Raw genomic sequence first — 55,988 nt, 5'->3', positions numbered from 1 at the left:
CGCCGTGATCTCCTCCGCTCCGCCGCCGCAGCCGGGGCGCTCGGCACGGCCTGGCCGCTGAGCGAAGCTCTTTCCCCTGCTCAGGCCATGGCCGCCGCCGCAGACCTCGGCGCGTCCTTCGACGCCGCGCCGTTCACGCTCGGCGTGGCGTCAGGCGACCCGCTGCCGGACGGGGTCGTGCTGTGGACCCGCCTCGCCCCGGAACCGCTCTCGCTGACGCAGCCGCTCGCGGACTCCGTCGACGTGACCTGGGTGGTGGCGGAAGATCCTTTGTTCCTCCGAAAGATCGCGCGCGGCACGATCGCCGCGACGGCCGCGCACGGCCACAGCGTGCACGTTCCCGTGCGGGGCCTGCGACCGGGAAGGCGCTACTACTACCGCTTCTCCGCGCTGGGCAAGACCAGCCGCACCGGTCGCACGAAGACCGCTCCGATCGGGCCCGTCGCCAAAGTCCGCTTCGCGTCCGCGAACTGCCAGGCCTTCCACGACGGTTTCTACGCCGCGCACAGGGGAATCGCCGGAGAAGATCTCGATTTCGTTGTACATCTAGGGGATTACATCTATGAGCACGGCCAGGTCGGCGGTCAGCACGTCCGCGACCACGAAGGCCCCGAGGTGTTCACGCTGGCCGACTACCGGCGGCGGCACGCGCTCTACAAGGGAGACCCGTCGCTGCGCGCGATGCACGCGGCGCATCCCGTCTACCTGACCTGGGACGACCACGAGGTGGCCAACGACTACAGCGGTACCACCGCCAACGAGCCCTTCCGCAAGCGCCGCGCTGCCGCCTACCAGGCGTACTACGAGCACATGCCGCTGCGCGACGGCTCCGGCCCGCAGATCTACCAGACCAGGCGCTGGGGCGACCTGCTGGAGCTGGACGTGCTCGACCTGCGGCAATACCGGTCCGCGCAGAACCTGCCCGACGGCACGATCCTCGGCGCCGCGCAGAAGAGCTGGCTGAAGAACCGCGTCGACACCGCGGGCGACTCCTGGCACTGCTGGGTGAACTCGATCATGCTCAGCCAGCTGGCCAAGCCCGGCGGCGGCTACTACTTCACCGACCAGTGGGACGGCTTCCGCGCCGAGCGCAACGAGGTGCTGGGGCACGTGCACCGCAGCGGCATGCAGGACCTCGTGGTGATCACCGGCGACTGGCACTCCGCGTTCGTCGACGACGTGGTCCCGGACTTCGACGAGCCCGACGCGCCCGTGATCGGCACGGAGTTCACCGCGCACTCGATCACCTCCGGCGCGTACTCGCCGGAGTGGAACGCCGCGAACGGCCCGGTGATGGGCGGGGCGAACCCGCACCTGAAGTACTTCGAGGGCAACCGGTACGGCTACGACGTCTACGAGGTCACGCCGAGGCGCTGGAGCACGCACATGCGGGTGATCGAGGACCGACGCGACCCCTACTCGCCGGTACGCACGCTCACCACCTTCCACGTGGACCGCGGCCGCCCCGGCAGCCACGAGGACCGACGTGGTGCTTCGTCGCCCGCGCAGTACCGGCGTGGTGCGCCAAGTGGATGATTGCGCCCGGTCAGGCGGGTTTCACCCCTACGATTGATGCCACTGCCGCCTGCCCCGAGATTGTGAGTGGATCATGTCGTCTCCGCTGTCCCCCGACGCCGGTGGCCCCGGCCGGGCGCTCGCCCGGTTCATCGGCGGGCCGCTGGACGGGCGCGAGGACGCGATCCCGGTGGCCAGGGCGGTCGCGGGCAGCACGGTGACGCACACCTACCTGCACGGCGGGCCGAAGATCGAGACCCACTACCAGCTGCACCGCACCCCCGAGGGCGGCTGGGAGTACCGGCTCAAGCCCTGCAGCTAGTTCGCCTGGGTAACTATCCATCGCGTTTTCGATACAGACGCCCCGCACCGGCCCTCCAGGACCCTCTGGATCGGTGCGGGGTCACGTATTTCGGGCATAGGTGCGCCCGTCCGGTCTCCGACCGGTCACGAGACTGACCCGATCGGGTTGCTACCGGGCCCGCGCGGGCCGCCCCGGACCCCCTCCGGACGGGGGACGCCGGTCGTGTTTGAGCGCCGAAACAAGCTGCCCACCTGCGATAACGCGGATGTGTACAAATGTGTGATTTCGGTTTCCTGATGGGCCCTACATATCAGGGTTGTCTCTGCCGATTCCCTTTTCAGCTCGACGTACAACAGAATTCCGGCAGGCTTCTCCGGACAGTGGAGGCGGAAGCCGACAAGCACCGGAAAGGACCACAGGCACGCAGCGGCGTCAACGTGAATCCAAGACTCGCAAGTTCAGGTTTAGGTTCAGCTTCAGCTGTTCGACGGGGAGAGTTCGTGAAGCACTCCAAGGACCTCGGAACCCATCGCGCGCTGCCGCACGGCACCAGGGGGCTGCCGAGCGGGCGCGCCGACATCACGGTCGGCCGCTGGTACCTGGCGGCGGCGGAGGCCCATGAGGGCACCGACCGTGGGCGCTCGCTGCTACGCGCCGAACAGGCCGTGCAGAGTCTGGAAAACGCCCTGAACTCGTTGACCGACAACGACGAGTACGAGCTGGCGATCGTGATGCACGGCCTCGGCCGCGCGCACCGCGTGCTCGGCCAGCCCGAGATCGCCCGGCACTGCATGGAATTCGCCGACCGGTCACTGCACCGCTTCGGCATGTCCGTGGACCAGGTCGTGGCCGCCGCCGTGGACCCGCGCTCCGACGCGGTCCGCCGCCACCACGCCACCGCCTGACCCCACGCCGTCGCTTTCACCCTGAACGGGTCGTTCGGTGCCCCCAACGCACCAAACGACCCGTTCAGCTCCTTGAGCGCACCAAACGACCCGTTCAGCGCGCTCACCGCACCAAACCGGCCGTTGGTCACCCCACCGCGCCCTCCGCCCAACGCGCTGAATGACTCATTGAGGTACTCCACGGTCCCGAATGACTCATTGAGGTACTTGAGCTCCCTGAATGAGTCATTCAGGGAGCTCAGCGCACCGAACGCGGCATTCGCGGCGGGCGGACGTGGGGGCGAGCCGGGCGATCGGGCCTGGCGGAGGGCGACTTCGGGGCTAACGTGAGTCACGTTCACCTTGCGAGCTGGAGGTCGGGATGCGTCGCTGGAGCCTGTCGCTCACCCCTGGGTTGCTCACCGCAGTGCTGCTGAGCGTGCCGTTACCGGCTGCCGCATCAGCGGAGTCTCCGCCGGTGCGCGTGCTCACGCACAACGTCAAGTTCCTGCCGAAGATCGCCGCCCCGACGGACGCCCAGGACACCCGGGCCGGGCTCATCGCGGCGGCGAGCTACGTCAAGGGCTACGACGTGGTCGTGCTCAACGAGGTCTTCGACAACCCGGCGTCGGAGAAGCTCCTGCAAGGGCTGCGCGCGGAGTACCCGTACCAGACGCCGGTGGTCGGCCGGGGCGACGCGGGGTGGGACGGAACCTACGGCGATCCGCAGTTCGACCTGGAGGACGGCGGCGTCGCGATCGTCAGCAAGTACCCGATCACCACGCGCAACCAGTACGTCTTCACCAACGGCTGCGGCGCGGACGGCTTCTCCAGCAAGGGTTTCGCCCACGCGAAGATCACTGTGCGCGGGCTGGCGGTGAACGTGGTCGGCACGCACGTCCAAGCCGACGACAGCACGTGCCCGGCCGGGCGGGCGAAGCAGCTGCGCGCGGAGCAGTTCCGCGAGATCGACTCCTACCTGGACCAGCACGCCACCGGGACCACGATCATCGCGGGCGACCTCAACGTGCACCGCGACGGGCCGGAGTACGCGGACATGCTCCGCGACCTCGACGCGCTCGCACCGACGTCCTACGACGGCCCTCCGTCGTGGTCGCCGTCGCGGAACTCCATGGCGGGCGGCTCGGCCGAGGAGCACTTGGACTACGTGTTGCTCAGGCGCGGATCGGGGACGGCGTGGCGCAACGAGACGCTGCTGGTGAAGTCGCCGGAATGGAAGGTGCGGGTGCTCGGCGTGGTCGTGCGCACCGACGACGAGTACTCCGACCATTTCCCCGTCGCAGGCTCGGTCGGCTGAGACGGCTTTGAGATGACAGAACTACGCCTGCCGATCACGGTCGACCGCGACCGCGGCGTCCCGATCCACCGGCAGATCGCCGAGCAGCCGCCGTGTGCAGGCCTGCCGATCGTAGCCGTGGAGGATCCGGCGCCGTGGCCGCTGCGCGCGTTCGCCGGAGCGCTCGGTCCGATGGCCCGGCCGGTGCCAGTGTGGCCGGACGGCCTGTGGCTGGACCTGCCGTCCAGGGCTCGCCTCGTGGTCACCTCGCCCGACGGGCACGACCCGCTCGGCACGCGTCATGCGCACCGCGATCTCCTTGCCGGCCAAGGCGATCGCCGACGTGCCGCCCATGCTCAGCCGCGCGGGCTAGTTCCGGAGTTCCCAGGCCGCGCTCAACGCGTCGTCACCCCAGTCGCACCTGGCTCTGCTGAAGTCCGAGCCCGGATTCATCCAGTTGCCGAAGCGGTCGTAGTTGAACCAGAGCGGGCCGTCGCAGTTGACCCTGACCCTGAACCCACCGCGGCCCGAGCGGCAGTAGGCACCTCCGTCGCCCCATGTCCCTGGGGGGTTCAAGATGTAGGTGGTGCAGTCCCTCGGCTCCGCGCTCGCGGGTGCTGAGCCGACGAGCCCGCTGCACAGAAGCACGGAAAACGCGAAGACCGATCCAATCTTTTTCATACATCCTCAATAAATTAGCTTCCACTGATGTCGAAATTACCGTACCCGACACGGCAAACGCGAACATCAATGCGCAACTCGGCATCATGGCAGCTCAGAGGCCTACGAGGTTAAACTCGACCCTACTTAGAGAAATCCTCACGAAATCGCGAAGTGGCTGACCGCACACGATCACTGGAGCGGGCGGGTCTGCGCGGTGACCCATGCGAGGTAGTCGGCGGAGCCGTCGGTGATCGGCACGGCGACGACCTCGGGCACCTCGTAGGAGTGGTGCGCGTGCACGTGCTTGGTCAGCGCGTCCATGCGGTCCTCGGCGGTCTTGATCACCAGCTGCCACTCCTGGTCGGCGCACACCTCGCCCTGCCACCGGTAGACGCTGCGCACCGGGCCGACGACCTGCACGCACGCGGCGAGCCCGTCGGTGACCAGCGAGCGCGCGAGGTCCTCGGCCGCGTCGGCGCTGTCCAGGGTCGTGAAAACCATCAGGTGTCCCACAGCGACGAGGCTAGGACGAAGCACTGTGCTTGTCACGCAAGAGGATCGCTCGTTGTACAGCGGTCCACGCCGTTGTGACCAGTAGGTAGACACCAGCCGCGAGCGGGACGAACAACGCGATCACCAGGGTCACGTGGTGCACCAGCCGCAGGCACCCCGGCCCGCCCGGCGGTTGCCTGCGCGCGCTCCACCAACCGACCAGGAAGATCAGCCCGAGCAGCGCGCCGAAGACCACGACGGCCTCCGCGCTGAAGCCCACGCCGAAGACGTAGGAGCCGAGCGGCACGCCGAGCACGTCCTGGGTGAGCAGGTCGTTGGCGTGGCCGTTGACCGCGGGCGTGCTGAACAACCGGTACATCACCACGAAGAACGGGATCTGCGCGAGCGTCGGCAGCATTCCGACGAAGATCCCGGACGAGCGGTAGAACTCCAACGTCTCGCGTTGCAGGCGCTCCGGGTCGTCCTTGTGCTCCTCTTGGAGCTTCTTCAGCTGGGGCAGCAGCACCTCGCGCTTGCGCTCGGCCTTGGCCTGGGCGAAACCCAAGGGCAGCAACAGGATTCGCACCGCCATGGTGAACAGCACGATCGCGGCGACCGTCGCTGCGCCGCCGAGCAGCGGCCGGACGGCCCCGGCGATGGCGCTGACGAGGTGGTAGGCGCCCTCGACCGGGGCGCCGAAGATCGCGTCAAGGACGTCGCTCATCCGCCGGCCGCCCCGCTGCCGAGTCCACAGTAGACGGTCACGCGCGCCCCCAGTTCAGCCCTTGTGCGCCCGGAAACGCATCTTCTCCTTCGGGCGCACGGTCATTTCTACCCTGTCGAAGCCCGCCTCGCGCAGCCTCGCGGGCAGCGTGTCCGGGTCGACGGGGTTGAAGGTGTCACCGATGTGGATCAAGCGGAAGCCCAGCGAGTGAACGCCGTCCGAACCGGTGAACACACCGCCGGGCCGCAGCACCCGGAACGCCTCGGCGAAGAGCTTGTCCTGCAAGCGCGCCGTCGGAACGTGGTGCAGCATCGTGAAGCACACGACCGCGCTGAAGTCCTTGTCCGGCAAGGGAAGCGCGGTCCCGTCCCCCTGGAGCACGCGCACCCGGCCACCGTGCAGCCGCTCCAGCCGCGCCGCCATCGCCTCGTCGATCTCCACCGAGGTCAACTTCGGCACCAGGTCCACGAGCGCGCTCGTCGTGGCGCCGTAGCCGGGCCCGATCTCCAGCACGTCCTCGCCGAGTTCCGCCCCCTCCAACGCCCACGGGATCTGCCTGTCCCGCACGTCCTTCGCCCACTTCTCCGAGCTGCACAGCCACTGGTGGTACCGGTTCATCCCCATGTCGCGACCGTAGGGACGGCGACGCGGTGACCGCTACGAGCTACGCTGCCAAGCTGTGTCGCTGAACGGCCACGTGGTTCCCGAGCCCTCCTTCAACGTGATCATGGTCGGCAGCCTGGACATGCCGGGCGGTCTGCGCTTCGAGCGGCACACCCATCCCGTGCACCAGCTGAACTGGGCCTCCGACGGCGTGATCACCGTGACGGCGCACAGCGGCACTTGGGTGTTGCCGAGCACGCGCGCGCTGTGGATCCCCGCCGACGTCGAGCACAGCACAGCCGCGATCGGCCCCGCCGTCATGCGCAGCGTCTACTTCCCGCTCCAGGACTGCCCGATCGGCTGGACGGAGCCGACGGTGATCGCGGTCAGCCCGTTGCTGCGCCGGCTGATCGACCACCTCAGCCGCGACGGCATCGCCCCGGACGCGCGGGCGCGAGCCGAGGCCGTGGTCTTCGACCTGCTGGAGCCGATGTCGGTCACCACGTTGGACCTGCCGACCCCCGCAGACGAGCGCGCCCGCCTGGTCGTCGACGCGCTGCGCGCCGATCCCGCCGACGACCGCGACCTGGCGAGCTGGGGTCGCTTCGCCGGGGCCAGTGAACGGACGCTGGCCCGGCTCTTCGTCAGCGAGACCGGCATGACCTTCGGCAACTGGCGCGCGCAGCACCGCATGTGCGCCGCCCTACCGCTGCTCGCGGAGGGCATGGCGGTGGGCACGGTCGCCCGCCGCGTCGGCTACGGCACAGCAAGCGCGTTCGTCGCCGCGTTCCGTCGCGCCTTCGGGGTCTCCCCCGGCAGCTACTTCGCGCAGAGGTAGGTGTCTGTTCGTTCCTTGGCCAGCGCGAAGTCGTCGGCGGCGGCGAGGAGATCTCCCGCCGCCGCGCCCAGCAGGGCCATCGCGTCCTGCAACTCGTAGCCCGTTCCGGGGTCCATCACCGAGTTCAACTGCGGCCGCAGTTCGTCGAGGATGCGCTCGGCCAGCTCGCGCAGCTGTTCCTCGGGGAGCGTGCCGCGCGCGGTGGTCAGGCGGTGCAGCAGTGCGCCGACGGTGGTCATTCGCCCTCCTCCCGCGCGAGGTGTTCGCGAACGGCGGCCTCGCGCAGCAGCTCGGCCGCGCGGTGCAGCCGGTAGACCGCGTCGTTGATCTTCTGGACGCCCGTCGCGGCGTAGGCCTGGGCGGTCGCGGCTTCCGGATGGGTCGAGCCGACCCACGCCAGCACCATCTCCGCGTGCGCGTGTTCGGCGGCTTCTCGGTGCGCCGCTGTCTCCCCGGCGCACTCCCCGGCACGGTCGGCGAGGGCGTACAGCACCTCGGTCCCGGTCTCCAGCGTTGTCAACGCCTAACCCTCCTCGCCAGCTCCCGGCCCCGGACGCGTACCCCTTGATCGTGCCAGCTCCGGCGGCTCCCGCGCGCGCGGGTCACCGCTACGGAGTACTCGCGGAAAAGAATGGAGCCACGGCGGTCAAGTCAAGACCTTCCCCTCACAAGAAAAAGGACTAGCCGGTTTGGCGCAACCCATTCACAGAGTGTCCACAAAAAACCGCCGCCGCCCTCGACGAGGACGGCGGCGGAGTGAACCCGAAAAGTCACCCGATAGCGGCCTTGAACGCCGCGAGGTAGCCCTGGGAATGCCCGTTCGTGTTCGGGTGGTAGGACTCGTTGATCGGCCAGGACAGGCCGTTGAGCCATTCCGAGCTGGAGCAGATGCCGTGTCCGTTGAACCGGTCGCGGATGTCGGCGAAGCGGAAGCCCGCCGCCGAGACCCGGCCGGAGATGATGCCGGAGAGGGTGTCCGCGGCCTGGTTCAGCCGCTCCCGCTTGGCCTTGCTCAGCCCACCGAGGCCGCAGGAGCCCAGGTCGAACAGGCGGGGGTAGTTGAACACGACGACCTTGGCCGACGGCGCCTTCGACTTGACCTTCGAGTAGGTGGCGTCGAGCCTGCCGGGCAGGGTGGTGCGCGCCTGGTTGACGGCCTCGGCGACCTTGTCGAAGCAGCTCTGGTCGCTGCCGAGCTGGCAGGAGGTGAGCACGCTGGCGAAGCCGATGTCGTTGCCGCCCGCGGACAGGCTGATCAGCGAGGTGGACGCGGAGAGCTGGTCGGCCTGGTTCTGCACGTCCGCCGTGCGCGCGCCGGAGCAGGCGAGGAACTTGAAGGAGGCCGGGCTGTTGGCCTTGGCCCACAGCGGAGCGTAGGCGACCGGGCTCCTGCGGCAGTCACCGCTGGAGGAATCGTAGGTCCGGGTGCCCACCCCGGAATCGAACGAGTCGCCGAGCGCGACGTAGTTCTCCGCCGCCTTCGGAGCCGCAATTGCGGGCGCCGCGGCGACAATGCTTAACGAGATGGCCGCGGCTGCCACCGCGAAAATTGCCTTTGCGCCCACAAGGGCCTCCCCACGACGTTGTGTGACCTAGCACATAACTCATGAGTAGCACGCGCCGTCGCGGGGAGGAAGATGCAGAATTCGCGGGTCATCCGAAATTAGCCTGAACAGCTCTCGGCACCTGCTCCATCCGCCCGACGACTTCAGGCTGGCGTCACGCACACCGGCCTTGGCGTGCTGAGCTGGCCACCGACCTGGGTGAGTCCGCCGGTGCCCCGGTCCACCTTGAACAGGGCGACGCCGGGCGAGCGCTCGTTGGCCACGTAGAGGAAACGGCCGTCGTTGGTGAGCACGATGTGGCGAGGCCACGCACCACCGCACGAGGGCGTCGCGACCGGCTTGAGCGCACGACCGGAACCCCCGACGGCGAAGATCGCGATGCTGTCGTGGCCACGGTTGGAGAGGTAGACGAAGCGCCCGTCCGAGGAGACGGTCACCTCCGCCGGGTAGTTGCGCACCGAGCCGCCTGCGGGCGCGGTCGGCAGGCTCGCACCCGGCGTGAGCTTGCCGGTCGTCGCGTCCCACGCGCACACGGTGATCGTCGAGTCGAGCTCGTTGGCCACGTAGGCGGCGGTTCCGTTGGGGTGGAAGGCGATGTGCCTCGGCCCAGCTCCTGGCTTGAGCTTCGCCTGCGAGTGCCGCTGCAACTTCCCGGTGCCCAGGTCCAGTCGGTAGACGTAGACCGAGTCGGTTCCGAGGTCGACCGCGTGCACCCAGCGACCGCTCGGATCGGTGAGCACCTGGTGCGCGTGCGGCCCCTTCTGGCGGTCCGGGTCCGGCCCAGAACCCTTGTGCTGCACAAGATCTGTCGCCGGGCCGAGCGCGCCGCCCTCGCGGATCGGGTGCACGGCGACCGAGCCGGAGGAGTAGTTGGCCGTCAGCACGTAGCGCCCGGTGGGGTGGACGGCGAGGTGGCACGGGTCGGCGCCGAGCGCGGACTGCGAGCCGAGCGACCTGAGCCCGCCGCCTGCGTCCACCGCGAACGCGCTGACCCTGCCCTCGGTCGTCTCGTTGACCGCGTAGACGGTCCTGCGGTTCGGCGCGAGGGTGAGGAAGGACGGGTTGACCACGCCCTCCAGGGTCGAGACGACCTTGAGCGCCCCGGTCTGGGCGTCGGCGTCGGCCAGGCCGATCCCCTTGCCGCCGCCCGCGCCCAGCGTGTAGCAGCCGAGGTACACGCGTCGCGTCGCCACGTCGTAGGTGGAAGCCTGCGCCCCGTGCGTCATGAACGCGCTCCCCCCGACGACTCCGCCGAGCACTCCGAGGAACTTCCGCCTGTCGAAGCCGTCCCGCATCATCCCGACACCCTCCGCTCGTTCCGCAGCAGTGACAGTGGACTGGACCACTGAGGTTGGGAAGGGGTCATGGCAAACATTGCGCGACGGGCAACCCCGGGGCGCGGGGATGCCTGCCAACGGCCCAGCGGATGACACCGGAGGGGCGCAGATCGGGCGTGGAACCAAACATGAACGCCCTTGACACAACAGATCACCGTGAAATCACTCGATCGCGCAACAAACAGCTGCCTTGAGCAACGCCTGGCGGCTGAAATCGTCGGCAGGCGCGGCTTAGCCTTACGCCATGACCGCCATCGCCGATCGCCCGACCACCGGCCCGCTGAGCTCCTCGGCCGAGTCATCCACGGCTGGGTTCATAGACCTCGACGAAACCTGGAGCACGCACAACTACCACCCGCTCCCGGTCGTCATCGCCCACGCCGAGGGCGCGTGGGTGACCGACGTGGAAGGCCGCAGCTACCTCGACTTCCTCTCCGGCTACTCCGCGCTGAACTTCGGCCACCGCCACCCCGCGCTGGTCGCCGCCGCCGTCGAGCAGCTGGGCCGCGTCACGCTGACCAGCCGCGCGTTCCACCACGACCAGCTGGGCCTGTTCTGCCAGGAGCTGGCCGAGCTGACCGGGACCGACCTCGTGCTGCCGATGAACTCCGGCGCCGAGGCCGTGGAATCCGCGATCAAGGTCGCCCGCAAGTGGGCCTACCGGGTCAAGGGCGTGCCGAAGGACCAGGCGCAGATCATCGTCGCCGGCTCCAACTTCCACGGCCGCACCACCACCATCGTCTCCTTCTCCGACGACGAGGTGGCCCGCGCCGACTACGGCCCCTACACCCCGGGCTTCGTCGCGACGGCCTACGGCGACGCCGCCGCGGTGGCCGCCGCGATCACCCCGAACACCGCCGCCGTGCTGGTCGAGCCGATCCAGGGCGAGGCCGGGGTGCTCGTCCCGCAGCCCGGCTACTTCGCCGAACTGCGGCGGCTGTGCGATGAGAACAACGTGCTGCTGATCGCCGACGAGATCCAGTCCGGCCTCGCCCGCACCGGCGAGCTGCTCGCGCTGGACCACGAGGGCGTGCGCGCCGACCTCTACACCCTCGGCAAGGCGCTCGGCGGCGGCATCGTCCCCGTCTCCGCCGTCGTCGGCCGCCGCGACGTGCTCGGCGTGCTGCGCCCCGGCGAGCACGGTTCGACCTTCGGCGGCAACCCGCTGGCCTGCGCCGTCGGCCGAGCCGTCGTCAAGCTGCTCGCCACCGGTGAGTTCCAGCAGCGCTCGCGCGAGCTCGGCGCCCACCTGCACGGCCGCCTCAACGACCTCGTCGGCAAGGGGATCGCCCAGATCCGCGGGCGCGGCCTGTGGGCGGGCGTGGAGATCGCCCCCGGCGGCCCCGCCGGCCGCGACGCGTCCAAGGCGCTGGCCGCGCGCGGCATCCTCTGCAAGGAGACGCACGACAACACCCTCCGCGTCGCCCCGCCCCTGGTGATCACCCGCGAGGAGATCGACCGCGGCGTCGACGCGATCGCCGAGATCGTCCGCCCCTGACGCACCACCCGCACCGGGCCCGTCCACCTCATCGGTGGGCGGGCCCGTCTGGTTGTGCGGTCTTCAAGACCGGCAAACCCCCCTCGCGGAGGTCGTCAACCACCACAAACCCCCTCGTGCACGCGCAGGTGGAATGAGCGCGGCGGCGGTGGGTCCGTGCGGGCGGGGCCGAGGTTTGCCGTCGTTTGAGACCGCTGAGACGGGGGTTGGGTGGTCTTGAAGACTGGGGAACCCCCGGCTGGCCCACGGGTGGGTGATGTGGACGGCGGAGTGTGCGGGGGTGGCCCACTGTGTGGGGATGACTACGCGGCGGGCAGTGCTGGGCGGAATCGTTGCGGCTGCGGGTGGCCTGGTGACGGGCGGCGCGGCTGCGAGTGCGGGTGCTGCGGACGCGGGCACTGGCGCTGCGGGCGCGGCATCGGCGGGTGCGGGTACTGCGGGCGCGGGGGCTGGCGCGGCGCGGGGGAAAGCGCGGTCGGCGCGGAACGCGGGGGCGTTGACGCCGCCGGGGCGGAGCGACCTGACGATCACGGCGCGCAAGCGGGCGGAGTGGGGCGCGAACGAAGCGGTCAGGGTGAAGCCGGACGGCTCGGAGGCGTGGGCGTTGCGGTTCTCACCGGTGCAGGGGCTGGTGGTGCACCACTCGGCGCTGCCGGTGGAGGCGGACCGGAACGCGACGGTGCGCGGCATCCACGAGCTGCACGCGGTGCGCAGGCAGTGGGCGGACATCGGCTACCACTTGGTGATCGACCCGGAAGGCGTTGTGTACGAAGGCCGTTACTCCGGCCGTGACGCGGTGCCGATCTTCGACGCGCACCCGGTCCAGGGCCGCAAACCCCTTGTGGTGACCGGAGGCCACGTCTCGGGCCACAACATGGGCAACATCGGGATCTGCCTGCTGGGCGACATGACGGCGGTGCAGCCCGGCGCGGGCGCGCGGTCGAGCCTGGTGCGCACCCTGGCCGGGCTGAGCGTGCTGTGCGGGTTGGACCCGGCGGCGGACTTCGAGTACGTCAACCCGGACAACGGTGCCCGCGTCACGAAACCGATGATCAGCAGGCACCGCGACTGGGTCGGCACGGCGTGCCCCGGCGAGGCGTTCGCCGCGCAGTTCGACACGGTGCGGGCCGAGGTGGTCAGACTGGTGAAGGGTCAACGTGCGCGCTGAACCCGGGCCTCGTCCCAAACCGGCTCATCCGACTCGACCACCGAACCGTCCGAGCGGAACACCACGAAGCGGTCGAACGACCGAGCGAACCACCGGTCGTGCGTCACCGCGACGACGGTGCCGGTGAACTGCTCCAGCGCGTTCTGCAACGCCTCGGCCGAAGTCAGGTCGAGGTTGTCGGTCGGCTCGTCGAGCAGCAGCAGCGTGGCGCCGGTCAACTCCAGCAACAGAATCTGGAACCGCGCCTGCTGACCACCGGACAGCGTCTCGAAGCGTTGGTCGCCCGAAGCTTCGAGCCCGTAGCGCCGAAGCGCGCCCATCGCCTTGCCGCGATCCAGCCCCGTGCGCTGATCATCGCCGTGCCACAGCACTTCGGTGAGCGTCTTGCCGACCCACTCGGGATGCTCGTGGGTCTGCGCGAAAAGTCCCGGCTCAACGCGAGCGCCCAACCGACAGTCGCCGGTGTGCGGCACGGAACCCTTGTCCGCCAACAACCTCAGGAAGTGGCTCTTGCCGGAACCGTTGGAGCCCAACACGGCGACGCGGTCGGTGAAGAAGACCTCCAGGTCGAAGGGCTTCATGAGCCCGGTCAGCTCCAGCCGCTCGCACGTGATCGCGCGGAGGCCAGTGCGACCACCGCGCAGACGCGGCGTGACCTTCTCCTCCTGCGGCATCTCCGGCGGCTTCCCGGCCTCCTCGAACTTCCGCAGGCGCGTCTGCATCGCGCGGTACCGCGAAGCCATGTCAGGGCTGCTCGCGGCCTGATCGCGCAGGGTGCGCACGAGGTCCTTGAGCTTCTGGTGGTCCTCGTCCCAGCGCTTGTGCAGCTCAGCGACGCGCTCCCACCGGGCTTCCCGCGCCGCGTGCCAGGTGCCGAAGCTGCCGACGTGCGTCCACGCCGTCCGCGCCTCGACGGTCACCACGTGAGTCGCCGCGATGGCGAGCAGTTCGCGGTCGTGCGAGACGACCAGGACGGCCTTGTCGGTCTCGGCCAGCTTCTGTTCCAGCCAACGCTTTCCGGGCACGTCGAGGTAGTTGTCCGGCTCGTCGAGCAGCAGCACCTGCTCGCGGCCCCGGAACAGCGTCTCCAGCACGAGCCGCTTCTGCTCACCGCCGGAGAGAGTCTTCACGCCACGGTGCTGCGCGCGGTCGAAGGGCACGCCCATCGCCGAGACGGTCACGGTGTCCCAGAGCACCTCGGCGTCGTAGCCGCCGACCTCGCCCCAGTTCGCCAGCGCGTTCGCGTAGCGCATCTGCGTCGGCTCGTCGTCGGTGTCCATCAGCTTCAGCTCGACCTCGTCGAGTTCCGCCGCCGCATCGCGAAGTGCTTGCGGCGACACGGAGAGCAGCAGGTCGCGCACGGTCTGCTCGTCGCGAACGGAGCCGATGAACTGCGACATCACCGCGAGGCCGCCGTGGGCCACGACCGAGCCCTCGTCGGGCTTCAGCTCGCCGGAGAGCAGGCGCAGCAGCGTCGTCTTGCCGGCGCCGTTGGAGCCGACGAGCGCGACGACCGTGCCCGCGTTGACCTTGATGGCGACGTCCCGGAACAGCTCCCGTCCGTCCGAGAGGTGATAGGACAGACCAGCCGCGTCGAGATATCCCACGGTCCCCATGATGCAACAGGGCGCGAACGGTTATCGATTCGCCATCCGCGACAGGGCCGTGAGCCTGCTGATCGCGCGCAGGTACTTCTTGCGGTAGCCGCCGCGCAGCATCTCCTCGGTGAACATCGCCGACAACGGGCTGCCGGACACCGCGATGGGGATGTTGCGGTCGTACATGCGGTCCGCGAACACCACCAGCCGCAGCGCGACGTCCTGGTCAGCCGCCGCGCGCACCCCGCTGATCAGCACGAGCGGCACACCGTCGACGAGGCGCCCGTAGCGCGAGGGGTGCAGGCGAGCCAGATGCCCGCACAGCTCGTCGAAGGAGTCCAGGGTCGCGCCCTCGGTCTCCTTGGCCCGCAGCGCGAGGTCCTCGTCGGTCAACGGCTCCGGTGCCTCCGGCAGGCCGCGGTGGCGGTAGTCGGGGCCGTCGACACGCGCCACGTCGAAGCGCGCGGACAGCGCCTGGATCTCGCGGAGGAAGCTGTCGGCGGCGAAACGGCCCTCACCGAGCTTGTCCGGCAACGTGTTCGAGGTCGCGGCCACGTGCACCCCGGCGTCGGTCAGCTTCGCCAGCAGACGGGTCACCAGCATCGTGTCGCCGGGGTCGTCCAGCTCGAACTCGTCGATGGCCAGCAGCTTGTGCTCGGACAGCCGCCGCACCGCCTCACCGAAGCCGAGCGCGCCGACGAGGTGGGTCAGCTCGACGAAGGTGCCGTAGGACTTGGGCTCGGGCGCGGCGTGCCAGATCGAGGCCAGCAGGTGCGTCTTGCCGACGCCGAAACCCCCGTCGAGGTACAGGCCGGGCTTGCCGCCCTCAGCCTTCCCGACGCCGAAAAGGCTGCTCCACCACGACTTGGCGCGCTCGGCCTGCACGACCCGCTCCGCGAAGGACCTCCCCCGTTCGAGTGCTGTCGCCTGACTGGGTTCGGTCGGGCTCGGCAGGTAGCTGTCGAAGGACACCGAGTCGAACATCGGGGGCGGGACCATCGCCGCGACCAGCTCATCGGTGCTGACCTCCGGCAACCGGTCCACCAGGCGGGGCGCGGACATGAGGCGAGCCTATCCCGGGCGGGCGAGCGGACCAGCCGGTGCCCGTGCTGGGATGGGCTCGTGGACAGCCTCTGGTCAGCGCAACCCGACGAGCCCTTCGACGAGGGCCGGATCGAGGAGTTCTACGCCTACCCCGCGCCGCTGGAGCGGCCGTGGGTGCGGGTCAACTTCGTGTCCAGTGTGGACGGTGCGGTGAGCGTGTCCGGTCGCTCGCGCGGGCTGTCCACCCCGGCCGACCACAGGGTGTTCCAGCTCGGGCGCGACCTGGCTGACGTCGTCCTCGTCGGACTGGGCACGGCCGTGGTCGAGGGCTACGGCGGCGTGCCCGTGACGCAGCGGCGCGCTGAGCGGCGGCGGCGCCTCGGGCTGTCCCCCGTGCCGCCGATCGCGCTGGTGACCGGGCGCTGCGCGCTGGCCCCGGACTCCCCGCTGCTCACCGACACGGCCGTGCCGCCGCTGGTGTTCACCAGCTCGTCGGCCCCCGCGTCCGCGCGCAAGGACGTCGCCGCGGCGGGCGCTGAGGTGATCGTCGCCGGGCAGGACCGGGTCGACCTGCGCCTGGCGCTGGCCGAGCTGGGCGAGCGCGGGCTGCACAAGGTCGACTGCGAGGGTGGGCCGACGCTGTTCGGCAACCTCATCGCCGAGGACCTCGTCGACGAGCTGTGCCTGACGATGTCCCCCCTGCTCGTGGGCGGGGACGCCGGGCGGATCGCGACGGGGCCGCTGCCCGAGCGGCCGCGCGCGCTGTCGCTGGTGTCCGTGCTGCACGAGGACGACGCGCTGCTGCTGCGCTACGGCCGGGAACGCGCGCCGTGACCGGCGACGACCAGGAGCTGATGGCAGCGGCGGCGGGCGGGGACGTCGCGGCTTTCGACGCGCTGGTCCGGCGGCACACCACCAAGCTCTACCGCGTGGCGCTGCGCATCGTCGGGGACCCGGCCGACGCCGAGGACGTCGTGCAGGAGGCGTGGGTCTCGGCGTGGCGGTCGATGGCGGGCTTCCGCGGCGAGGCGGCCCCGACGACGTGGCTCTACCGGGTGGTCACCAACGCCGCGCTCGCGCACCTGCGCAGACGCAGACCGACCGTGCCGCTGGAGCCGGAGGGCAAGGTCGAGTCCGCGCTCGCCGACCGCTCGCCGACCCCCGAGCAGGCGGCGCTGAGCCGGGAGAAGGTCGACGCGGTGCTGCGCGCGATCGCGCTGTTGGAACCGAGCCAGCGGGTACCCCTGGTGCTGCGGGAACTGGAGGGGATGAGCTACGAGGAGGTCGCGTCCGTGCTGGAGGTCAGCGTCGCGGCCTTGCGCTCACGGCTGCACCGGGCAAGGGTGGCCCTGCTCGCCAAGTTGGAGGAGCTGCGATGAGCGGATCAGCGCTGCCCTGCGGCCACACCGTCGGCGAGCTGCTCGACCTGGTCGTCGACGGCGGGTTGGAGCCCAGCGACACCGCGCTGGCCGAGCACGCCCGCACCTGCGAGCACTGCCGCGCCGAGATCGCGGCGCTGGAGAACCGGTGGGGTCCCGTGCGCGCGGTGGCGGCCACCCCGGTCGAGCTGCCCGACGGCCTGCTGTCGCGGGTCCTCGGCACCGTGCGCGGACTGCGCGAGCACGCCTTCTCCGAGCCCGCCGAGGTGGAGCAGGAGGGCGGCACGCTCCAGGTGAGCAGGCGCGCGCTGCTGCTGCTCGCCAGGGGGCACGCGGCCGACGTGCTGCTGGACCTCCCAGGAGTGCACCTGCGCGGACTGTCCACAGTGGACAAGGTCATCCAGGTGGAGATCGCGGTGCGCTACGGCGTGCCCGCGGTCGAGGTCGCCGACACGATCGCGCAGCGACTGGTGGAGAAGCTGCGCGAGTCCGTCGGTGCTGCGGCCCCTGAGGTGTCGGTCGAGGTCATCGACGTGCTCCCGCCACGACCGGAGCTTCGTCTACCCCCGTTCGAGTGACAAAACGAGATGTTCTTCGGCCGAGGGGCATCCATTCCGATGTGACCGTCGAACTACGCGTCGACGGCTCCACACACCACGAGGCGTGATCGGAAAGGGAAACACCCATGGCTCAGAGCAGCCCCACCAAGACCGAGTCGACCACGGCCCCCGTGCAGCGCGTGGCCTCGACGACTCCGGCCCGGCTCGCCGACGAAACCTCGCAGGGCAAGACCAGCATCGCCTCCTCGGTGGTGCAGAAGATCGCGGGCATCGCGGCCAGGGAGATCTCCGGCGTCCACGCGATGGGCGGCGGCGTCTCCCGCGCGTTCGGCGCCCTGCGCGAGCGCATCCCCGGCGGCGGCACCTCGGTCAGCACCGGCGTGGCGGTCGAGGTCGGCGAGAAGCAGGCCGCGATCGACCTTGACATCGTCGTGGAGTACGGCGCGTCCATCGTGGACCTCGCCAGGGCGGTGCGCCGCAACGTGATCACCGCCGTGGAGCGGATGACCGGGCTGGAGGTGATCGAGGTCAACATCTCGGTCAACGACATCCACCTGCCGGACACCAACGGCGACGACGACTCGTCCGCGGGTGACTCGGGCAAGTCCCGGGTCGAGTAACCGTGAGCAGCACCGAGCTGGCCGACACCATCGCCGAGACCGTGCTCGCCCACCCCGCCGTGCACCGGCTCGACCCGGGCCCGTTCGGGGCGCTGGCCTCCTACCTCCCGGGCCGCCGGGTGGAGGGGGTCAGGGCGGGCGGTCCCGGCGAGGCGGTGGAGATCGGCGTCGTGCTCACCCTCGGCGGCTCGCTGCCCGAGGTGGTCGACGACCTGCGGGCACGGGTGCGGCTGGTCACCGGCGACGTCCCGGTGGACGTCACGGTGACCGACGTGGTGCTGGCCGGTGATGGCTGAGCACTCCGAGCCCGCTTCAGCAAGGGAACGAGAACGGCGCGCGGCGATCCGCGACTTCGTCCGCGCGCACCACCCCGACGTCGGGGGTGATCCGGACGAGTTCGTCGCCGGCCTTGCCCGGCTGCGCGCGGAGTTCGGCGAGCCCCGGGGGAACGCCGCCCCGGCCGACGAGGTCTCCTTCGTCGTCCGGCGGCGGGGCGTCCGGGGCCTGCTCCAGCGCTGGCGGTCCCGGCGTGGCCGCCCGCCCCGCGTTCGCTGAGAACACCAGTCACCAGCACCAGTCGTGAGAAGGCAGGGAAGTCATGAACACATCCCAGATCGGTCTGCTCGCCGGTCTCATCCTCGGGGCCGCCGGAGCCGTCGGCGGCTTCTCCGCCGTGATCATCTCGCTGGCGGTCGGCGTGCTGGGCCTGGTCATCGGCCGGGTGCTGGACGGCGAGCTGGACCTCGGCGAGCTGCTCGGCAGGGGCCGGGACAGGTGAGCGCTCCGGCGACGGCCGTCGAGGTCCCGGAGCAGCGCGAAGCCCTGCCGGAGGACGTCCTCGCCGGGGAGTCCCCCGGCGAGGGGTCCGAGCGGGGCTCGCTGGAGATCCACCCGGCGGTGCTGCGCAAGCTCGTGCAGCGGATCGTCGACGACTGCCCGGACACCGTGCGCACGCGCGGCAGGCTCGGCGGCGAGCACGGCGCCACGGCGCGGATCACCGGCGACGCCCGCGAGATGGACATCGCGGTCGAGCTGGCGCTGCGCTACCCCTCGCCGGTCCGCGAGGCCGTGGAGTCGTTGCGCACCAAGCTCATTGACGAGATGGGCCGGATCACCGGGCACCGCGTGCGCGCGGTCGACGTGACCGTGTCCGCGCTGCTGCCGGAGAACCGGCCCGCCAAGGTGGAGTGAGGACCATGCGACTACTGCTCCGACTGCTCTCCACGGTGCTCGGCCTCGCCGTCGCCGCCGGGGGCGCGGTGCTCGCGGTGGAGATGACCTGGTCGCTGGCCCAGCCGGGCTCGCGGGAGGCCCTCGTGCCGTGGCGCCAGTGGCTGGCGACCGTGGAGTCCTACTCCTGGTCCCGCGAGCCCGTGCTGTGGCTCGCGGGCGGTGTCGTCGCGCTCGGGCTGCTCCTGCTGCTCGTCGCCGCGACCGCCCGCCGCAAGGATGTGCGCCTGTCCGATCCGGCCGACGAGGTCGTCGTGACCACCTCGCCGCGCACGCTGGCCAGGCTGGTCGGCACCAAGGTGCGGGCCGCCGAGGGCGTCAGCGGTGCCACCGTCGTCGCCACCGGCAAGAAGGTCAAGGTGCGCGCGAACGGCAGGTCCACCGAGCTGCGGCCCAGTCTCGCGGAGCTGGTGCAGAGCACCGTCCAGGACCTGCCGATGCCCAGGCACCCCAAGGTGCGCGTGGCCGTCGCCGCGCCGAAGAACTCCAGGGAGTCCTCGTGAGGAGCCCCGTCAAGGCCATCGCCCGCTCCGCCCGCGCCGAGCGAGTCCTGACGTCGCTGTTCGGCCTGCTCGCCGTGGCCGCGGGCGCGCTGGCGATCGTGGTGGGCCTCGGCTGGCTCGGCACGTTCCGTTCGCAGCGCTCGGTCTTCGACCCCCTGCTGGCAGAGTGGATCGCCGCGAATCCACAGTGGACGAAGCTGATCGGCATCGGTCTCGGCATCGTGCTGCTCGTGGTCGGTCTCCTGTGGACGGTCCGCTCGCTGCGCCCCGAGCGCCAGCCCGACATGCTCCTGTCCAGCTCCGCGGCCGGTCGGCTCAAGGTCACCTCGGGCGCCGTCACCGACGCGGTCAGCGCCGACGCCGAGTCCCTCGCCGGCGTCAGCCGCGCCAAGGCCCGCCTGGTCGGCTCCGCCGAAGAACCCGCGCTGCGCCTCTACCTGTGGCTGGCCGACGGCACCGACATCCGCCGCATCTGGCAGACCCTCGACACCGACGTGCTCGCCCGCGCCCGCTCCGCCCTCGGCGTCGACCACCTCCCCACCGCCATCCGCCTGGAACTCGACACCTCCAAACCGTCCCGAGTGAGCTGAATGACTCATTGAGGTACTTCAGCGCCCTGAATGACTCATTGAGGTACTTGAGGTACCTCAATGAGTCATTCAGCACGTAAGAGCGACGTCGAGGGTCAGTTGCCGTAGCCGGGGGCGCCGTTGCCGTAGCCGGGAGGGCCTCCGCGCTCGCCGCCCCTGCCGGGGCCGTAAGGGCCGAAACCGCGGTCACCGAAGCGGTCTTGGCGTTGCTCGAATCGGGACAGCTGGCGGTCCTTGTGTCCGCGGTGGCCGTCGCCGATGCTCGCGATGAGCGCGCCGCCGACTCCGCCGACCAGGAGCAGGCCTGCCGCGACGAGCCCGGCCACCCATGCCTTGGCGTGCAGCATTTTCGGCTGCTTCGGCGGGGCAGACGGAGGGACCGGGGCGGCCTGCGGTTGCTCCGGCTGCGGCTGGGCCGCCTGCTGGTGCGCGGCCTGCGGCTGTGCCGCGTCGTGTTGTCCTGGTTGCGGCTGGGCGGTCTGCGGTTGGGCAGTCTGTGACTGTGCGGGCTGCGGCGGCGTCTCGGCGGACGGCGCCTGTCCCGACTGCGGCTGTGCCTGTTGCGGCTGTGCCTGTTGCGGCTGGGCCTGCTGCGGCTGGCTGGCCTGAGGCTGCCCCGCCTGCGACGGGGCGGGCTGCTGAGGGCGCTGCTGGTGCTTGTCGGTGGGCTGTTCGGGCTTGTCGTTGCGCTCGTCGCTCATGGTGATTCTCCTTAGCTGGCAGTCAGTTCAACAACGGATCGGATGCCGGTGGTGCACTCGACGGTGCCGTCGAGGCCGACGACGACGGCGTCGTAGCCGTCCTGGGTCTGCAACCACTCCAGCGCGCCGACGCCGCGCACGAACGCGGCGGTGGCGAGCACGTCGGCCCACATCAGCGACGGCCCGACCACCGTCACCGAGCCGAGTTCGGCGGCGGGCGCGCCGGTGTCGGGGCGCACGAGGTGCCCGCCACGGTGGGCGTTGCCGGAGGTGGCGATCCCGCCCCCGTACAGCGGCAGCACGCCGACGAGCGTGTCCGCCGAGCCGCCCTCGACGCCGATGCGCCACGCCCGCTCTCCCCTGGCGCACAAGGAGATGTCGCCCCCGGCGTTGACGTAGTAGTCCCCGGCCCACCGCTTGCCGAGCCGGGCCGCCGCGCGCTCCACGGCCCAGCCCTTGACCAGCCCGGAGGGGTCGAGCCGGTAGGTGCCGTCGGCTTCCGGCAGCAGGACGTCGAACCAGCCGTCGGTGGCGGCGCGGGCCTTGTCGGACAGCTCGAGCACCTCGGCGATGGCGGGATCGCAGTCGCCGAGTTCGAGTTCTCCCTTGCCCAGCAAGCTGATCTGGCTGTCCGGGCGATAGGTGCTGAACAAGCGGTCGACCTCGCGCAGCTCGGCGAAGACGTCGGCGACCGCCGCGGGCATGCCGTCGCCGACGGGAGCGCCACGCAGGTGCACGCTCACCGGCATGCCCATGATCTGTTCGACCCAAGCCGTGCGACTCATGTCAACCCCGCCTCGTCCAGTGCGGCCTGCAACGAGTCGCGGTAGCCCTCGCTGGTGGCCGTCGCGCCGGTGACCGCGTCGATGTCAGCGCCCTGCGCGAGCACCGCGGCCTCGTTGAGCAACGGGACGGCACGGCTGTTGATCTCGCGGTGCCGACCGGGCTCGTTGGGGAAGCGGACCGCCTCCGCCGCCGAGATCTTGTTGTCCTGCAAAGTGATCCGAACCTGGACCACGCCGCGACTGGTGGTCACCGCCGGACCGGTGACCGTGCGCGCGCCGTCAGCGACGGGTGCCGGAGCGGCCTGGACCTGCTCGGTGGACTCGCCCGTGCTCGTGCGGTAGCCGAAGAGCAGCACCAGCACCGCGACGGTGCTCAACAGCGCGAAGGAAATGCGCCCCATCATCGTCTCCCAGTCACCATGCGAAGCGTTCGAAGTGGATGCGCGCGCGGTCGACACCGGCCGTGCGCAGCGTCGCGACGACGGTCTCCATCCACGGCACGGGGCCGCACAGGAACACGTCCCGCTCAAGCAGATCGGGCACCATCCGGTACAGGGCCTCGACATCGTCGCCGTATCCGCGCGGCAGCCACGAATCCCCACGCTGTCCGTCCAAATAGGACACGGTGACGCCGCGGTTGGCGGAGAACCAGTCCAGCTCCCCGGCGAAGACCGCCTCCGCGCGCGAGCGGACCCGGTAGAGCAGGGTCACCTTGCCGGACTGGAAAGCCAGTTCCTCCAGCAGCGAGCGCATCGCGGTGATGCCGACTCCGGCCGCGATCAGCAGGGACTTGTCGGAGGTGCGCCGCGCCGAGGTGACCGCGCCGTACGGGCCTTCGATCAACACCCGCGTCCCAGGGCGGACGGTGGCCACGCGCGCGCCGCCGTCGCCGAGGTCCTTGACCGTGATCCGGAGTCGATCCTGTTGCGGCGCGGCGGAAAGCGAGAACGGGTTGGCTCGCGACTTGCCGCGCCCGTCGAGGAAGCGCCAGAGGAAGAACTGCCCGGCGCGCGCGGGGAGCTTGTCGAGCTGGCGCCCGGACATGTGCACCGAGACGACGCCGGGGGCTTCGGGCACGACCGCGACGACGCGCAGCCCGTGCCGCCAGGACCGCCACAGCGGCAGGCCGACGCGGAAGATCAGAACAGCCGCGAGCGCCACCACGTAAGCGCTCCACCAGTACGCGGTGGCCAGCGGGGAGTTGAGGAACTCGGCGCCGGTCCACAGCTGGTGCGGCAGCGCGAGCCCGACGCCGAGGTAGGCGTAGAGGTGGATCAGGTGCCAGGACTCGTAGCGCAGCCGGCGGCGCGCGGCCCTGATCGACAGCACCACCACGGCGATCAGCGCGACCGCGCCCGCGAACGCGAGGAGCATCCCGGGATAGGTGGTGACCAGCAGCCAGCCCTGCTCCAGTAAGCCCGACCCCGACGCGGCAGCGTAACCAGCGGTGATCAACACGATGTGCGCGATCATCAGCCAGAACGAGGTGAAGCCGACGAGCCGGTGCTGGCGCGCGAGCTTGTCCTGGCCGAACTGCCGCTCCAGCAAGGGAATCCGCGCCATCAGCAGGACCTGGACGAGCAGCAGGTTCGACGCGAGCAGCCCGCTGAGCCTGCCGAGCGCGGAGACGGTCCCGTCCGAGGAGAGCCCTCCGCCGCTCAGCCACAGCCCGACGACGAAGAGCAGCGACAGGGCGCCCGCGCCGATCAGCGCGCGCCGGGCCCAGGGGCTGGACGCGCGGTGCCGCACCGTCGGCAGCGGAGGGGCGACTGGAGATGTCGTGGTCACGCTACAACGGTGCGGCCCTCACATGAGCGCTGCTTCGGTTCACGATGAGAAAAGCATGAGACCCGCCCTCACGCGCGCTTCACAGCAGGTGGGCGTAGCCGTGGTGAATCGCCTGCGCGGTGAGCAGAGCGGCCAGCTCACCGGTCCCGTGCCCCAGCTCCACGACCTCGGGCAGGCCCGAGCGGCGCTCGGGGTTGTGCAGGCGGAAGCCCCGGAAACCGAGGCCCTCGCTCTCGGTCTCCGGGGTTTCCAGGGGGCTGGCGGGAAGGAGGGACACGACGTGCTCGGCCTCCGCGTCGGTCAGCGTCCATCGGGGATTGGGGACTCCGCTGAACACGTCGAGCTCGATCTCCATCGCGTTCTCCTTCCCACCGCCTCGGTCAGCGGATGACCAAGCCGACCGGCACCCAGAAGTATCCGCAGAACTGCGTGTACGGGCCGCGGTTGCAGTTCGCCGGGTTCAGCGCGCCGCCGATGACCTGGTTGGAGTTGTCGGTGTTGCGCGCGGCGGTCTGGCCGGGCTTGTGGCCCCAGAAACCGTCGGAGTGGTAGCGGTACCAGTGGTAGTCACCACCAGGCCAGCACACCAGTGCGACCAGTCGCTGTTGTCCGTCGCAGGACGGCCGGACGCCGTCGCACAGGGCGGCCGCGCGCACCGCCGCACAGGTCAGCGAGGTGTACTGGTGCCCGCACTGGCGGCCCGGCTGGGCGAAGGTGTCAGTGCGGCGGTTGACCGCGTAGTTGTAGCAGTTGTTGCGCGTGCGGACGTTCGGGTCGTTGTTCCAGAAACCCGGGTTGTACGGCGTGTGGTACGGCTGGCACGGCGCGGCGGGCGCGAGGTCGGCCTTCGACTCCACCGAGCGGCTCTCCAGGTTGCCGCGCAGTGCCCGCATGACGTGCTCGCGGATCTGGTCGTCCACGTGGTGCCGCGAGGTTTCCAGGAGCCAGCTGACCGCGTCGACGGACTCGTCCGCCGAGAGCGCCTCCTTCGAGTCCGGTGCGGCTCCGATGGCGAACCGTTGCGGCAGATGGCTTTCCGACGGGTCGTCGGAGTCCGACGACAGCACGAGACCGCGGAAGCCGAGCTGGTCGGGCAGCTCGGCCGGTTCGGCGAGGGCGCGGCCGGAGAACCGGTCGAGCGCCTCCCTCACCTGGCCGTCGTCCAAGTGCCACACCGGGTTCGCCCGTCCGGAGAAGACTTCGAGTTCGACTCGCATAGCAGGACCCCTTCTGTGGAGTGCCCCTCACTCCACATCCCAAGCTGCTCGGGAATCCGTTGCCGAATAAGGGGGTTTCTACTCAGGGCCGGTGCACGAAGGGGCAGACCAAGGTGCCGAAACTCTAGAGATCAGTTCGCATCAGTTCGCATCACGGGCAGGCGAAAGCGCACGCTAGCACCGATGCCATCGATTGGCTCGACGAACTCCACCGAGCCGCCGTGCGCCGCAGCGGTCTGCGCCACGATCGCCAGTCCGAGCCCGGAACCGGGGAGGCTGCGCGCGGACTCCGAACGCCAGAACCGTTGGAACACCATGGCTCTCTCGTCCGCCGCGATCCCAGGTCCAGCGTCCGCAACGGTGATGTCGCCTTCGGCCGAACGGACGCGCACGGTCGAGCCGGGCGGCGAGAACTTGACCGCGTTGTCCAACAGGTTCAGCACCGCGCGCTCCAGCTCGCCCGGATCGCCCACGACGGTCCAGGGTTGGCTGCGCACGTCGAACACGTGGCCCTGCGCTCTGGCTCGCGCGCGTTCCACCGCGCGGTCGACCACGGCTCCCATCGACACCGGAACGCGCTCCGTCTCGCGCTCATCCCGTGCCAGCACAACGAGTTCTCCAACCAGGTCGCCCAGTTCTCTAGCCTGTTCCTGCAAGCTGGTGAGCAACGCGCGGCGCTGCTCGTCCGGGATCGGCCTGCCGGTCTTCTCACTGCGCACCAACAGGTCCACGTTGGTGCGCATGCTCGTCAACGGCGTGCGCAGCTCGTGCGCCGCATCCGCGACCAGGTCCTGTTGGCGTTTGCGGGACTCCGCGAGGGACTTCGTCATCCGCGAGAACGCGCGCCCCAACCTGCCGATCTCGTCGCGCCCGCGCACGTCGACCGGCGCGGCCAGGTCCTCGGTCTCCGCGATGTGCTCGACGGTCTTGGTGAGCCGTTCCACCGGGCGCAGCGCGAGCCTGGTCAGCAGGAGTCCCGCCGCGGCGGCCACGACGACCCCGATCACGGAGACGACGCCGAACAGGGTTCCGAGCTGCCGCAACGTGTCCCGCACGTCGGCCATGGAACGGCTGGTCACCACCGCGTAGCCCGCGCCGACCGGCTCGATGAGCACGCGCACGCCGACTCGGCCGTAGGTGAAACCGTTGCGGAACTTCGGCATCGGCTCCCAGTCGCGCGGGCCGAGCCTGACCTTGTCGACGCCCTTCGGGCAGCACGTCGTCCCGTCCGGCCGGAGCAGCTGCACGCCGACGATGTACTTCTGGTAGCCCTGCGGCCCCTGATCCGGGCCGCACAGCGACTCCGGATCGACGCCGGGCTTGGTCAGCTCCTTCGCCGGCGAGGCCGTTTGCAACGAGGCGTCGATCTGGCGGCGCATCGTCAGGTCCGCGCTGAACCACGCGAACACGCTCACCACGATGATCCCGAGCGCCACCACCAAGGCCGTCACCAGCGCGATGCGGCTGCGCAGCAGGAGTTTCCGCTCCTTCATGCGCGTGTCCGCAGCACGTAGCCGACCCCGCGCACCGTGTGCAGCAACCGCGACGCCCCGCCGACCTCGGTCTTGCGGCGGAGATAGCCCACGTAGACGTCGAGGATGTTCGTGCCCGGGTCGTAGTCGTAGCCCCACACCTCGCGCAACAACTGCTTGCGGGTGAACACCTGCTTCGGCGCGGAGAGGAACAGCGCGAGCAGGTCGAACTCCGTGCGCGTCAACTCGATCTCTTCGCCCGCGCGGTGCGCCTCGCGGGTGCCGACGTCGACCACGAGGTCCTCGTACTTGAGCACCCCGTCCGACTCCGCCACCACCCGGCCGCGCCGCAACAGCGCTCGCAGGCGGGCCAGCAACTCCTCCAACGCGAACGGCTTCGGCAGGTAGTCGTCGGCGCCCGCGTTGAGCCCCGACACGCGGTCGCTCACCGCATCGCGCGCGGTCAGCATCAGGATCGGCACGTCCGCGCCCGCACTGCGCAGCCTGCGGCACGTCTCCAGGCCGTCAACGCCCGGCATCATCAGGTCGAGCACCAAGGCGTCCAGCTTGCGCCCGTTGGGGTCCAGCACCCGATCGAGCGCGCGCTGCCCGTCCTCCGCCGTCTCCACGGTGTAGCCCTCGAAGAGCAGGCTCCGCTCCAGGCTCTCGCGCACGGCAGGCTCGTCGTCCACCACCAACAGGTGCATGCCCGCCATCTTCGCGCACACCGCCCGCTCAGTACCCCTTCAAGCCCCCGCGCGCCTCCCCACCTCGCCCGCGCCGCACTCCGCGCCGCTTAAGCCCTGAATGACTCATTCAGGGCGTTGAGCTCCCTCAATGACTCATTCAGCACGCTCAACCACATGAATGAGTCATTGAGGGCATCGTCCAAGTACCCGAACGGCCCGTTCAGTGCGCTCAACTCCCCGAACGCCCCGTTCAGTGCGTTGAAGGAGCTGAACGGGTCGTTTGGTGCGCTCAAGTACCTGAAAGGGCCGTTCGGGGAGTTCAAGTACCTGAAGGGGTCGTTCAGGGCTCTCAACGCACCGAAGGAGGCGTTGGCGTGTGCGAGGGGGCCGGAGTCAGCGGAGGAGGGAGCGCATGCGGGCGATCTCGGCGGTCTGGGTGGCGACGACGTCGTCGGCCATCTGCTCGACGAAGACGTCGGCGCCGTCGCGGCGGACCTGCTCGGCCATCACCAGCGCGCCCTCGTGATGGGCGATCATCAGCTCCACGAAGCGCTTCTCGAACGGAGCACCGGTCAGCCCGGCCAGCTCGCGCAGCTGCTCCGGCGTCGCCATGCCCGGCATTCCCGCATGCTGGGACGCGTCGCCACCGTGCTCGTGCCCGGTTCCCGGGACGGGCTTGCCGTTGTTGCGCAGCCAGGCCTTCATGGCCTCGATCTCCGGGCCCTGCGACTTCTCGATCCGGTCGGCCATCGTCTTGACCGGTTCGGCGGCGGCACGCGAAGGCACGAGCTTGGTCATCTCCAGCGCCTGCGCGTGGTGCGGGATCATCCGCTCCACGTACAGCGCGTCGGCGTCGTTCGGCTTGGGCTTCTGCTGCGCGCCAGCGGCCTGATCTGCGGGAATGGTCCGCGCGGACTGTCCGGGGCCACCGGGGAGGATCACCGGGTGGGAGGAGGACTCGTCCCTGCCTGACGCGGAGCAGCCAGCCGCCACGATCGCGGGCACCGACATCGCCAGCACCAGCCCAGCGGCGCGCAGCGCACGCCCACGCCGGTTCCCGTTCTGCACTTCCTCGGCCTCCACGCTCATCGTCCTCGGCGGACAACGGTACTGCCTAGCACGTGGGTCCCTGTGTAAACCACTGCATAAAGATGCTCTATTCGGCCCTGTAAGCCGTGGTGCCGGGCGCGCAGACTCCCCCGTGTGCGGGCGTGAAGCTCGCGTGTGGTCGAGGGGAGCAATTTACGTGACGCCGGGTAAGAAGAGGACTACGGCGCGTGCGATCGCAGTCGCCGCCGCCGGTCTGCTGGCGTTGTCGCTGACGACCGTCGTCGGCGGAACGGCCGCGGCGCAGGACAGCGCCGTCCAGGCGACTCCGGGCGAGAACGAGATCTCGTCGAGCCGCAACATCCGTCAGATCGCCAACATCCCGAAGCAGGCCCCGTTCAACACCGAGGCCGCGCTGGGCACCGACATCGCCTTCACCGGCAAGTACGCGGTGGTGGGCAACTACGACGGCTTCATCATCTACGACGTCTCGAAGCCGGCGAAGCCGAAGATCGTCAGCCAGGTCCTCTGCCCTGGCTCGCAGAACGACGTGTCCGTCTCCGGGGACCTGCTGTTCCTGTCGACCGACTCCTCGCGCAGCGACAACTCCTGCAACAGCACTCCCAAGCCCGCGACCGAGAAGGACGCGTGGGAGGGCATCAAGGTCTTCGACATCAAGGACAAGGCCAACCCGAAGTACGTCTCGGCGATCGAGACCAAGTGCGGTTCGCACACCAACACCCTGGTGCCGGACAAGCGCAAGCAGAACGTCTACATCTACGTCTCCTCCTACAGCCCGAACGCGACGTTCCCGGACTGCCAGCCCCCGCACGACCTGATCTCGATCATCAAGGTCCCGGTCAAGAACCCGGCGCAGGCCAAGCTCGTCGGCGAGCCGGTGCTCTTCCCCGGCGGCGGCAACAACGGCATTCCCGGCTCGTTCCCCGCGCCGTACGTGACGCCGACCTCGGGCTGCCACGACATCACCGCGTACCCGGAGAAGGACCTCGCGGCCGGCGCCTGCATGGGTGAGGGCGTGCTGTTCGACATCTCCGACCGCGAGAAGCCGCGCGTGATCAACACGGTGAAGGACGACAAGAACTTCGCCTTCTGGCACTCCGCGACCTTCAACAACGACGGCACCAAGGTCGTCTTCACCGACGAGCTCGGTGGCGGTGGCGCCCCCGCGTGCACCGCGGCGATCGGCCAGGTGCGCGGCGCGAACGGGATCTACGACATCACCGGCCGCGGCGACAAGCGCAAGCTGGAGTTCCGCAGCTACTACAAGATCCCGCGCCTGCAGACCGAGACCGAGAACTGCGTGGCCCACAACGGCTCGCTGATCCCGGTCTTCGGCCGCGACATCATGGTGCAGGCCTGGTACCAGGGCGGGATCTCGGTGTGGGACTTCACCAACTCCGCCCGCCCGGTGGAGATCGCGCACTGGGAGCGCGGCCCGTACAACGCCAGCAAGCTGGTGACGGGCGGCTCGTGGTCGGCCTACTACTACAACGGCCACATCTACTCCAGCGACATCCAGAAGGGCCTGGACGTGCTGGAGCTCAACGACTGGCGCACCTTCAGCGCCCAGTTCGTCCGGATGCGCGAGTTCAACCCGCAGTCCCAGGGCCACTACCTGGGCTGAGCCCCTGACACGACGAGGGCCGTCGCTCCGCGAAGGAGCGGCGGCCCTCGTCGTTCACGTGCTGAACGACCCGTTCAACGCACTCCACGTGGCGTGGACACGGGCAGCACGGACGTACCCAATGCGGCACTGGTTACGTCTGGCGAAACAAATGCCACATTGGGTACACAACAGCTGCCTCGGGTTCACCAGTCTTCAAGACCACCCAACCCCCTTCGCTGAGGTCTCCAACGACGGCAAACCCTCGGCTGCCTCGCGGGACTTGTGGGTTTTGAGGACGCCCAGCACTCCGGGCCCACGCCCGCGGTTCGCGCGGCTACAGGCCGACGAGGCGGTAGAGCTCGCCGATCTCGGTCGCGGTGAGGTCACGCATGACGCCGGGCTTCTGGGTGCTCAGGAAGACCGGGCCGATCGCGGTGCGGACCAGGCGCTGCACGGGGTGGCCGACCGCCTCCAGCAGCCGGCGCACGATGTGGTTGCGGCCCTCGTGCAGGACGACCTCGACCAGGGCGCGGCCGGAGTTGTTGTCCTTCACCTTGAAGCCGTCGACGACGACGAGGCCGTCCTCCAGCTCCACCCCGGCCCGCAGCTGCCTGCCGACCTCCTTGGAGACGGGACCGGGCACCTCGGCCAGGTAGGTCTTGAACACCTTGTAGGACGGGTGCATCAGGCGGTGCGCCAGCTCCCCGTCGTTGGTCAGCAGCAGCAGGCCCTCGGTGTCCGCGTCCAGCCTGCCCACGTGGAAGAGCCGGTCGTCGCGCTCGCGCACCAGGTCGCCGACGCAGGAGCGGCCCCGGTCGTCGGACATCGTGGTGTGCATGCCGCGCGGCTTGTTCAGCGCGACGTGCGCCAGGTCGTCGGTGATCATCACGCGCAGGCCGTCCACGTGGATGACCGCGGTCTCGGGGTCGACGCGGCGGCCCTGCTCGGTGACGATCTCGCCGTTCACCCTGACCCGCCCGTCGGCGATCATGTCCTCGGCGACGCGGCGCGAACCCACGCCCGCCTTCGCGAGGACCTTCTGCAACCGGACGCCGTCCGGCTCTTCGTCATACATCGTCGATCATGTCCACTTCGGGCAACAGGGGGGCGAGCTTGGGCAGGTCCTCCAGCGAGGTCAGCCCCAGCCGCTCCAGGAACAGCTCGGTCGTGCGGTAGAGGATGCCGTTGGTGTCCGGGTCGGCTCCGGTCTCCTCGATCAGCCCGCGTGCGAGCAGCGTACGGATGACGCCGTCCACGTTCACGCCGCGCACCGCCGCGACCCTGGCCCGGGTCACCGGCTGGCGGTAGGCGATCACCGCGAGCGTCTCCAGCGCGGCCCTGGTCAGCTTGGCGCGCTGCCCGTCGAGCAGGAACCGCTCCACGTACGGCGCGAACCGGTCCCGCGTGTAGAAGCGCCAGCCGTCCGCGACGCGCCGCAGGTCGATCCCGCTGCCCGCCTCGGTGTAGCGCGCCGACAACCGGCGCAGCGCCGCCGCGACCCTGGCAACAGGCTGGTTCACCGCGTCGGCCAGCACCTCGTCCGAGCCGGGATTGTCGATCACCAGCAGCAGCGACTCCAGCGCCGCCTCCAGTTCGGAGTCCTCGACCAGCTCCGGCGCGGCCTCCTCGATCTCCTCGCCCTCCGGTTCCGGCTCCGGTTCTGGGTCCGACTCCGACTCCGGTTCCGGCGAAGGGGCAGGCGCGGGCTCCTCGTCGACCGTCGCCACGGGCGCGCCCGTGGCGAAGCGCCCGGCAGCCTCGGAGTACGCCGCGATCCGCCGCGCCTCCGCGTCCTCGCCCACGGTGTCCTCGGCGACGGCGTCAGTGTCAGTGTCAGCGATGTTGTCGGCGTCGTCGGCGGCATCTGCCGTGTCGGCGCCATGGACGGCGCCAGCGATGTCGTTGTCAGCGGCGTCGTCGACCGCCGCGTCGGTACCAGCCGTGTCGACGTCGGCCGTATCCGCGTCTACCGGGTCGGTGTCGGCGGCGTCCGCGTCAGTGCCAGCCGTTTCGGTGCCAGCCGTTTCGGTACCAGCGGCATCGGCGGAATCAACAACGTCAGCGGAATCGGCGGAATCGGGGACTTCGCCCGTCGCGACAACGGTCTCAGCCTCGGCTACGGCGGCTTCCTCAGCCACCACAACGCTGTCCACCGGCTCCTCGGTCTCGCCGACTTCGGCGCACGCGGCGTCGACGGCCCCCTCGGAAGCGGCGTCCTCCGGCCGGGGCAGGCCCAGCAGCAGCTCGACGGGCTGCTTGCGCGTGGTTTCCGAGGCGGCCATCCACGCGGGCCTCGGCCGCCCCCCAGAAGCAGAACCAGAGCCGGAACCCTGACCGTCCACTGTGGACTCCGGGTCGTTCACCCGTACTCCTCCTCGTCCCTGGCGACCCGCTCCAGCGCGGCCGCCGCGTCCCGCTTGGCCTCCTCGAGGCTGCCGCCCACCCACCGCACGCTCATCTCGCCGAGCGGCTCCGGCTGCTCGAAGTGCAGCACGGCCTCCCGGAAGAGCTCCAGCAGCGCCAGGAACCGCGCCACGATCTCCATGGTGTGCTCGCAGTCGGAGACCAGCTCGCTGAAGGTCAGCTCCCCGCTCTCGGCCAACCGCACCCTGATCCCGGCGACCTCGGCGCGCACCGACACCTGGTGCATGTGCAGGTGCGCCAAGGACACCGTGGGCGGCGGCTTCGGCCGGAACACCGTCGCGGCGATCTCGGCGAACTGCTGCGGGCTGACCCCGAGCATCACCTCGGGCATCAGGTCCGCGAAGCGGTCCTCCATCGACACCGAGCGCGGGTAGCGGCGCAGCGCCCCCGCCTCCAGCTCGCCGAACAGGGCGGCGACCTGCTTGTACGCCCGGTACTGCAACAGCCGCGCAAACAGCAGGTCGCGCGCCTCCAGCAGTGCCAGGTCCTCCTCGTTCTCCACCTCCGCCGAGGGCAGCAGCCGCGCCGCCTTCAGATCGAGCAGGGTCGCCGCGACCACCAGGAACTCCGTGGTCTCGTCAAGGTCCCAGTCCGAGCCCATGCCGCGGATGTGCGAGATGAACTCGTCGGTGACCTTGTGCAGCGCCACCTCGGTGACGTCCATCTCGTGCTGCGAGATCAGTTGCAGCAGCAGGTCGAACGGTCCCTCGAAGTTCGACAGCCGCACCCGGAACCGGCCGTCCGCCGGTGGCACCTCGACCGGCTCGCCACCGGCCTCGGCGACGGCGGCCGGTGTCTCACTGCCAGAGCTCACACCATCACCGGGCGATCACCTCGCGGGCCAGCGCCCGGTAGGCCTTGGCACCACCCGAGCGCGGGGCCCAGCTGGTGATCGGTTCTCCGGCGACGGTCGTCTCCGGGAACCGGACGGTGCGGTTGATCACCGTGTCGAACACGATTTCTCCGAACGCCTCGACCACGCGGGCCATCACTTCGCGGGAGTGCAGCGTACGGGGGTCGTACATGGTCGCGAGGATGCCGGTGATCTCCAGGTCGGGATTCAGCCGTTCGCGCACCTTCTCGATCGTGTCGATCAGCAGCGCCACCCCGCGCAGGCTGAAGAACTCGCACTCCAGCGGGATCAGCACGCCGTGCGCGGCGGCCAGCGCGTTCACCGTGAGCAGGCCGAGCGAGGGCTGGCAGTCGATCAGGATGTAGTCGTAGTTGTCGATCACCGGCCGCAGCGTGCGGCCCAGCGTCTGCTCCCGGCCGACCTCGGAGATCAGCTGCACCTCGGCGGCGGAGAGGTCGATGTTGCTCGGCAGCAGGTCCATGTCGGGCACGCAGGTGCGCAGCACCGTCTCCTCGACCGTGGTGTCCCGCTCCATGAGCACGTTGTAGATCGTGCGGTCCAGGTGGTGCGGCTGGATGCCCAGTCCCACCGAGAGCGCGCCCTGCGGGTCGAAGTCCACCAGCAGCACCCGGCGGCCGAACTCGGCCAGCGCAGCGCCCAGGTTGATGGTGGAGGTGGTCTTGCCGACCCCGCCCTTCTGGTTGCACAGGGCCAGGATGCGCGCGGGCCCGTGCTCCGCGACCAGCGGCGGCTCCGGGACCTGGCGCAGCGGGCGGCCGGTCGGGCCGAGCCCGCTCTCGCCGAAGTCGATGTCCTCGTCGGTGTGGTCGGCCGGTCGCGGTGCGAGGTTGAGATCGGCCACCTCACCACTGGACCGTCCCCAGGACGGTTGCGGTGTCGACATGGCGAACTGGCTCCTCAGTCTCCGCTGGCCCCGGGCCGCCCCGGAGGATCATGATCCGCGCATGACCTTCCGCAGCCTAGGCGCCGCTCGGCGACATCAGCAACGTCACGCGCGGCGTGTTGTCAAGGCAGGTCAGCACGGTGCACCCGAGTGGATGACGGGCCGGGGCGCCCCGACCACCCGGCCCGGGCGGTCGGGGCGAGGACCTCAGTAGCGGTCGATCGGGGCGAACCGCGTGGTGTCGTCCTGGTCCTCGGGGCGCCCGAGGCCGAGGCCGGTGCGGGTGACGCTCTTCGCGCCGAGGCCGATGTTGGCGTACACCCTGGGCTTGCTGCGGCGCAGGCGGAAGCCCCACACCAGGCCGGCGAGCAACAGCACCAGGTAGCCGATGGGGATCGCCCAGTGCAGCGTGGAGTTCGGCCGCACGCCGAGCGTCACGTCGAAGTTCACCAGCACCATCACCAGCGCCACCAGCGTGGTCACCGCGGCGATGACCGGCGCGATCGTGCGCTTCCACGCGCTCTCCCTGGTGAGCGTCCTGGAGAAGAACCGGACGATCGCGAAGGAGGTCAGCACGATCAGCAGCAGGATGCCCATGGCGCCCGCGCTGGTCCAGATGAAGAACACATCGCGCAGCGGGTGCAGCCCGGCGATCGCGAAGGCGACGATCGCCACCAGCCCGAACACGCTCTGCAGGATCGAGCCGCCGCGCGGGGAGCTGTTGCGGTGCGAGGTCTGGCCGAAGAAGGAGGGCAGCAACCGCTCGCGGCCCATGGCGAAGGCGTAGCGCGCCGCCGCGTTGTGGAAGGCGATCAGGCAGGCCAGCACGCTCGTCACGTACAGGAACCGGCCGATGTTCATCATCATCACGCCGAGCTGGTCGTGCGCGAGCCGGAAGACCAGGTCGGAGCCGTGCTCGGCGGCCTGCTGGGTGATCCGGCCGGGGCCGGTGGCCACGCTCATCGCCCAGGAGCCCAGCACGTAGAGCAGCGTGGTCAGCCCGATGGAGAGGTAGGTGGCGACGGGGACCGTGCGCCCGGGGACCTTGGCCTCCTCGCTGAAGACCACGGCCGTCTCGAAGCCGACGAAACCGAGGACGGCCAGGCAGAACAGCGCACCCACACCGGGCTCGAAGAGGTGTTGCGGTGCAAGGGTTTCCAAGCTCACCGCGCCACCGGCCGGGTGGAACAGGAAGGACAGCGCGTACACCAGGATCACCAGCAACTCGGCGATCATCAGCACCGCGAGGACCCTGCCGTTGAGGTCGATGTGCTGGGTGCCGAGGAACGCCACGATCGCCCAGCCGACCAGCGAGATCACCCACCAGGCGACGTCGATGCCGAACCAGGCCCGCACCAGCGGCTGCGCGGCGTCCCCGAGCGCGCCGTACACGCCGATCTGCATGGCGTTGTAGGACACCAGCGCCAGCCAGCTCGCGGCGACGCCCAGCGGCCTGCCGAGCCCCTTGGCGATGTAGGCGTTGAACGCCCCGGCGTTGGGCACGTACGGCGCCATGGTCACGTAGCCGACGCAGAACACGGCGAGCACCATGCCCATCGCCAGGAAGCCGATCGGGATGCCGACCTGCCCGGTGACCGCGTAGCCGGTGGTGGTCACGCCTGCGAGCACCGTGAACGGCGTGCACATGGAGATGGCGAAGTAGGTCACCGCGGGGACGCCCAGCCGATCGGCCGCGAGGGCCGATGTGACCGTGGTGTCCTCACCTGTGGTGGTGTTGAACATTGGCACTGCTCCGGGGGAAGTGGGAGGTGAAACGCGCTTGGGGGAGCTCCTAGGCCGAGGCCAGTGCGCGCCGCGTTCTCCGAGGCGCCGAACGATGAAGGTGATTCAGCTCAGTAGCGGGTGATCGGGGCGAACTGCGTGGTGTCCGCCTGGTCCTCGGGCCGCCCGAGACCGAGGCCGGTGCGGGTCACGCTCTTGGCACCGAGGCCGATGTTGGCGTACACCCTGGGCCTGCTCCTGCGCAGGCGGAAACCCCACAGCAGCCCCAGGACCAGCAGCACCAGGTAGCCGCCCGGGATCGCCCAGCGCAGCGGCGAATCGGGGGCCACGTCCAGGGTCTTGTCGAAGTTGGCCAGCACCAGCACGAAGGCCACCAGCGTGCTCGCGGCGGCCAGGACCGGCGCGATCGTGCGCTTCCACGCGCTCTCGGGGGTGAGCGTCTTGGCGAAGAAGGCGACGACGGCGAAGGCGGTCAGCACGATCAGCAGCAGGATGCCCAGGCTGCCCGCGCTGGTCCAGATGAAGAACACATCGCGCAGCGGGTGCAGGCCCGCGAGCGCGAAGGCGATGATCGCGACGAGGCCCAGCGCGCTCTGCAGCATGGACCCGCCGCGCGGGGAGCTGTTGCGCGAGGAGGTCTGCGCGAAGAACGCGGGCAGGATGCGCTCGCGGCCCATGGCGAAGGCGTAGCGCGCCGCCGCGTTGTGGAAGGCGATCAGGCCCGCCAGCACGCTGGTCGCGTAGAGGAACCGGCCGACGCCCACCATCGCGACGCCGAGCTGGTCGTGCGCGAGGTGGAAGACCAGCTCCGAGCCGTTGGCCCTGGCCTGCTCCGCGACCCTGCCCGGCCCGGTGGCCACGCTGATCGCCCAGGAGCCGAGCACGTAGAGCAACGTGGTCACGCCGAGGGAGATGTAGGTGGCGACCGGGACCGTGCGCCCGGAGACCTTGGCCTCCTCGCTGAACACCACGGCCGTCTCGAAGCCGACGAAACCGAGGATCGCCAGGGAGAACAGCGCGCCCGCACCCGGCTCGAACAGGTGCACCGGGTCCAGGGTCTCGAAGCTGACCGAGCCGTCGGCCGGGTTCAGCAGGAAGGACACCGCGTAGACCAGGATCACCAGGCACTCGGCGGCCATCAGCACCGCGAGGATCTTGCCGTTGAGGTCGATGTGCTGCATGCCGAGGAACGCCACGACCGCCCACGCGCCCAAGGAGATGGCCCACCAGGCGATCTCCACCCCGAACCAGCTCTTGATCAGCGGCTGGGCGGCGTCGCCGAAGGCCCCGTACACGCCGACCTGCATGGCGTTGTAGGACACCAGCGCCAGCCAGCCGGCCGCGACACCGGCGGGCCTGCCCAGCCCCTTCGCGATGTAGGCGTTGAACGCGCCCGCGTTGGGCACGTACGGCGCCATCGTCACGTAGCCCACGCAGAACACCGCGAGCACGACACCCATCGCCAGGAAGCCGATCGGGATGCCGATCTGGCCGGTGAGCGCGTAGCCGGTGGTGATGGCTCCCGCCACCACGGTGAACGGCGCGCACATCGAGATGGCGAAGTACGTCACCGCGGGGACGCCCAGTCGGTCGGCGGCGAGCGCCGAGGTGACGTCGGGCGCCCCTCCTGGTGAGTCAGTGCTGAACATTGGCGGTGCTCCGGGGGATGGGGAGGGGATGGGACGGTCGTCCGCTACTGCTGCTCCTCGGAGGAACCGAGGCCGAGCCCGAGCCCGGTGCGCGCCGCGCTCTTGGCACCGAGACCGATGTTGGCGTAGATGTCCGGTTTGTGGGCCCGCAGGTGCAGCCCCCACAGCAGGCCGAGCACGGCGATGAGCACGTACGCGCCTGGGATCGCCAGCAGCACCGGGGAGGAGGCAGGCAGGTCGAACACCTTGTCGAGGTTGATCAGCACGAGCACGAGCGCGATCACCGTGCAGACCGAGGAGATGGCGGGGGCCACCACGCGCCGGAAGAGCGGCTCGCGCGAGGGGTTGCGGGCGAAGAAGACCAGGACCGTGATCGAGGTCAGCGTCAGCAGGATCAGGATGCCCAGCGCTCCGGCGGAGTTCCACAGGTAGAACAGGTCGCGCAGCGGATCGCCGCCGATGACCGCGTAGACGACGATCACCGCGAGGCCGAGCGCGCTCTGCGAGATCGAGCCGATCTTCGGCGAGCTGTTGCGGTGCGAGGTCCGCCCGAACACCGCGGGCAGCACCCGCTCGCGCCCCATGGCGAAGGCGTAGCGCGCCGCGGTGTTGTGCACGGCGATCATGCAGGCCAGCACGCTGGTGAAGTAGAGGAAGCGGCCGATGCCGACCATGACGGGGCCGAGCTGCTCGCCCGCGAGGTGGAACACCAGCCCCGAGCCGTGCTCGTGGGCCATCGCGCCGATGTTGGCCGGTCCGGCCGCGACGCTCATCGCCAGCGAGGCCAGCAGGTAGAGCACGCTCATCACGCCGAGCGCGACGAAGGTGGCGACCGGGACGGTGCGGCCCGGCGAGCGAGCCTCCTCGCTGAAGACCACGGCCGTCTCGAAGCCGATGAAGGCCAGCAGCGCCAACGCGAGCAGCGCTCCGACACCCGGCTCGAACAGGTGCGAGGGCTCCAGCGCGGCGAAGCTCGGACCGCCCTCGGCGGGGTGGAACAGCGAGGAGATCGCGTACACGAGGATGACCAGGACCTCCGCGGCCAGCAGCACCGCGAGGACCTTGCCGTTGAGGTCGATGTGCTGCATGCCCAGGACCGCGACCACGGCCCAGCCGATCAGCGCGATCACCCACCACGCGATGTCGACGCCGAACCACGCCTGCAACAGCGGCTTCGCCGCATCGCCAAGCGCGCCGTAGAGGCCCACCTGCATGGCGTTGTAGGACAGCAGCGCCATCCAGCCCGCGGCGACCCCGGCGGGCCTGCCGAGGCCCTTGCTGACGTAGGCGTTGAACGCGCCCGCGTTGGGCACGTACGGCGCCATGGTCACGTAGCCCACGCAGAACAGCGCCAGCACCGCCGCCATCACCACGAAGCCGATCGGGATGCCGACCTGGCCCGTGATGGCGTAGCCCGTCGTGATGACCCCCGCTGTCGCGAGCAGCGGCGACCCCATGGAGACGGCGAAGTAGGTCACCGCGGGCACGCCGAGGCGATCCTTGGCCAGCGCGGAGGTGACTCTTCCTCGTCCGGTCCGGCCGGGCTTCGGGGTCGTGTACATCGGCCTACCTCGACTCGGGTGGGGGTCAGGACGGCGTGCTGGACGGGGGCTAACGGCGGTGGCGCAGGACCGCGTCGCCGACGGCGGCCTCGGTCTCGCTGAGCAGTGCGCGCAGCGCGGCGGGCAGCCCGGTGAGCTGGCGCCGCAGGGGCCTGGCGACCTCGTGCGCGGAGTGCTGGAAGACCTCGGCCTCCAGTTCGGTCGCCACGACCAGACCGGAGAGCACGATGTCAGGGACGGAGAGCTGCTCGTTCTTGCCGAGCGCGTTCGCCAGCCGGGCGGCGGCCCACGCGGCCACGTTCATGTCGGTCGGCACGTAGACCGTGCGGGTCTGCAACATGCGCCTGACCTCGGTCGCGCGCAGGTGGCCCGCGTGCAGGAGCCGTTGCACGACCTGGGACTGCGCCTTCTGGCTGAGGTACTGCAACCAGTCCGGCACCGAGGTGACGTCGCCGTTGCGCATCAGCTCCTCCAGCAGCGCGCGGGCGAGCGCGTCGCCGGGCGAGGGCGCGTCCAGGATGACGATGTTGCGGCGTTCGATGTCGATGGACCCGAAGAGCACGAGTTCGCCGAGCAGCGCCCCGGCCAGGCCGAGCCCGGCGCGTCCCTCGCCGCACCGGGCGGTGCCGGAGACGTCGTCGTGCGCGATGAGGTAGTAGTCGTCCGCGAGCAGCAGGGGCACGGTCAGAACTCCCCGCCGGTGCGGGTCCGGGGTCGAACGTCAGAACGTCGCGCCAGTAAGACGCGCCGACACGCCACCGCCGTCTCCACCACCGTCACCACCGTCACCTTGTCGCACCGTCACTTGAGTCGCGCAGAGCCTTTGGAGAGGCGAAATGCTAGCGCCATTGCCAAGAGTAGTTTCGGCGCGCTCGCTCACCCCGCCGCGTATCCAATCGGACTGCGAGGCGCGATCCATGACAGCAAGGGCATCACAACCTGTTGATAACAACCCAAAAGAGTGATGCCGGTTGTCGGTCTACCCGAGGGCCCTGGGGTGCGCGGTCGCGTAGACCTCGCGCAGCGTCGTGACCGTGACCAGCGTGTAGATCTGCGTGGTGGTCACCGAGGCGTGCCCGAGCAGCTCCTGCACGACCCGGACGTCCGCGCCGCCCTCCAGCAGGTGCGTCGCGAAGCAGTGGCGCAGGGTGTGCGGCGAGATCTCGGTGCTCACGCCCGAGCGCTCGGCGGCGTTCTTCAGTACCTGCCAGGCACTTTGGCGCGACAACCGCCCGCCGCGGGCGTTCAGGAAGACCGCGCCCGCCGGGCTTCTTTCCGCTGGGGCGGCAGATGTCCGGCGTCCGGCGAGGGCAGGGCGGGCTCGCACCAGGTAGGCCTCCAGCGCCGCGAGCGCGGGCCTGCCGACCGGTACCAACCTTTGCATTCCGCCCTTGCCCCGCAACAGAAGCGTGCGTTCAACCGCGTCGAGGTCGTCCAGGTCGGCGCCGACGGCCTCGGAGATCCGCGCACCCGTGGAGTACAGCAGTTCCAGCAGCGCGCGGTCCCGCAGCCCGAGCGCGTCGTCCCCGCCGGTGTGGTCGAGCAGCTTCAGCACGTCCTCGACCGGCAAAGCCTTGGGCAAGCGCCTGGGTGGCGCCGGTGGCCGCACCGCGCGCGCGACGTCCTTGGCCACCTTGCCCTCCCGGGTCGCGAAGCGGTGCAGCCCGCGCACCGCCACCACCGCCCGCGCCGCGGAGGAGGCCGCGAGCGGGGGCCTGCCCTCGGCGCCCTCGCGCAGCGCGACGAGGAACGAGCCGACGTGGGACTCCGTCACCTCCGCCGGTTCGGACACCCCGAGCGCGGCGAGGTGTTCCAGGTACCGCCGGAGATCGCGGCCGTAGGAGTCCAGGGTGTTGCGCGCCGTCCCGCGCTCCACGGTGAGGTGGTCGAGGTAGGCGGCGAGCAGGGCCGACAGGGCGGGCGGGACCCTGTCCGCACCCGCCCCGCCGACCCGATCCGCTGTCACGCCAGCAGTTCCGCCAGCTCGGCGTGCGGCAACCCGTGCGCCTGCGCGACCTCGGGGAGCACGATCTGCCCGCCGATCACGTTGGCGCCCTTGGCCAGCGAGGCGTCGTCCAGCAGCGCCTTGCGCATTCCCTTGTCCGCCAACGCCGTCACGTACGGCAGGGTGACGTTGGTCAGCGCCCACGTCGAGGTGTGCGGGACCGCGCCCGGCATGTTCGCGACGCAGTAGAAGACCGAGTCGTGCACCATGAACGTCGGGTCGGCGTGCGTGGTCGGCCGCGAGTCCTCGAAGCAGCCGCCCTGGTCGATGGCGATGTCCACCAGCACCGAACCGGGGCGCATCCGCGACACCAGGTCGTTGCTGATCAGCTTGGGGGCCTTGGCACCCGGCACCAGCACCGCGCCGATGATCATGTCGGCCCAGAGGCAGATGCGCTCCAGCTCGTAGGCGTTGCTGTTGATCGTCTGGAGGTGGCCGCGGTAGACGAAGTCGATCTGCCGCAACCGGTTGATGTTGGTGTCCAGCACCACGACCTCGGCCTGCAGGCCCAGCGCGATCGTGGCGGCGTTCATGCCGGAGACCCCGGCGCCGATCACCGCGACCTTGCCCGCCGGGACGCCGGAGACGCCGCCGAGCAGCACGCCGCGCCCGCCCTGCGCCCGCTCCAGGCAGTGCGCTCCGACCTGCGGCGCCATCCGGCCCGCGACCTCGCTCATCGGGGCCAGCAGCGGCAGGGAGCCGTCCGGCAGCTGGACCGTCTCGTAGGCGACGGCGTCGATGCCCGAGCGCGCGATCGCCTCGGTGCACTCCTTGCTCGCCGCCAGGTGCAGGTAGGTGAACAGGGTCTGGCCCGCCCGCATCCGGTGGTACTCCTCGGCGACCGGCTCCTTGACCTTGAGCACCAGGTCCGCCTCGGCCCACACGTCGTCCGCGTCGTTGAGGATCTTCGCGCCCGCGGCCAGGTAGTCGGAGTCGGGGAAGGACGAACCGGCTCCGGCGTCCTTCTCGATCACGACATCGTGGCCCCTGCGCACCAGCTCCACCACGCCGGCCGGGGTGATGGCCACTCGGTACTCGTGGTTCTTGACCTCGCGGGGTACTCCGACCTTCACGCCGATTTCCTTCCTCGAAGAACACCGGCCGGCGCCGTTGCCACCCGGATGGACGCAGCCTATCCGCCCCGCGAGGCCCCCGAGGTGGGTCTTCAACCGGTTTCGACGGACAAGTCGAAGGTCGTTCACCGCGCGGGTGCACACACTGCACGCCCCGCACCCCGCTCACACGAACCAGCACGCGGCTCAACGCGCCGCTAGCCTCCGCCCATGCCCAGCATCGCCACCGCGAACCGCCCCACCCGCGCCGAACTGCTCGACTTCCTCCGCCCGCGCCACAACGGCGTCCTCATCACCAGCCGCCGCGACGGCCGCCCCCAGGTCTCCCCCGTGTCGTGCGGGGTCAGCTCCGAGGGCCAGCTCGTCGTCTCCACCTACCCCGAGCGCGCCAAGGCCCGCAACGCCGAGCGCGACCCCCAGGTCACCCTGTGCGTGCTCTCAGACGACTGGAACGGCGCCTACGTCCAGGTCAACGGCCGCGCCGAGGTCGTCCACCTGCCCGAGGCCGTCGAAGCGCTCGTCGACTACTACCGCTGCATCGCGGGCGAGCACCCCGACTGGGACGAGTACCGCGAAGCCATGCGGCGCCAGGGAAAGTGCCTCATCCGCATCACCATCGAGGACTGGGGCCCCATCGCCACCGGCGGCTTCCCCCCGAACCGCGCTCCTGCCTGAACCCTCCACCTGAGCCGCGGCCGTAGACCCCGTTGTACTCAGAGCGGCCCACGGCGCGCGGGAGTTTGCCAGTCTTCAAGACCCCACAACCCGCGCCGCAGAGGTCTTCAACGACGCCAAACCCCGGGCCGCCCCCAAGTAGGAGGCGGTTAACGATGATCAAGAAGGGGGTTCGCTGGTCTTGAAGACCAGCGAACCCCGCAACAGCGCTCCGCCCCGCGCCCCGAACGACCCGTTCAGTGCGTTCAACCGCACCAAACGACCCGTTCAGGGCTCCCAACGCACTGAACGACCCGTTCAGTGCGTTCAACGCGTCAAACGAGCCGTTGGCGCCGCCCGGAGTGCGAACGAGCGAGCGGTCAGCGGCGGCGAGCGGCCTCAGCGGCGGGCGGCCCAGCGGTGCGGGCGGTCCTGCCACGGAGCCGAAGCCGGGCGCGGGGAGACGGCTCCGCTGAGCACGGCGTGCGCGGCGAGCACTCCGCCGACCGACGACGCGTTCACGATCTCGCCGCTGAGCACCATGGACATGGCCTCGCGCAACGGGACGCGGCGCAGCACCAGGTCGGACTCCTCGTCGTCGGAGATCTCCCCACGGTCCACAGTGGACAGATCGCGGGCGAGGAACACCCGGACCACCTCGTCGGTGAAGCCGGGCGAAGCGGCGACGTCGACCAGCGTGGACCACGACGACGCGGCGAGCCCGGCCTCCTCGGCGAGCTCGCGCGCGGCGGTCAGCTCGGGAGCCTCCCCGTCGACGTCGAGCAGACCGGCGGGCAGCTCCCACAGCCGGCGCCCGACGGGGTGCCGGTACTGGTGGATCAGCACGATCCGCTCTTCGGCGTCGACCGCCGCGACGGCGACGGCGCCCGGGTGCTCGACGACCTCGCGCATGGCGACGCTGCCGCCGGGCATGGCCACCTCGTCCACGCGCAGGGCCATCACCCGGCCCGCGTAGACGTCCTTGCTGCCAACGGCGTGGAACTCGTGCTCACCGGCGGCCACGGCTCAGACCCCCGCGCTCTCGGCGAGCTCGACGGGCAGCCGGTCGGCGGCCCGGTAGTCCAGCGCCGCGCCGATGAACGCCGCGAACAGCGGGTGCGGGCGGGTAGGACGGCTCTTCAGCTCGGGATGCGCCTGGGTGGCGACGAAGAACGGGTGCTGCTCGCGCGGCAGCTCGACGAACTCGACCAGGTGGTCGTCCGGCGAGGTGCCGGAGAACACCAGGCCCGCCTTGGTCAGCCGCGCGCGGTAGGCGTTGTTCACCTCGTAGCGGTGGCGGTGCCGCTCGGAGACCTCGGTGACCCCGTACGCCTGCGCCACAACGGAACCGGGCTTGAGTTTGGCCGGGTAGGCGCCCAGCCGCATGGTGCCGCCCATGTCCCGCTCGCCCGCGACCACGTCCTCCTGGTCGGCCATGGTGCTGATCACCGGGTTGGCGCTGGCCTCGTCGAACTCCGCGGAGTTGGCGTCGGTGATCCCGGCAAGCCCCCGCGCGGCCTCGATCACCATGCACTGCAAGCCCAGGCACAGCCCGAGCGTGGGGATGCCCCGGGTCCTGGTGTGGGTGATCGCGCCGAGCTTGCCCTCGATGCCGCGCACCCCGAAGCCGCCGGGGATGAGCACGCCGTCCACCCCGGCCAGCGCGCTCGCGGCACCGGCCGCGGTCTCGCACTCGTCGGAGGGCACCCACTTGATCTCGACCTTGACCTTCTGCGCGAAACCACCGGCGCGCAGGGCCTCGCTGACCGACAGGTAGGCGTCCGGCAGGTCGACGTACTTGCCGACGAGCGCGACGCGCACGGTGTCGCGCGGGTTGTGCACCCGCTCGAGCAGGTCGCCCCACACGGTCCAGTCGACGTCGCGGAACGGCAGCCCGAGGCGGCGCACCACGTAGGCGTCGAGTCCCTCGGCGTGCAGCACCTTGGGGATGTCGTAGATCGACGGCGCGTCGGGCGCGGCCACCACGGCCTCGGTCTCGACGTCGCACATCAGCGCGATCTTGCGCTTGAGGCCGTCCGGGATCTCCCGGTCGGCGCGGCAGACGATCGCGTCGGGCTGGATGCCGATGTTGCGCAGCGCGGCGACGGAGTGCTGCGTCGGCTTGGTCTTGAGCTCCCCGGAGGGCGCGAGGTAGGGCACCAGCGACACGTGCAGGAAGAACACGTTGTCGCGGCCCACGTCGTGGCGCACCTGGCGGCAGGCCTCCAGGAACGGCAGCGACTCGATGTCGCCGACCGTGCCGCCGACCTCGGTGATCACCACGTCCGGCGCGCGGTCGTCGGCGCCGGGCGCGGCCATGCCGATGATGCGGGACTTGATCTCGTCGGTGATGTGCGGGATCACCTGGACGGTGTCGCCGAGGTACTCGCCGCGCCGCTCCTTGGCGATCACCGCCGAGTAGACCTGGCCGGTGGTCACGTTGGCGTTGCCGTCCAGCGAGCGGTCCAGGAAGCGCTCGTAGTGACCGATGTCGAGGTCCGTCTCGGCACCGTCCTCGGTGACGAAGACCTCGCCGTGCTGGAACGGGTTCATCGTCCCGGGGTCGACGTTGAGGTACGGGTCCAGCTTCTGCATGGTCACCCGAAGCCCTCGGGAGGTCAGCAGCTCGCCGAGGCTGGAAGCGGTGAGCCCCTTGCCGAGGGAGGAGGCGACGCCCCCGGTGACGAAAACGTGCTTTGTCGTACGGCCTTGCAAGACCAAGGAGGGCTCCCGTGGTGTCCAGATCATCGAGCTGATGAGGTCGGCCAGAACGGCCATCCACGGGGTTTCACGGTAACACCTCACTCGGACGGAGCAGTAATCCCGCCCACCGTGTCGCCCGCCACCCCTCCCTCGTACGGGTGGGAGCGGCTGAGGCCTGTCCGGTAGGTCGCGGGGCCGCAGGGTCTGCGGGGGTCAACGATGATCAAAAAAGGGGTTGGGGGGTCTTGAAGACCCCCCAACCCCCTGCGACATCGTGGTCGGAGCCGCTGCCGAGCGGTCCTAGTTCGCCATCTGCGGGGCGGGCGCCTGCGCGTTGCCCGCGATGCCGTAGCGACCGGAGCGGCCCTCCAGCTGCTCCCGCAGCGCGAGCACGGTCACCACGCGGCCCGCGAAGGAATCCGCGTTGTCCACAGTGGACAGGATCGAGGTCGCCGCGGTGTCGGCGCGGACCACGCCCACCGCTCCGGTGCCGTCGGCGGAACCGCCGCGCCCGGCGAGCACCACGCCGGCGCCCGCGCGGTCGAGCTGCGTGGCGAAGCGCGAGATCGTCGCCGCCCGGTCACCCGCCGCGTCGCCGCCGATCGCACCGCCGGTGAGCACCACGGCCAGCTGGGCGGGACGCAGGTTCGGGCCGATCCGGACGAAGCCGCCGTTGGCCAGCCCGCTCAGCGCCGCGCTGCTCTCCTCGCCGCTGGCCTGCGGCTTGTTGTTCTGCGGGTTGAGCAGCACGAGCTGACCGATCAGCCCACCGGCCAGGGTGCCGGGGTCGGACGCGGTCGGCAGCTGCGCTCCGGCGGGCAGCACCCTCGGCACCAGCTCGCGCAGCTGGTCGGCCTTGTTCGGGTCCACGAAGGTCTCGGTGAGCTGCAGCTCTCCGGTGATCGTCGCGCCCGCGGTGCGCAGCAGCTGGGTCAGCGCGTCGCGGTCGGCCGGGTTGGCGTCGGCGGTGGTGACGAGCACGACGGTGCGCTGGTCGAGCTGGCCCCGCACCGCCAGCGGTGCGATCGCGCCGCTGAAGCGGTCGGCGTCGGCCAGCCGGGCGTTGAGCCCGTTGCGCTCCGCCTGGAGGTCGGAGACGCGCTTGCCGAGCGAGTCCTTGTCGTTGGACAGTCCCGCCAGCAGCGGCTCGCTGACCGTGGTGGAGCCGAGCACGACGCCCAGCGCCAGCGCGAGAAACACCGCGGCGATGGAAACCAGGTGGTATCTCAGCGAAATCATGAGAAGAGTCCCTTGATCCAGGTCATCAGGTCGGTGAACAACCGGCCGGCCTGCTCGGCGTAGGCCTGTCCGACGTTGGTCACGGACAGGGCGGCGACGAGCACCACGAGCGCGGTGAGGACGAGCAGCAGCACGGCGCCGAGGGAGACGCGGCTGCGGTAGAGCGTGGCGACCGCCTTGCCGTCGAGCAGCTTGCTGCCCATGCGGAGCCGGGTCAGGAACGTCGAGGGGTTGGAGCCGTTGCGGCCCCGGTCGAGGAACTCGGCGAGGGTGGCCTGGAAGCCGACCGTGATCACCAGGCTGGCGCCGTGCGCCTCGGCCAGCAGCAGCGCGAGGTCCTCGGGGTTGCAGGACGCGGGGAAGGTGACCGCGCCGATGCCCAGGTCCTGGATCCGCTCCAGGCCGGGCGCGTGCCCGTCGACCTGCGCGGGCAGCACGACCTCGGCGCCGGACTTGAGGGTCTCGTTGGTGATGCCCTCGGGGTCGCCGACGATGATGTCCGGCTTGTGCCCGGCCCGGCGCAGCGTGTCGGCCGCCGCGTCCACGCCGACCAGGACCGGCCGGTACTCCTTGATGTACTTGCGCAGCGCCGCCAGGTCCTGCTCGTGCTCGCGGCCGGGGGCGACCACGAGCACCGGCCGGTCCTTGACCGACACGTACAGCTCGGGAACGCCGATGCCGTCCAGGATCAGCGTGCGCTCCTGGCGCAGGAACTCGATGGTGTTGGCGGAGAAGGCTTCCAGCTGCGCGGCCATCCCGGCCTTCGCCTCGATCATCTGGTCGGCGATGGACTCGGCGGTCTGCTGCGCCCCGTGCGCGAGCTCGTCCTCACCGGCGTAGACCCCGCCGTCGTGCAGCCGCAACCGGGTGCCGTCCTTGATCCGGCGCATCGCCTCCTGGCCGACCCCGTCGATCAGCGCGATGCCCGCGGCGACGAGGACCTCCGGGCCCAGGTTGGGGAAGCGGCCGGAGATGGAGCGGGAGGCGTTGACCACCCCGGCCACCCGCGCCTCGACGAGCGCGTCGGCGGTCTTGCGGTCGAGGTCGACCTGGTCGAGGACGGCGATGTCGCCGGGGGCGAGCCGTCGGAGGAGACCGCCGGTGCGGCGGTCGACGCGCGCGACACCGGTGACTCCGGGCTGCGCCTCAGTGTTGCGGTGGAGGAGTCCGGTGAGCTTCATGGAATCGATGCTCACAAAACACCCCATCGAGACCGCGACGCCACGCCGGAACGATTTGCCCAGGTCACTCGCCCGAAGGACAGGCGGTTACGGCGAGTTGACCAACTTGTGGCCAGAATCGCCCGTTTCCGAGTGGCGCTTTCGCAATCCTTTGTTCCATGAGCCCCGCTCACTTCCCTAGAGAAGTAAGCGGGGTCACTTCTTGCGGGTCTTCTTCGCCCGGTGCTTCTCCCGATCGGCCTCGGCGGTGGCCAGCAGCTCCTCGGCGTGGGCGCGGCCGGACTCGGTCGCCTCCATGCCCGCGAGCATCCTGGCCAGCTCCACCACCCGCTGGTTGTGGTTGAGCATCCGGACCCCGCTGCGGGTCACCCCGGCGTTGCCGCTGACCTTGTCCACCACCAGGTGCCGGTCCGCGTAGGCCGCGACCTGGGCGAGGTGGGTCACCACGATCACCTGGTGGCTGCGCGCCAGCCGGGCCAGCCTGCGGCCGATCTCCACCGCCGCGCGCCCGCCGACGCCCGCGTCGACCTCGTCGAAGATCATCGTCGGCACCGGGTCGGCGTGCGAGAGCACGACCTCGATCGCCAGCATCACCCGCGACAGCTCACCGCCGGAAGCGCCCTTGTGCACCGGGAGCGCGGGCGCGCCCGGGTGCGGGATCAGCTGCAACTCGACCTCGTCGACCCCGTCCGGCCCCGCCTGCAACGCGCGCCCGCCGAGCTGCAACGCGGTCGGGTCACCGGCCCCCGCGGTCCGGTCGAAGACCGCGACCTCCAGCCGTGCCTGCGGCATCGCCAGCCCGGCCAGCTCCTTGGTCACCGCCTCGCCCAGCTCCTGCGCCGCCGTCAGCCGCGCCGTGGTCAGCTCGCCCGCCAGCTTGGCCAGCTCCACCGCGAGCTCGTCGCGGCGCACGGCCATGGCCTCCAGCGCCTCCTCGGAGACGTCCATCCCGGCCAGCCGCTGCCGCGCGTCCTCGGCCCAGGCCAGCACGCCGTCCACGTCGGCGGCGTACTTGCGGGTCAGCTGCTTCAGCTCGGCCTGCCTGGCCAGCGCGCGCTCCAGCGCCGCCGGGTCCACGTCGAGCCGGTCCAGGTAGGAGCCCAGTTCGGTGCCCACGTCGGCCAGCAGCGCGGCGGCCTCGGCCAGCCGGGAGTCCAGCTCGCGCAGCGCCGGGTCCTCGCTCGCGGCGATGCGCCTGCGCGCGTCCCCGACCAGGCCCAGCGCACCGAGCGCGTCACCGCCCTCCGCCTCCTGCGAGCCGGTCAGGTCGAACTGGGCGCCGGTCGCGGCCTCGCGCAGCACGTCGGTGTCGGCGAGGCGGCGGGTCAGCTCGACCAGCTCCACGTCCTCACCGGGCTTGGGGTCCACGGACTCGATCTCGGTCAGCCCGTGCCGCAGCAGGTCCGCCTCGCGGGCCAGCTCGCGGGCGTTCTCCGTGCGCTCGGTCAGCTCGCGGGAGACCTTCATCCACTCCGCGCGCACCTTGCGGTACTCCACCAGCGGACGCGAGACCGACGTGCCCGCGGAGCGGTCCAGCACGGCGCGCTGCTCACCGGAGCGCAGCAGCCGCAGCTGGTCGTTCTGCCCGTGCACCGCCAGCAGCTGGTCGGCCAGTTCGGAGAGCACCCCGACCGGCACGGTGCGGCCACCGAGGTGGGCACGGGAGCGGCCGTCGGAGTTGACGGTGCGCACGGCGATGAGGCTGCCGTCCTCGTCGGGGGCGGCGCCTGAGTCCTCGGCGACGGCCAGGGCAGGGCTCTTCTCGGCGAGGCTGAACCTGCCCTCGACCACGGCCCGCTCAGCACCGGTGCGGACCCGCGACGCGTCGGCGCGGCCACCGGAGAGCAGGTGCAACCCGCTCACCACCATGGTCTTGCCGACACCGGTCTCACCGGTCACGACAGTAAGGCCCTGGTGGAGTTCGAGGGTGGCGTCGTCGATCACGCCGAGGCCCTGGATGCGCATCTCGGCTAGCACAGCCCGCACCCTAGCCCCTCGCCCCGACAGCGCCCGCCGCGCGGGGTCATCTCGCCGGGCCCCGCCAGCCCTGCGTCGGCAGGGAGAACTTGCGGACCAGCCGATCGGTGAACGGCGCCTGCCGCAGCCGGACCAGCCGGACCGGCAGCGACCCGCCGGTGACCTCGACCCGCGCGCCGGGCGGCAGCTCGAAGGTCCGCTGCCCGTCGCAGCACAGCACCGCCGGGTGCCCGCCCGCGTCCAGCTCCACCGCGACGACGGACTCCGGCGAGAGCACCAGGGGCCGCGCGAACAGGGCGTGCGCGTTGCTCGGCACGACCAGCAGCGCCTGCACCTCCGGCCACATCACAGGTCCACCGGCGGAGAACGCGTAGGCCGTCGACCCCGTCGGGGTCGCGCACAGCACGCCGTCGCAGCCGAAGCCGGACACCGGCCGCCCGTCGACCTCCAGCACCGCGTCCAGGATGCGCTCACGGCTGATCTTCTCGACGCTGGCCTCGTTCCAGGCCCACGTCCTGGTCAGCTCCATGCCGTTGACCTTGGCGACGACGTCGACGGTCATCCGCTCCTCGACCCGGTACTCGCGGTCGACCACGGCGGAGACGACCTCGTCCAGCGCGTCCGCGTCGGCCTCGGCCAGGAACCCGACCCGCCCGAGGTTCACCCCGAGCATCGGCACCCCGGCCGGTCGCGCCAGCTCAGCCGCGCGCAGCAGCGTGCCGTCGCCGCCGAGCACGAGCACCACCTCGGTGCCCTCGGCGGCCTCCGGCGCGTGCTTGACCACCGTGCCGTAGCAAGCCGGATCGAGGTCCGGGGACTCCTCGCCGAGAATGCGCAGCCGGATTCCCGCGTCGGTCAACCGGTTCGCCACGTCCTTGGCGGTCTTGACGTTCTCCTCGCGCCCGGTGTGCACGACGAGCAGGACCTCACGGGCGCTCATCGGGGACCCGCCTCAACAGCAGCACGCACCAGGTCCTCCACCTCGGTCCGCGAAGAGGGTTCTTCCTTGCGCAGCCACAGGAAGAACTCCACGTTGCCGGTCGGCCCCGGCAGCGGGCTCGCCGTCACCCCGCGCAAGCCCAGCCCGGACTCCGCCGCGGCCATCGCCACGTCGGTCACGGCCTCGGCTCGCAGCTCGGGATCACGCACGACCCCCTTGGCGCCCAAGCGTTCCTTGCCGACCTCGAACTGTGGCTTGACCATGGGCACCAGGTCCGCGTCGGGGCCGGCGCACGCCGCGAGCGCGGGCAGCACCAACCGCAGCGAGATGAACGACAGGTCGGCGACCACCAGATCCACTTGGCCGCCAATGGTTTCCGGCGTCAGAGTGCGCACGTTGGTGCGGTCGTGCACGCGCACCCGCTCGTCCGTGCGCAGCTTCCACGCCAGCTGGCCGTAGCCGACGTCGACCGCGACCACCTCGGCGGCGTCCGCGCGCAGCAGCACGTCGGTGAACCCGCCGGTCGAGGCGCCCGCGTCCAGGCACCGCCGCCCGGCCGGGTCGATCTTGAAAGCCTCCAGCGCGCCCAGCAGCTTGTGCGCGCCGCGCGAGGCCCACCCGGGATCGTCCTCGGCCTCGCGGACCACCACCGGCGCGTCGGCCTCCACGGCGGTGGCCGCCTTCGTCGCCACCGAGCCGCGCACGGTCACGCGTCCGGCGGTGACGAGTTCGACGGCGTGGTCGCGGGAGCGCGCCAACCCCCGGCGGACCAGTTCGGCGTCCAGCCGCGCCCTCTTCGGCACAGGCCTACACCCGGTCGATCGCGGAGAGCGCGTCGGTCAGCGCCGAGTGCACCGCGTCGAACCTGCCGACGTGCTCCTCCAGCGGCACGGACTCCAGGTCCTCGATGCCGACGAGCGCGGCATCGATGCTGTCGGCGCTCATCGCGGCTGAGGGAGTGGCCAGTGCCATCGGCGAGGGCCGATAAGGCTGTTCTGGCGTCATGGGCGTGCGCTCCTGTGATCGAGTGCCGAAGTTCCAGTGCCGGTGTGCGGCATTCAAGCTATCCGATGCGTCGGACGTTCCGGGTCAGTCCAGCGCCAACCGACGCAAAGCCGCCTCTGCCGCGTGATCGGCTGCGACCACCTTCGGAGTGCCTGAGCCGTTCTCCCACCACGCGGCGCACAGCGACCGCAGCGCGGAGAGGTCGTGCTCGGAGCCGCCGTCGTGCGCGAGCACGAGCCGAGAACCGTCCACAGTGGACTTCCAACCGCTCGGCCCGGAGATCTCCGAATCGGCGGTCGGCGCGAGCAACCCCTCCAGCCCGGCGGAAACGTAGCGGGGCCGCTGGTGAGCGGGCGCGGCGAGCAGTGAGGCGGGCGTGGCCACCCCCGTCAGCACGAGCAGCGAGTCCATTCCCGCCGTCGCCGCACCCTCGATGTCGGTGTCCAGCCGGTCCCCCACCACGAGCGGCTTGCTCAGCTCGGCGGAGGCCGCGGCCTGGTTCAGCTGCGTCGCGGCGGGCTTGCCCGCGACGAGCGGCTCAGCCCCCGTCGCGGCGCGCACGGCGGCCACCAGCGCTCCGTTGCCCGGCAACATCCCGCGCTCGGTCGGCAGCACCAGGTCCAGGTTGCAGGCCACCCACAGCGCTCCGGCCTGGATCGCCAGCGTGGCCTCCGCGAACTCCGGCCAGCCCAGCGTCTTCGACAGGCCCTGCACCACGCCGACCGGCTTCTCATCGGCGCTGCGCACCGGCGTCAGGCCGACCAGGCGCACCTCTTCGACGAGCCCTTCCGCGCCCAGCACCAGCACCTTCGACCCGGCGGGCACCCGCTCGGCCAGCAACGCCGCTCCGGCCTGCGCGCTCGTGCTCACCTCGTCCGGCCCCGTGTTCAGGTCCAACTCGTTGAGGTGGTCGGCGACCTCCGCCGGGCGCCGCGAGGCGTTGTTGGTGACGAAGCGCACCGCTCGCCCGTGCTCCCGCGCCGCCCGCACGACCTCCGCCGCCGACGGCAACGGCTCCTCACCGCGGTACACGGTGCCGTCGAGGTCGAAGAGCAGGCCGTCGTAGTCCTCAAGCAGCACGCCGTTCACTCCCTGTCGATGCTCGCCCAGAAACTCGCCCAGAAACCGAAAAGCCCCCGCACCCAACGGGTACGGGGGCTTTCCACCACGGTACTTGCTCGATCAGGACGCGCTGTCGTCCTTGTCGTCCTTCTCGCTGTCCTTCTTCGTGACCGCATCGCTCTCGGCAGCCCGGTCACCGGCAACGTTCTCCCCGGAGACGCTGCCTTCGGGAGCACTGTCCGCAGAGGCACTGCTCTCGGCAGTCACGTCCTCAGCAGCCTCCTCGGCAGCACTGTCCCCGGCGCCGTCGTTCCCGGCAGCGTCCGCGCGGTCGTTCCCGCCGCTGTCCTTGTCGGCACTGTCCTTGTCGGCACCGTCCGTCGCGACACCGTCCTTGGCCTCAGCCGCGACCGCACCGGACTCAGCAGCGCCGGCCGAATCGGTCTCGGTGGCCTCGGACCTGGTGCCGTCGGACTCGGCGGGCGAGTCCTCCTTGGCCAGGGCAGGCGGCTTCGGGACCTGGACCAGGAACTGCGCGGGCGCGCCACCGCTCAACTCCGAGGCGCGCTCGGAGGCGTCGGTCTCCTCCTCGACATCGGCCTCAGCGGCGTTGATGAACCACCGCACGGCCTCCTCGGTCCGCCCGGCGGCGGCGAGGTTGTCGGCGTAGGCGTAGAACAGCCGCGCGCTCCACGGGTCCCGCCGCTTCTCGTCCAGGTCGTCGCCCTGGAGCGCGACCACAGCCGCGTCCAGCTGGCCCATGTCCCTGCGGGCGCCCGCGATCACGATGCGCAGCTCGACCGCCTGGTCGGCGCTGAGCTGGGCGGCGTCCGAGCTCCTCGCGAACTCCAGCGCCCGCTCCGGCCGGCCGAGGGCCCGCTCGCAGTCGGCGAGGATCGCCAGGTGACCGGGTCCGCCGCCCATCCGCCGCGACGCGCGCAGCTCCGCGATGGCCTCGGCCCACTCGCCCGCGTGGTAGGCGGCCAGGCCGGCGGCCTCGCGCACCAGCGCCACGCGTCCGGCCTTGGACCGCGCGTAGCGGGCGTGCTCCAGCGCCTTCTCCGGCTCGTCGTCGATCAGCTGACCAGCGGCGACGATGTGCTTCGCGATCGACTCCGCCGCGCCCTTCGGCAGGCTGCGGAGATCGGCGCGCACCTCGGCGTCGAGATCCGAGGCCTCGATGCCCTCGGGCAGCTCCGGCTCCGGCAGACGCGGCGCGTCCGAGTCGAACCGGCGGTCGTCGCCCCCACGGGGACCACGGTCGTTCCGGTCGAACTTGCGGCCGCTGTCGCGACCGTCCCGCGAACCGAACTTGCCGCCCGGACGACGGTCTCCACCACGATCTCCGCCACGGTCGTCACGGGGCCCGAACTTGCGCTCGCCACCACGATCATCCCGCTGGAAGCGCCCGTCCCCACGGTCGTCCCGACGCGGTCCACGGTCACCGCCACGGTCGTCGCGGTAGCCGCGGTCCTCACGAGGCCCACGGTCGAACTTCCGGTCTCCACCACGGTCGTCGCGGCCCTGGAACTTGCGCTCCCCGCCACGGTCATCGCGCGGCCCGAACTTGCGCTCGCCACCGCGGTCGTCCCTGCGGTCGCCACCACGGTCATCGCGAGGCGTGAACTTGCGCTCGCCACCCTGGCCGTCCCGAGGTGCGAAGGTCCGCTCACCACCGCGATCGTCGCGGGGCTGGAACTTCCGCTCACCACCATCGCGAGGGGTGAACTTCCGCTCACCGTCACCGTCGCGCGGCGTGAACTTCCGTTCCCCACCACGGTCGTCACGGCCCTGGAACTTGCGCTCCCCGCCACGGTCGTCCCGCGAACCGAACTTGCGCTCGCCGCTGTCGTCGCGCTGGAACTTCCGCTCGCCGTCGCGGCCGTCCCGCTGCTGGAACTTGCGGTCGCCACCTTCGCCATCGCGGGGCGAGAACCTGCGCTCGCCGCCCTGGCCATCGCGCGGGGTGAACTTGCGCTCGCCACCACGGTCGTCGCGCCCCTGGAACTTCCGGTCGCCGCCACGGTCATCGCGCTGGAACGGGCGGTTCCCGCCGCGGTCATCACGGCGGTCATCGCGACGGAAGGGCCGGTCACCACCGCGGTCGTCCCGCTGGAACTTCCGCTCACCACCACGGTCATCACGCGAGCCGTACCGACGGTCGCCACCACCGGCGCGCTCGTCCCGCGAGCCGGAACGCCCACGGTCGTCGCGAGGCGTGAACTTGCGCTCGCCGCCCCGGTCGTCCTTGCGGTAACCGCCGCGGTCATCACCGGAACCGCCGCGGTCATCACGCGAGCCGAACTTGCGGTCGCCGCCCCGATCGTCGCGGGGGCCACGGTCATCGCGGTTCTGGAACCGACGCTCACCCGAGCCACCGCGGTCGTCCCGCCGATCGCCACGGTCATCACGGCGGAAGCCACCCCGGTCATCGCGGCCCTGGAACTTGCGCTCGCCACCGCGGTCGTCCCTGCGCTCGCCACCACGGTCATCGCGCTGGAACTTGCGCTCTCCACCGCGATCATCACGCGGCACGAAGGAACGGCCGCCCCGGTCGCCGCCACGGTCGTCACGGGGCTGGAACTTGCGCTCGCCGCCCTGGTCGTCCTTGCGGTAACCGCCACGGTCATCACGCTGAACGCGAGATCCAGAGCCGCCGTAGCCGCCCCGCGAGTCGCCGCGGTCGTCCCTACGGGGTCCGCGGTCATCGCGGTTGTCGCCGCCCTGCCAGCCACCCTGACGCGGGCCCTGACCGCCACGGCGGTCTTCCCACTTCCGGTCGCCCCGGTCGTCGCGGCGCGGCGCGCGGTCATCGCGCTGACCCTGGCCGCCCCGATATCCGCCACGGTCGTCACGGCGGTCATCGCGCTTCGGGCCTCGACGGTCGTCGCCGTACCCGCTGCGCTCATCGCGCGTGCCGTAGCTGCGCTTGGAGTCGTCGCGGCGAGGGCCGCGGTCTCCGCCGCGGTTGTCCCCGCGGCTGTCATTGTCGTAACGGCGGTCTCCGCCGGAGCTGCTGGAGCGTCCGGAGTACCCGGCCCGTTCCTTGCCGGGGCGTCGATCGCCCCCGGAACGGCCCGCATCGCGGCCGCGCTCGTTTCGGCGGTCGTCGCCGCGCCCATCTGGTGTTCCGAACACAACAACCTCCCGAACAAAGCGAAAAGAGGCAGGCCCACGATAACCGTGGACCGGCCCCTTTTCGAAGAATTGTTCGGCGGCGTCCTACTCTCCCACACCCTCACGAGTGCAGTACCATCGGCGCTGGAGGGCTTAGCT

Annotated in this window: 59 protein-coding genes (1 of these 59 running past the window's edge); 20 read left to right on the top strand and 39 right to left on the bottom strand. The window is 70.6% G+C overall.

Annotated features, from left to right (window positions below; translation table 11 throughout):
• The 4 genes from ABD798_RS36730 to ABD798_RS36715 form a co-directional block, all read left to right on the top strand.
• Positions 1–1,536, top strand: the 3' portion of a protein-coding gene (locus ABD798_RS36730) for an alkaline phosphatase D family protein (RefSeq protein ID WP_344886168.1). 15 nt of this gene lie to the left of the window's left edge; only the last 1,536 of its 1,551 coding nucleotides appear in the window; its start codon lies off the left edge, out of view; it ends in the stop codon at positions 1,534–1,536.
• Positions 1,537–1,609: 73 nt separating this feature from the next.
• Complete coding sequence (locus ABD798_RS36725) at positions 1,610–1,837, top strand: hypothetical protein (protein WP_086825570.1); 228 nt, start codon at positions 1,610–1,612, stop codon at positions 1,835–1,837.
• Between the two features lie 482 nt (positions 1,838–2,319).
• Positions 2,320–2,724, top strand: a complete 405-nt coding sequence (locus ABD798_RS36720) for a hypothetical protein (RefSeq protein ID WP_344886164.1) — start codon at positions 2,320–2,322, stop codon at positions 2,722–2,724.
• A 361-nt stretch (positions 2,725–3,085) separates the two neighbouring features.
• Entirely contained in the window at positions 3,086–4,021 is a 936-nt protein-coding gene (locus tag ABD798_RS36715; RefSeq protein ID WP_344886161.1) for an endonuclease/exonuclease/phosphatase family protein, read from the top strand.
• A 21-nt stretch (positions 4,022–4,042) separates the two neighbouring features.
• Here the strand turns inward: ABD798_RS36715 and ABD798_RS36710 are convergent, their stop codons facing one another.
• From ABD798_RS36710 to ABD798_RS36695, 4 genes are all read right to left on the bottom strand, one after another.
• Positions 4,043–4,309, bottom strand: coding sequence for a hypothetical protein (locus ABD798_RS36710; RefSeq protein WP_344886158.1), 267 nt, complete (start codon positions 4,307–4,309; stop codon positions 4,043–4,045).
• A gap of 543 nt (positions 4,310–4,852) precedes the next feature.
• Positions 4,853–5,164 (bottom strand): divalent-cation tolerance protein CutA, encoded by a 312-nt coding sequence (cutA, locus tag ABD798_RS36705; RefSeq protein ID WP_344886155.1) that lies wholly within the window; start codon positions 5,162–5,164, stop codon positions 4,853–4,855.
• Positions 5,165–5,186: 22 nt separating this feature from the next.
• A complete protein-coding gene (locus ABD798_RS36700; protein ID WP_344886152.1) occupies positions 5,187–5,879 on the bottom strand; it encodes a YidC/Oxa1 family membrane protein insertase in 693 nt (230 codons plus the stop codon).
• 54 nt (positions 5,880–5,933) lie between these two features.
• Positions 5,934–6,503, bottom strand: coding sequence for a class I SAM-dependent methyltransferase (locus tag ABD798_RS36695; protein WP_344886149.1), 570 nt, complete (start codon positions 6,501–6,503; stop codon positions 5,934–5,936).
• Positions 6,504–6,558: 55 nt separating this feature from the next.
• On the opposite strand from ABD798_RS36695, the gene ABD798_RS36690 reads away from it, so the two are divergent.
• Positions 6,559–7,320 carry an AraC family transcriptional regulator gene (locus ABD798_RS36690; RefSeq protein ID WP_344886146.1) on the top strand — a complete coding sequence of 254 codons (762 nt, stop codon included), beginning with the start codon at positions 6,559–6,561 and terminating at the stop codon, positions 7,318–7,320.
• Here ABD798_RS36690 and ABD798_RS36685 read toward each other — a convergent pair.
• The 4 genes from ABD798_RS36685 to ABD798_RS36670 all read right to left on the bottom strand — a co-directional run bounded on the left by ABD798_RS36685 (position 7,302) and on the right by ABD798_RS36670 (position 10,183).
• Entirely contained in the window at positions 7,302–7,559 is a 258-nt protein-coding gene (locus tag ABD798_RS36685) for a hypothetical protein (RefSeq protein WP_344886143.1), read from the bottom strand. The genes ABD798_RS36690 and ABD798_RS36685 overlap by 19 nt on opposite strands.
• On the bottom strand, positions 7,556–7,840 hold the full coding sequence (locus ABD798_RS36680; protein WP_344886140.1) for a hypothetical protein: 285 nt from the start codon (positions 7,838–7,840) through the stop codon (positions 7,556–7,558). Before ABD798_RS36680 ends, ABD798_RS36685 begins: the two co-directional genes overlap by 4 nt.
• A gap of 250 nt (positions 7,841–8,090) precedes the next feature.
• Positions 8,091–8,861 carry an SGNH/GDSL hydrolase family protein gene (locus tag ABD798_RS36675; RefSeq protein ID WP_344886137.1) on the bottom strand — a complete coding sequence of 257 codons (771 nt, stop codon included), beginning with the start codon at positions 8,859–8,861 and terminating at the stop codon, positions 8,091–8,093.
• 167 nt (positions 8,862–9,028) lie between these two features.
• Positions 9,029–10,183 (bottom strand): lactonase family protein, encoded by a 1,155-nt coding sequence (locus ABD798_RS36670; protein WP_344886133.1) that lies wholly within the window; start codon positions 10,181–10,183, stop codon positions 9,029–9,031.
• Positions 10,184–10,466: 283 nt separating this feature from the next.
• Between ABD798_RS36670 and rocD the strand changes: the two genes are divergently transcribed.
• Together rocD and ABD798_RS36660 are read left to right on the top strand one after the other, a co-directional pair.
• Positions 10,467–11,720 carry an ornithine--oxo-acid transaminase gene (gene rocD, locus ABD798_RS36665; RefSeq protein WP_344886130.1) on the top strand — a complete coding sequence of 418 codons (1,254 nt, stop codon included), beginning with the start codon at positions 10,467–10,469 and terminating at the stop codon, positions 11,718–11,720.
• 298 nt (positions 11,721–12,018) lie between these two features.
• Positions 12,019–12,888: a peptidoglycan recognition protein family protein gene (locus ABD798_RS36660; RefSeq protein ID WP_344886127.1), complete on the top strand. Its 870-nt coding sequence runs from the start codon at positions 12,019–12,021 to the stop codon at positions 12,886–12,888.
• Here the strand turns inward: ABD798_RS36660 and ABD798_RS36655 are convergent.
• Positions 12,873–14,504, bottom strand: a complete 1,632-nt coding sequence (locus ABD798_RS36655; RefSeq protein ID WP_344886124.1) for an ABC-F family ATP-binding cassette domain-containing protein — start codon at positions 14,502–14,504, stop codon at positions 12,873–12,875. The two genes, ABD798_RS36660 and ABD798_RS36655, sit on opposite strands and share 16 nt — an antisense overlap.
• Positions 14,505–14,525: 21 nt before the next feature.
• Entirely contained in the window at positions 14,526–15,548 is a 1,023-nt protein-coding gene (gene zapE / locus ABD798_RS36650) for a cell division protein ZapE (RefSeq protein ID WP_344886121.1), read from the bottom strand.
• A 60-nt stretch (positions 15,549–15,608) separates the two neighbouring features.
• On the opposite strand from zapE, the gene ABD798_RS36645 reads away from it, so the two are divergent.
• From ABD798_RS36645 to ABD798_RS36600, 10 genes are all read left to right on the top strand, one after another.
• Complete coding sequence (locus tag ABD798_RS36645; RefSeq protein ID WP_344886117.1) at positions 15,609–16,364, top strand: pyrimidine reductase family protein; 756 nt, start codon at positions 15,609–15,611, stop codon at positions 16,362–16,364.
• 20 nt (positions 16,365–16,384) lie between these two features.
• Positions 16,385–16,909 (top strand): RNA polymerase sigma factor, encoded by a 525-nt coding sequence (locus tag ABD798_RS36640; protein ID WP_344886213.1) that lies wholly within the window; start codon positions 16,385–16,387, stop codon positions 16,907–16,909.
• Entirely contained in the window at positions 16,906–17,487 is a 582-nt protein-coding gene (locus tag ABD798_RS36635; RefSeq protein ID WP_344886114.1) for an anti-sigma factor family protein, read from the top strand. The genes ABD798_RS36640 and ABD798_RS36635 overlap by 4 nt, the downstream gene beginning before the upstream one ends.
• 107 nt (positions 17,488–17,594) lie before the next feature.
• Positions 17,595–18,089 carry an Asp23/Gls24 family envelope stress response protein gene (locus ABD798_RS36630; protein WP_344886112.1) on the top strand — a complete coding sequence of 165 codons (495 nt, stop codon included), beginning with the start codon at positions 17,595–17,597 and terminating at the stop codon, positions 18,087–18,089.
• A 2-nt stretch (positions 18,090–18,091) separates the two neighbouring features.
• Positions 18,092–18,385 (top strand): hypothetical protein, encoded by a 294-nt coding sequence (locus tag ABD798_RS36625; RefSeq protein WP_344886109.1) that lies wholly within the window; start codon positions 18,092–18,094, stop codon positions 18,383–18,385.
• Positions 18,378–18,644 (top strand): hypothetical protein, encoded by a 267-nt coding sequence (locus ABD798_RS36620; RefSeq protein WP_344886106.1) that lies wholly within the window; start codon positions 18,378–18,380, stop codon positions 18,642–18,644. The genes ABD798_RS36625 and ABD798_RS36620 overlap by 8 nt, the downstream gene beginning before the upstream one ends.
• Positions 18,645–18,687: 43 nt before the next feature.
• Complete coding sequence (locus ABD798_RS36615; protein WP_344886103.1) at positions 18,688–18,867, top strand: hypothetical protein; 180 nt, start codon at positions 18,688–18,690, stop codon at positions 18,865–18,867.
• Positions 18,864–19,280, top strand: a complete 417-nt coding sequence (locus ABD798_RS36610) for an Asp23/Gls24 family envelope stress response protein (RefSeq protein ID WP_344886100.1) — start codon at positions 18,864–18,866, stop codon at positions 19,278–19,280. The genes ABD798_RS36615 and ABD798_RS36610 overlap by 4 nt, the downstream gene beginning before the upstream one ends.
• 5 nt (positions 19,281–19,285) lie before the next feature.
• Entirely contained in the window at positions 19,286–19,822 is a 537-nt protein-coding gene (locus tag ABD798_RS36605) for a DUF6286 domain-containing protein (RefSeq protein WP_344886097.1), read from the top strand.
• On the top strand, positions 19,819–20,412 hold the full coding sequence (locus ABD798_RS36600; protein ID WP_344886094.1) for an alkaline shock response membrane anchor protein AmaP: 594 nt from the start codon (positions 19,819–19,821) through the stop codon (positions 20,410–20,412). Before ABD798_RS36605 ends, ABD798_RS36600 begins: the two co-directional genes overlap by 4 nt.
• Positions 20,413–20,507: 95 nt before the next feature.
• On the opposite strand, the gene ABD798_RS36595 is transcribed toward ABD798_RS36600, so the two are convergent.
• From ABD798_RS36595 to ABD798_RS36555, 9 genes are all read right to left on the bottom strand, one after another.
• Positions 20,508–21,113: a hypothetical protein gene (locus tag ABD798_RS36595; protein WP_344886092.1), complete on the bottom strand. Its 606-nt coding sequence runs from the start codon at positions 21,111–21,113 to the stop codon at positions 20,508–20,510.
• An 11-nt stretch (positions 21,114–21,124) separates the two neighbouring features.
• Positions 21,125–21,898: an FAD:protein FMN transferase gene (locus tag ABD798_RS36590; RefSeq protein ID WP_344886089.1), complete on the bottom strand. Its 774-nt coding sequence runs from the start codon at positions 21,896–21,898 to the stop codon at positions 21,125–21,127.
• Positions 21,895–22,299 carry an FMN-binding protein gene (locus ABD798_RS36585; RefSeq protein ID WP_344886086.1) on the bottom strand — a complete coding sequence of 135 codons (405 nt, stop codon included), beginning with the start codon at positions 22,297–22,299 and terminating at the stop codon, positions 21,895–21,897. The genes ABD798_RS36590 and ABD798_RS36585 overlap by 4 nt, the downstream gene beginning before the upstream one ends.
• Positions 22,300–22,312: 13 nt before the next feature.
• Entirely contained in the window at positions 22,313–23,686 is a 1,374-nt protein-coding gene (locus ABD798_RS36580; protein ID WP_344886083.1) for a ferredoxin reductase family protein, read from the bottom strand.
• 79 nt (positions 23,687–23,765) lie between these two features.
• Positions 23,766–24,041, bottom strand: a complete 276-nt coding sequence (locus tag ABD798_RS36575; RefSeq protein WP_344886080.1) for a hypothetical protein — start codon at positions 24,039–24,041, stop codon at positions 23,766–23,768.
• Between the two features lie 25 nt (positions 24,042–24,066).
• On the bottom strand, positions 24,067–24,903 hold the full coding sequence (locus ABD798_RS36570) for a hypothetical protein (protein WP_344886077.1): 837 nt from the start codon (positions 24,901–24,903) through the stop codon (positions 24,067–24,069).
• A gap of 131 nt (positions 24,904–25,034) precedes the next feature.
• The gene (locus ABD798_RS36565) at positions 25,035–26,396 is read right to left on the bottom strand and encodes a HAMP domain-containing sensor histidine kinase (protein ID WP_344886074.1); all 1,362 of its coding nucleotides are present in this window, start codon (positions 26,394–26,396) and stop codon (positions 25,035–25,037) included.
• Positions 26,393–27,082, bottom strand: a complete 690-nt coding sequence (locus ABD798_RS36560) for a response regulator transcription factor (RefSeq protein WP_344886071.1) — start codon at positions 27,080–27,082, stop codon at positions 26,393–26,395. Before ABD798_RS36560 ends, ABD798_RS36565 begins: the two co-directional genes overlap by 4 nt.
• Positions 27,083–27,457: 375 nt before the next feature.
• On the bottom strand, positions 27,458–28,147 hold the full coding sequence (locus ABD798_RS36555; protein ID WP_344886068.1) for a DUF305 domain-containing protein: 690 nt from the start codon (positions 28,145–28,147) through the stop codon (positions 27,458–27,460).
• A 163-nt stretch (positions 28,148–28,310) separates the two neighbouring features.
• On the opposite strand from ABD798_RS36555, the gene ABD798_RS36550 reads away from it, so the two are divergent.
• The gene (locus tag ABD798_RS36550; RefSeq protein ID WP_344886065.1) at positions 28,311–29,756 is read left to right on the top strand and encodes an LVIVD repeat-containing protein; all 1,446 of its coding nucleotides are present in this window, start codon (positions 28,311–28,313) and stop codon (positions 29,754–29,756) included.
• 316 nt (positions 29,757–30,072) lie between these two features.
• On the opposite strand, the gene ABD798_RS36545 is transcribed toward ABD798_RS36550, so the two are convergent.
• The 10 genes from ABD798_RS36545 to ald form a co-directional block, all read right to left on the bottom strand.
• Entirely contained in the window at positions 30,073–30,813 is a 741-nt protein-coding gene (locus ABD798_RS36545) for a pseudouridine synthase (RefSeq protein WP_344886062.1), read from the bottom strand.
• The gene (gene scpB / locus ABD798_RS36540) at positions 30,806–31,540 is read right to left on the bottom strand and encodes an SMC-Scp complex subunit ScpB (RefSeq protein ID WP_425549333.1); all 735 of its coding nucleotides are present in this window, start codon (positions 31,538–31,540) and stop codon (positions 30,806–30,808) included. Before scpB ends, ABD798_RS36545 begins: the two co-directional genes overlap by 8 nt.
• 557 nt (positions 31,541–32,097) lie before the next feature.
• On the bottom strand, positions 32,098–32,916 hold the full coding sequence (locus tag ABD798_RS36535; RefSeq protein ID WP_344886207.1) for a segregation and condensation protein A: 819 nt from the start codon (positions 32,914–32,916) through the stop codon (positions 32,098–32,100).
• 64 nt (positions 32,917–32,980) lie between these two features.
• Positions 32,981–33,919 (bottom strand): ParA family protein, encoded by a 939-nt coding sequence (locus tag ABD798_RS36530; protein ID WP_344886059.1) that lies wholly within the window; start codon positions 33,917–33,919, stop codon positions 32,981–32,983.
• Positions 33,920–34,126: 207 nt separating this feature from the next.
• Positions 34,127–35,662: an APC family permease gene (locus ABD798_RS36525; RefSeq protein ID WP_344886056.1), complete on the bottom strand. Its 1,536-nt coding sequence runs from the start codon at positions 35,660–35,662 to the stop codon at positions 34,127–34,129.
• A gap of 110 nt (positions 35,663–35,772) precedes the next feature.
• Positions 35,773–37,311, bottom strand: a complete 1,539-nt coding sequence (locus tag ABD798_RS36520) for an APC family permease (RefSeq protein WP_344886053.1) — start codon at positions 37,309–37,311, stop codon at positions 35,773–35,775.
• Between the two features lie 44 nt (positions 37,312–37,355).
• The gene (locus ABD798_RS36515; RefSeq protein WP_344886050.1) at positions 37,356–38,873 is read right to left on the bottom strand and encodes an APC family permease; all 1,518 of its coding nucleotides are present in this window, start codon (positions 38,871–38,873) and stop codon (positions 37,356–37,358) included.
• A 49-nt stretch (positions 38,874–38,922) separates the two neighbouring features.
• Positions 38,923–39,555 carry a GOLPH3/VPS74 family protein gene (locus ABD798_RS36510; protein ID WP_344886047.1) on the bottom strand — a complete coding sequence of 211 codons (633 nt, stop codon included), beginning with the start codon at positions 39,553–39,555 and terminating at the stop codon, positions 38,923–38,925.
• 297 nt (positions 39,556–39,852) lie between these two features.
• Positions 39,853–40,839, bottom strand: a complete 987-nt coding sequence (xerD, locus tag ABD798_RS36505) for a site-specific tyrosine recombinase XerD (RefSeq protein ID WP_425549332.1) — start codon at positions 40,837–40,839, stop codon at positions 39,853–39,855.
• Positions 40,836–41,951: an alanine dehydrogenase gene (gene ald / locus ABD798_RS36500; protein WP_344886044.1), complete on the bottom strand. Its 1,116-nt coding sequence runs from the start codon at positions 41,949–41,951 to the stop codon at positions 40,836–40,838. Before ald ends, xerD begins: the two co-directional genes overlap by 4 nt.
• A gap of 210 nt (positions 41,952–42,161) precedes the next feature.
• Here ald and ABD798_RS36495 point away from each other — a divergent pair, with 210 nt between their 5' ends.
• Positions 42,162–42,626 carry a PPOX class F420-dependent oxidoreductase gene (locus ABD798_RS36495; protein ID WP_344886041.1) on the top strand — a complete coding sequence of 155 codons (465 nt, stop codon included), beginning with the start codon at positions 42,162–42,164 and terminating at the stop codon, positions 42,624–42,626.
• A gap of 378 nt (positions 42,627–43,004) precedes the next feature.
• On the opposite strand, the gene ABD798_RS36490 is transcribed toward ABD798_RS36495, so the two are convergent.
• The 10 genes from ABD798_RS36490 to ABD798_RS36445 form a co-directional block, all read right to left on the bottom strand.
• A complete protein-coding gene (locus tag ABD798_RS36490) occupies positions 43,005–43,628 on the bottom strand; it encodes an NUDIX domain-containing protein (protein ID WP_344886037.1) in 624 nt (207 codons plus the stop codon).
• A gap of 3 nt (positions 43,629–43,631) precedes the next feature.
• Positions 43,632–45,326 carry a CTP synthase gene (gene pyrG, locus ABD798_RS36485; RefSeq protein ID WP_344886201.1) on the bottom strand — a complete coding sequence of 565 codons (1,695 nt, stop codon included), beginning with the start codon at positions 45,324–45,326 and terminating at the stop codon, positions 43,632–43,634.
• 282 nt (positions 45,327–45,608) lie between these two features.
• A complete protein-coding gene (locus ABD798_RS36480) occupies positions 45,609–46,547 on the bottom strand; it encodes a copper transporter (RefSeq protein ID WP_344886034.1) in 939 nt (312 codons plus the stop codon).
• The gene (gene steA, locus ABD798_RS36475; protein WP_344886198.1) at positions 46,544–47,728 is read right to left on the bottom strand and encodes a putative cytokinetic ring protein SteA; all 1,185 of its coding nucleotides are present in this window, start codon (positions 47,726–47,728) and stop codon (positions 46,544–46,546) included. The genes ABD798_RS36480 and steA overlap by 4 nt, the downstream gene beginning before the upstream one ends.
• A gap of 195 nt (positions 47,729–47,923) precedes the next feature.
• Positions 47,924–49,705 (bottom strand): DNA repair protein RecN, encoded by a 1,782-nt coding sequence (recN, locus tag ABD798_RS36470; protein WP_344886031.1) that lies wholly within the window; start codon positions 49,703–49,705, stop codon positions 47,924–47,926.
• A 46-nt stretch (positions 49,706–49,751) separates the two neighbouring features.
• Positions 49,752–50,645 carry an NAD kinase gene (locus ABD798_RS36465; protein WP_344886028.1) on the bottom strand — a complete coding sequence of 298 codons (894 nt, stop codon included), beginning with the start codon at positions 50,643–50,645 and terminating at the stop codon, positions 49,752–49,754.
• A complete protein-coding gene (locus tag ABD798_RS36460) occupies positions 50,642–51,448 on the bottom strand; it encodes a TlyA family RNA methyltransferase (RefSeq protein WP_344886025.1) in 807 nt (268 codons plus the stop codon). The genes ABD798_RS36465 and ABD798_RS36460 overlap by 4 nt, the downstream gene beginning before the upstream one ends.
• 4 nt (positions 51,449–51,452) lie before the next feature.
• Positions 51,453–51,650, bottom strand: a complete 198-nt coding sequence (locus tag ABD798_RS36455) for a hypothetical protein (RefSeq protein WP_344886216.1) — start codon at positions 51,648–51,650, stop codon at positions 51,453–51,455.
• Between the two features lie 84 nt (positions 51,651–51,734).
• The gene (locus tag ABD798_RS36450) at positions 51,735–52,739 is read right to left on the bottom strand and encodes an HAD-IIA family hydrolase (RefSeq protein WP_344886022.1); all 1,005 of its coding nucleotides are present in this window, start codon (positions 52,737–52,739) and stop codon (positions 51,735–51,737) included.
• A gap of 93 nt (positions 52,740–52,832) precedes the next feature.
• Complete coding sequence (locus ABD798_RS36445; protein ID WP_344886019.1) at positions 52,833–53,867, bottom strand: tetratricopeptide repeat protein; 1,035 nt, start codon at positions 53,865–53,867, stop codon at positions 52,833–52,835.
• Between ABD798_RS36445 and ABD798_RS36440 the strand changes: the two genes are divergently transcribed.
• Positions 53,811–55,988: hypothetical protein (locus tag ABD798_RS36440; RefSeq protein ID WP_344886016.1), on the top strand; the 2,178-nt coding region annotated here is incomplete at its 3' end. The two genes, ABD798_RS36445 and ABD798_RS36440, sit on opposite strands and share 57 nt — an antisense overlap.

Source organism: Allokutzneria multivorans (genome assembly GCF_039537405.1).
Taxonomy (GTDB): domain Bacteria; phylum Actinomycetota; class Actinomycetes; order Mycobacteriales; family Pseudonocardiaceae; genus Allokutzneria; species Allokutzneria multivorans.
This window is presented reverse-complemented; position numbering and strand designations above follow the sequence as displayed.

Coding starts and splice junctions, on each gene's coding strand:
- ABD798_RS36725 (WP_086825570.1), top strand. CDS start 1,610: ATGTCGTCTCCGCTGTCCCCCGACGCCGGTGGCCCCGGCCGGGCGCTC.
- ABD798_RS36715 (WP_344886161.1), top strand. CDS start 3,086: ATGCGTCGCTGGAGCCTGTCGCTCACCCCTGGGTTGCTCACCGCAGTG.
- cutA (WP_344886155.1), bottom strand. CDS start 5,164: ATGGTTTTCACGACCCTGGACAGCGCCGACGCGGCCGAGGACCTCGCG.
- ABD798_RS36700 (WP_344886152.1), bottom strand. CDS start 5,879: ATGAGCGACGTCCTTGACGCGATCTTCGGCGCCCCGGTCGAGGGCGCC.
- ABD798_RS36695 (WP_344886149.1), bottom strand. CDS start 6,503: ATGGGGATGAACCGGTACCACCAGTGGCTGTGCAGCTCGGAGAAGTGG.
- ABD798_RS36685 (WP_344886143.1), bottom strand. CDS start 7,559: ATGACCACCGTCGGCGCACTGCTGCACCGCCTGACCACCGCGCGCGGC.
- ABD798_RS36670 (WP_344886133.1), bottom strand. CDS start 10,183: ATGATGCGGGACGGCTTCGACAGGCGGAAGTTCCTCGGAGTGCTCGGC.
- rocD (WP_344886130.1), top strand. CDS start 10,467: ATGACCGCCATCGCCGATCGCCCGACCACCGGCCCGCTGAGCTCCTCG.
- ABD798_RS36660 (WP_344886127.1), top strand. CDS start 12,019: ATGACTACGCGGCGGGCAGTGCTGGGCGGAATCGTTGCGGCTGCGGGT.
- ABD798_RS36655 (WP_344886124.1), bottom strand. CDS start 14,504: ATGGGGACCGTGGGATATCTCGACGCGGCTGGTCTGTCCTATCACCTC.
- zapE (WP_344886121.1), bottom strand. CDS start 15,548: ATGTCCGCGCCCCGCCTGGTGGACCGGTTGCCGGAGGTCAGCACCGAT.
- ABD798_RS36640 (WP_344886213.1), top strand. CDS start 16,385: ATGGCAGCGGCGGCGGGCGGGGACGTCGCGGCTTTCGACGCGCTGGTC.
- ABD798_RS36635 (WP_344886114.1), top strand. CDS start 16,906: ATGAGCGGATCAGCGCTGCCCTGCGGCCACACCGTCGGCGAGCTGCTC.
- ABD798_RS36630 (WP_344886112.1), top strand. CDS start 17,595: ATGGCTCAGAGCAGCCCCACCAAGACCGAGTCGACCACGGCCCCCGTG.
- ABD798_RS36620 (WP_344886106.1), top strand. CDS start 18,378: ATGGCTGAGCACTCCGAGCCCGCTTCAGCAAGGGAACGAGAACGGCGC.
- ABD798_RS36615 (WP_344886103.1), top strand. CDS start 18,688: ATGAACACATCCCAGATCGGTCTGCTCGCCGGTCTCATCCTCGGGGCC.
- ABD798_RS36605 (WP_344886097.1), top strand. CDS start 19,286: ATGCGACTACTGCTCCGACTGCTCTCCACGGTGCTCGGCCTCGCCGTC.
- ABD798_RS36595 (WP_344886092.1), bottom strand. CDS start 21,113: ATGAGCGACGAGCGCAACGACAAGCCCGAACAGCCCACCGACAAGCAC.
- ABD798_RS36590 (WP_344886089.1), bottom strand. CDS start 21,898: ATGAGTCGCACGGCTTGGGTCGAACAGATCATGGGCATGCCGGTGAGC.
- ABD798_RS36585 (WP_344886086.1), bottom strand. CDS start 22,299: ATGGGGCGCATTTCCTTCGCGCTGTTGAGCACCGTCGCGGTGCTGGTG.
- ABD798_RS36575 (WP_344886080.1), bottom strand. CDS start 24,041: ATGGAGATCGAGCTCGACGTGTTCAGCGGAGTCCCCAATCCCCGATGG.
- ABD798_RS36570 (WP_344886077.1), bottom strand. CDS start 24,903: ATGCGAGTCGAACTCGAAGTCTTCTCCGGACGGGCGAACCCGGTGTGG.
- ABD798_RS36565 (WP_344886074.1), bottom strand. CDS start 26,396: ATGAAGGAGCGGAAACTCCTGCTGCGCAGCCGCATCGCGCTGGTGACG.
- ABD798_RS36560 (WP_344886071.1), bottom strand. CDS start 27,082: ATGCACCTGTTGGTGGTGGACGACGAGCCTGCCGTGCGCGAGAGCCTG.
- ABD798_RS36545 (WP_344886062.1), bottom strand. CDS start 30,813: ATGTATGACGAAGAGCCGGACGGCGTCCGGTTGCAGAAGGTCCTCGCG.
- ABD798_RS36530 (WP_344886059.1), bottom strand. CDS start 33,919: ATGTCGACACCGCAACCGTCCTGGGGACGGTCCAGTGGTGAGGTGGCC.
- ABD798_RS36525 (WP_344886056.1), bottom strand. CDS start 35,662: ATGTTCAACACCACCACAGGTGAGGACACCACGGTCACATCGGCCCTC.
- ABD798_RS36520 (WP_344886053.1), bottom strand. CDS start 37,311: ATGTTCAGCACTGACTCACCAGGAGGGGCGCCCGACGTCACCTCGGCG.
- ABD798_RS36515 (WP_344886050.1), bottom strand. CDS start 38,873: ATGTACACGACCCCGAAGCCCGGCCGGACCGGACGAGGAAGAGTCACC.
- ABD798_RS36495 (WP_344886041.1), top strand. CDS start 42,162: ATGCCCAGCATCGCCACCGCGAACCGCCCCACCCGCGCCGAACTGCTC.
- ABD798_RS36480 (WP_344886034.1), bottom strand. CDS start 46,547: ATGATTTCGCTGAGATACCACCTGGTTTCCATCGCCGCGGTGTTTCTC.
- steA (WP_344886198.1), bottom strand. CDS start 47,728: ATGAAGCTCACCGGACTCCTCCACCGCAACACTGAGGCGCAGCCCGGA.
- ABD798_RS36465 (WP_344886028.1), bottom strand. CDS start 50,645: ATGAGCGCCCGTGAGGTCCTGCTCGTCGTGCACACCGGGCGCGAGGAG.
- ABD798_RS36455 (WP_344886216.1), bottom strand. CDS start 51,650: ATGACGCCAGAACAGCCTTATCGGCCCTCGCCGATGGCACTGGCCACT.